The organism is Embleya sp. NPDC001921 (assembly GCF_053594475.1).
Genome location: NZ_JBSFEO010000056.1, coordinates 1 through 57,671 on the forward strand (window position 1 = coordinate 1; position 57,671 = coordinate 57,671).

The 57,671-nt window shown below is 72.5% G+C and carries 46 protein-coding genes and 1 rRNA gene (1 of these 47 running past the window's edge); 37 read left to right on the top strand and 10 right to left on the bottom strand.

Going from position 1 to position 57,671, the window contains the following annotated elements:
* Together rrf and ACWCPW_RS43300 are read left to right on the top strand one after the other, a co-directional pair.
* Positions 1–87: ribosomal RNA gene (gene rrf, locus ACWCPW_RS43295) — 5S ribosomal RNA — on the top strand; the annotation flags it as partial.
* A gap of 2,092 nt (positions 88–2,179) precedes the next feature.
* Complete coding sequence (locus ACWCPW_RS43300; protein WP_449767166.1) at positions 2,180–3,064, top strand: hypothetical protein; 885 nt, start codon at positions 2,180–2,182, stop codon at positions 3,062–3,064.
* A 472-nt stretch (positions 3,065–3,536) separates the two neighbouring features.
* On the opposite strand, the gene ACWCPW_RS43305 is transcribed toward ACWCPW_RS43300, so the two are convergent.
* Entirely contained in the window at positions 3,537–4,796 is a 1,260-nt protein-coding gene (locus tag ACWCPW_RS43305; RefSeq protein WP_449767119.1) for a DUF1015 family protein, read from the bottom strand.
* Between the two features lie 103 nt (positions 4,797–4,899).
* Here ACWCPW_RS43305 and ACWCPW_RS43310 point away from each other — a divergent pair, with 103 nt between their 5' ends.
* Positions 4,900–5,373, top strand: a complete 474-nt coding sequence (locus ACWCPW_RS43310) for a tetratricopeptide repeat protein (RefSeq protein ID WP_449767120.1) — start codon at positions 4,900–4,902, stop codon at positions 5,371–5,373.
* A gap of 95 nt (positions 5,374–5,468) precedes the next feature.
* On the top strand, positions 5,469–6,473 hold the full coding sequence (locus tag ACWCPW_RS43315) for an HAD-IIA family hydrolase (RefSeq protein ID WP_449767121.1): 1,005 nt from the start codon (positions 5,469–5,471) through the stop codon (positions 6,471–6,473).
* Between the two features lie 29 nt (positions 6,474–6,502).
* Here ACWCPW_RS43315 and ACWCPW_RS43320 read toward each other — a convergent pair whose 3' ends face one another.
* On the bottom strand, positions 6,503–6,844 hold the full coding sequence (locus tag ACWCPW_RS43320) for an alkyl sulfatase C-terminal domain-containing protein (RefSeq protein WP_395873758.1): 342 nt from the start codon (positions 6,842–6,844) through the stop codon (positions 6,503–6,505).
* Between the two features lie 390 nt (positions 6,845–7,234).
* Here ACWCPW_RS43320 and ACWCPW_RS43325 point away from each other — a divergent pair, with 390 nt between their 5' ends.
* The 6 genes from ACWCPW_RS43325 to ACWCPW_RS43350 all read left to right on the top strand — a co-directional run bounded on the left by ACWCPW_RS43325 (position 7,235) and on the right by ACWCPW_RS43350 (position 12,708).
* Positions 7,235–7,825 (top strand): hypothetical protein, encoded by a 591-nt coding sequence (locus ACWCPW_RS43325; protein ID WP_449767122.1) that lies wholly within the window; start codon positions 7,235–7,237, stop codon positions 7,823–7,825.
* Positions 7,822–8,082: a hypothetical protein gene (locus tag ACWCPW_RS43330; RefSeq protein WP_449767123.1), complete on the top strand. Its 261-nt coding sequence runs from the start codon at positions 7,822–7,824 to the stop codon at positions 8,080–8,082. Before ACWCPW_RS43325 ends, ACWCPW_RS43330 begins: the two co-directional genes overlap by 4 nt.
* A 102-nt stretch (positions 8,083–8,184) precedes the next feature.
* Positions 8,185–8,988, top strand: coding sequence for a TlyA family RNA methyltransferase (locus tag ACWCPW_RS43335; RefSeq protein ID WP_449767167.1), 804 nt, complete (start codon positions 8,185–8,187; stop codon positions 8,986–8,988).
* Positions 8,989–9,061: 73 nt separating this feature from the next.
* The gene (locus tag ACWCPW_RS43340; RefSeq protein WP_449767124.1) at positions 9,062–9,949 is read left to right on the top strand and encodes an NAD kinase; all 888 of its coding nucleotides are present in this window, start codon (positions 9,062–9,064) and stop codon (positions 9,947–9,949) included.
* A gap of 134 nt (positions 9,950–10,083) precedes the next feature.
* Positions 10,084–11,817 (top strand): DNA repair protein RecN, encoded by a 1,734-nt coding sequence (gene recN, locus ACWCPW_RS43345; protein ID WP_449767168.1) that lies wholly within the window; start codon positions 10,084–10,086, stop codon positions 11,815–11,817.
* Between the two features lie 390 nt (positions 11,818–12,207).
* Positions 12,208–12,708 (top strand): hypothetical protein, encoded by a 501-nt coding sequence (locus ACWCPW_RS43350; RefSeq protein ID WP_449767125.1) that lies wholly within the window; start codon positions 12,208–12,210, stop codon positions 12,706–12,708.
* Positions 12,709–12,975: 267 nt separating this feature from the next.
* Here ACWCPW_RS43350 and ACWCPW_RS43355 read toward each other — a convergent pair whose 3' ends face one another.
* A complete protein-coding gene (locus tag ACWCPW_RS43355; protein ID WP_449767126.1) occupies positions 12,976–15,378 on the bottom strand; it encodes a hypothetical protein in 2,403 nt (800 codons plus the stop codon).
* A gap of 263 nt (positions 15,379–15,641) precedes the next feature.
* On the opposite strand from ACWCPW_RS43355, the gene ACWCPW_RS43360 reads away from it, so the two are divergent.
* The 7 genes from ACWCPW_RS43360 (at position 15,642) to ACWCPW_RS43390 (ending at position 24,568) form a co-directional block, all read left to right on the top strand.
* Positions 15,642–17,054: an ABC transporter substrate-binding protein gene (locus ACWCPW_RS43360; protein ID WP_449767127.1), complete on the top strand. Its 1,413-nt coding sequence runs from the start codon at positions 15,642–15,644 to the stop codon at positions 17,052–17,054.
* A gap of 154 nt (positions 17,055–17,208) precedes the next feature.
* Complete coding sequence (locus tag ACWCPW_RS43365) at positions 17,209–18,162, top strand: carbohydrate ABC transporter permease (RefSeq protein ID WP_449767128.1); 954 nt, start codon at positions 17,209–17,211, stop codon at positions 18,160–18,162.
* Between the two features lie 20 nt (positions 18,163–18,182).
* A complete protein-coding gene (locus ACWCPW_RS43370) occupies positions 18,183–19,037 on the top strand; it encodes a carbohydrate ABC transporter permease (RefSeq protein WP_449767129.1) in 855 nt (284 codons plus the stop codon).
* Positions 19,038–19,078: 41 nt separating this feature from the next.
* Positions 19,079–20,131: an NAD-dependent epimerase/dehydratase family protein gene (locus tag ACWCPW_RS43375; protein WP_449767130.1), complete on the top strand. Its 1,053-nt coding sequence runs from the start codon at positions 19,079–19,081 to the stop codon at positions 20,129–20,131.
* Complete coding sequence (locus ACWCPW_RS43380) at positions 20,128–21,579, top strand: enolase C-terminal domain-like protein (RefSeq protein WP_449767131.1); 1,452 nt, start codon at positions 20,128–20,130, stop codon at positions 21,577–21,579. Before ACWCPW_RS43375 ends, ACWCPW_RS43380 begins: the two co-directional genes overlap by 4 nt.
* Positions 21,580–21,726: 147 nt before the next feature.
* A complete protein-coding gene (locus ACWCPW_RS43385) occupies positions 21,727–22,737 on the top strand; it encodes a LacI family DNA-binding transcriptional regulator (RefSeq protein WP_449767169.1) in 1,011 nt (336 codons plus the stop codon).
* A 217-nt stretch (positions 22,738–22,954) separates the two neighbouring features.
* Entirely contained in the window at positions 22,955–24,568 is a 1,614-nt protein-coding gene (locus tag ACWCPW_RS43390; RefSeq protein ID WP_449767132.1) for an FAD-dependent oxidoreductase, read from the top strand.
* Between the two features lie 104 nt (positions 24,569–24,672).
* Here the strand turns inward: ACWCPW_RS43390 and ACWCPW_RS43395 are convergent, their stop codons facing one another.
* Together ACWCPW_RS43395 and ACWCPW_RS43400 are read right to left on the bottom strand one after the other, a co-directional pair.
* Positions 24,673–25,230, bottom strand: a complete 558-nt coding sequence (locus tag ACWCPW_RS43395) for a hypothetical protein (protein ID WP_449767133.1) — start codon at positions 25,228–25,230, stop codon at positions 24,673–24,675.
* Between the two features lie 103 nt (positions 25,231–25,333).
* Positions 25,334–26,128: a metal-dependent hydrolase gene (locus ACWCPW_RS43400; protein WP_449767134.1), complete on the bottom strand. Its 795-nt coding sequence runs from the start codon at positions 26,126–26,128 to the stop codon at positions 25,334–25,336.
* 301 nt (positions 26,129–26,429) lie between these two features.
* Here ACWCPW_RS43400 and ACWCPW_RS43405 point away from each other — a divergent pair, with 301 nt between their 5' ends.
* Together ACWCPW_RS43405 and ACWCPW_RS43410 are read left to right on the top strand one after the other, a co-directional pair.
* Positions 26,430–27,035: an RNA polymerase sigma factor gene (locus ACWCPW_RS43405; protein WP_449767135.1), complete on the top strand. Its 606-nt coding sequence runs from the start codon at positions 26,430–26,432 to the stop codon at positions 27,033–27,035.
* On the top strand, positions 27,032–27,799 hold the full coding sequence (locus ACWCPW_RS43410) for a hypothetical protein (protein ID WP_449767136.1): 768 nt from the start codon (positions 27,032–27,034) through the stop codon (positions 27,797–27,799). Before ACWCPW_RS43405 ends, ACWCPW_RS43410 begins: the two co-directional genes overlap by 4 nt.
* Positions 27,800–27,959: 160 nt before the next feature.
* Here ACWCPW_RS43410 and ACWCPW_RS43415 read toward each other — a convergent pair whose 3' ends face one another.
* Complete coding sequence (locus ACWCPW_RS43415; protein WP_449767137.1) at positions 27,960–28,688, bottom strand: GntR family transcriptional regulator; 729 nt, start codon at positions 28,686–28,688, stop codon at positions 27,960–27,962.
* Positions 28,689–28,937: 249 nt separating this feature from the next.
* Between ACWCPW_RS43415 and ACWCPW_RS43420 the strand changes: the two genes are divergently transcribed.
* Positions 28,938–29,477 carry a YbhB/YbcL family Raf kinase inhibitor-like protein gene (locus ACWCPW_RS43420; RefSeq protein ID WP_449767138.1) on the top strand — a complete coding sequence of 180 codons (540 nt, stop codon included), beginning with the start codon at positions 28,938–28,940 and terminating at the stop codon, positions 29,475–29,477.
* Positions 29,478–29,490: 13 nt separating this feature from the next.
* Positions 29,491–30,183 (top strand): metal-dependent transcriptional regulator, encoded by a 693-nt coding sequence (locus ACWCPW_RS43425; protein ID WP_449767139.1) that lies wholly within the window; start codon positions 29,491–29,493, stop codon positions 30,181–30,183.
* Positions 30,184–30,496: 313 nt separating this feature from the next.
* Here the strand turns inward: ACWCPW_RS43425 and ACWCPW_RS43430 are convergent, their stop codons facing one another.
* From ACWCPW_RS43430 to ACWCPW_RS43440, 3 genes are all read right to left on the bottom strand, one after another.
* Entirely contained in the window at positions 30,497–31,180 is a 684-nt protein-coding gene (locus ACWCPW_RS43430) for a response regulator (protein WP_449767140.1), read from the bottom strand.
* A gap of 192 nt (positions 31,181–31,372) precedes the next feature.
* Positions 31,373–32,539, bottom strand: a complete 1,167-nt coding sequence (locus ACWCPW_RS43435) for a sensor histidine kinase (RefSeq protein ID WP_449767141.1) — start codon at positions 32,537–32,539, stop codon at positions 31,373–31,375.
* A gap of 540 nt (positions 32,540–33,079) precedes the next feature.
* Positions 33,080–34,327 carry a hypothetical protein gene (locus ACWCPW_RS43440; RefSeq protein WP_449767142.1) on the bottom strand — a complete coding sequence of 416 codons (1,248 nt, stop codon included), beginning with the start codon at positions 34,325–34,327 and terminating at the stop codon, positions 33,080–33,082.
* Between the two features lie 503 nt (positions 34,328–34,830).
* On the opposite strand from ACWCPW_RS43440, the gene steA reads away from it, so the two are divergent.
* From steA to ACWCPW_RS43465, 5 genes are all read left to right on the top strand, one after another.
* Positions 34,831–36,006 (top strand): putative cytokinetic ring protein SteA, encoded by a 1,176-nt coding sequence (gene steA, locus ACWCPW_RS43445; RefSeq protein WP_406295418.1) that lies wholly within the window; start codon positions 34,831–34,833, stop codon positions 36,004–36,006.
* Positions 36,003–37,124, top strand: coding sequence for a copper transporter (locus ACWCPW_RS43450; RefSeq protein ID WP_449767143.1), 1,122 nt, complete (start codon positions 36,003–36,005; stop codon positions 37,122–37,124). The genes steA and ACWCPW_RS43450 overlap by 4 nt, the downstream gene beginning before the upstream one ends.
* Positions 37,121–38,080, top strand: a complete 960-nt coding sequence (locus ACWCPW_RS43455; protein WP_449767144.1) for a hypothetical protein — start codon at positions 37,121–37,123, stop codon at positions 38,078–38,080. The genes ACWCPW_RS43450 and ACWCPW_RS43455 overlap by 4 nt, the downstream gene beginning before the upstream one ends.
* A 241-nt stretch (positions 38,081–38,321) precedes the next feature.
* Complete coding sequence (gene murJ / locus ACWCPW_RS43460) at positions 38,322–39,947, top strand: murein biosynthesis integral membrane protein MurJ (RefSeq protein WP_449767145.1); 1,626 nt, start codon at positions 38,322–38,324, stop codon at positions 39,945–39,947.
* Positions 39,931–41,064, top strand: a complete 1,134-nt coding sequence (locus ACWCPW_RS43465) for a glycosyltransferase family 4 protein (protein ID WP_449767146.1) — start codon at positions 39,931–39,933, stop codon at positions 41,062–41,064. The genes murJ and ACWCPW_RS43465 overlap by 17 nt, the downstream gene beginning before the upstream one ends.
* 471 nt (positions 41,065–41,535) lie before the next feature.
* On the opposite strand, the gene ACWCPW_RS43470 is transcribed toward ACWCPW_RS43465, so the two are convergent.
* On the bottom strand, positions 41,536–43,356 hold the full coding sequence (locus tag ACWCPW_RS43470; RefSeq protein ID WP_449767147.1) for a glycoside hydrolase family 15 protein: 1,821 nt from the start codon (positions 43,354–43,356) through the stop codon (positions 41,536–41,538).
* A gap of 706 nt (positions 43,357–44,062) precedes the next feature.
* Between ACWCPW_RS43470 and ACWCPW_RS43475 the strand changes: the two genes are divergently transcribed.
* From ACWCPW_RS43475 to ACWCPW_RS43525, 11 genes are all read left to right on the top strand, one after another.
* Positions 44,063–45,739, top strand: coding sequence for a CTP synthase (locus ACWCPW_RS43475; RefSeq protein WP_449767170.1), 1,677 nt, complete (start codon positions 44,063–44,065; stop codon positions 45,737–45,739).
* 273 nt (positions 45,740–46,012) lie between these two features.
* Complete coding sequence (locus tag ACWCPW_RS43480; RefSeq protein WP_449767148.1) at positions 46,013–46,654, top strand: NUDIX domain-containing protein; 642 nt, start codon at positions 46,013–46,015, stop codon at positions 46,652–46,654.
* Between the two features lie 174 nt (positions 46,655–46,828).
* Positions 46,829–48,949: a tetratricopeptide repeat protein gene (locus ACWCPW_RS43485; RefSeq protein WP_449767149.1), complete on the top strand. Its 2,121-nt coding sequence runs from the start codon at positions 46,829–46,831 to the stop codon at positions 48,947–48,949.
* Positions 48,950–49,149: 200 nt separating this feature from the next.
* Entirely contained in the window at positions 49,150–50,265 is a 1,116-nt protein-coding gene (ald, locus tag ACWCPW_RS43490; RefSeq protein WP_449767150.1) for an alanine dehydrogenase, read from the top strand.
* 285 nt (positions 50,266–50,550) lie between these two features.
* Positions 50,551–51,450: a tyrosine recombinase gene (locus ACWCPW_RS43495; protein WP_449767151.1), complete on the top strand. Its 900-nt coding sequence runs from the start codon at positions 50,551–50,553 to the stop codon at positions 51,448–51,450.
* Between the two features lie 354 nt (positions 51,451–51,804).
* On the top strand, positions 51,805–52,779 hold the full coding sequence (locus tag ACWCPW_RS43500) for a ParA family protein (RefSeq protein WP_020555592.1): 975 nt from the start codon (positions 51,805–51,807) through the stop codon (positions 52,777–52,779).
* The gene (locus ACWCPW_RS43505; RefSeq protein WP_406295402.1) at positions 52,764–53,330 is read left to right on the top strand and encodes a hypothetical protein; all 567 of its coding nucleotides are present in this window, start codon (positions 52,764–52,766) and stop codon (positions 53,328–53,330) included. The genes ACWCPW_RS43500 and ACWCPW_RS43505 overlap by 16 nt, the downstream gene beginning before the upstream one ends.
* Positions 53,331–53,462: 132 nt before the next feature.
* Positions 53,463–54,515 carry a segregation and condensation protein A gene (locus ACWCPW_RS43510; protein ID WP_449767152.1) on the top strand — a complete coding sequence of 351 codons (1,053 nt, stop codon included), beginning with the start codon at positions 53,463–53,465 and terminating at the stop codon, positions 54,513–54,515.
* Complete coding sequence (gene scpB, locus ACWCPW_RS43515) at positions 54,512–55,285, top strand: SMC-Scp complex subunit ScpB (protein WP_449767153.1); 774 nt, start codon at positions 54,512–54,514, stop codon at positions 55,283–55,285. Before ACWCPW_RS43510 ends, scpB begins: the two co-directional genes overlap by 4 nt.
* Positions 55,285–56,271, top strand: a complete 987-nt coding sequence (locus tag ACWCPW_RS43520; protein ID WP_395873795.1) for a pseudouridine synthase — start codon at positions 55,285–55,287, stop codon at positions 56,269–56,271. Before scpB ends, ACWCPW_RS43520 begins: the two co-directional genes overlap by 1 nt.
* 370 nt (positions 56,272–56,641) lie before the next feature.
* Positions 56,642–57,671 carry the beginning of a vWA domain-containing protein gene (locus ACWCPW_RS43525; RefSeq protein ID WP_449767154.1) on the top strand. Its footprint extends 1,286 nt past the window's final position, so only the first 1,030 of its 2,316 coding nucleotides appear in the window; its start codon is at positions 56,642–56,644; its stop codon lies beyond the right edge, outside the window.

The window sequence follows — 57,671 nt, forward strand, 5'->3', positions numbered from 1 at the left end:
GGTCTCATTCCGAACCCGGAAGCTAAGCTCTCCAGCGCCGATGGTACTGCACTCGAAGGGGTGTGGGAGAGTAGGACGCCGCCGGAATCAACGTGAGTAAGGGGCCCCACCCCGGTGGGGCCCCTTATTTTTTTATCCAGTTCTATTTACCGTGGCGACTCCTGTCCACAGGGGCTCAGGGCCACCATCGGGTGCGCCGACTTCGTTCGTCATACGGGACAATGGTGGTCGCGCCACAGGCGACTGCGTACCCGTACGACGATCACGAGGAGCAAATCCCATGTCCAATCCCCCCTCCGAGGGACGGCCGAGTCGCCGTCCCAGTGGATCGCAGTACTCGGGGGGCGGTGGCGGCGGTGATCGCCGGCCGTTCAACCGTGACGATCGCGGTGGCCGTCCGGCTTCCGGTGGTCGTGACCAGGGTGGCCGTGACGACCGTGGCGGTTCGCGTCCTCCGTTCAACCGTGACGACCGTGGTGGCAACCGTGGCGCGGGCGCCGGTCGGCCGCAGTCCGGTGGGCGTCCCCAGTCCGGCGGTCGTGACGACCGTGGTGGTGCTTCGCGTCCCCCGTTCAACCGTGACGACCGTTCCGGTGGGGCCTCGCGCCCGCCGTACCGTTCGGACCGGCCCGAGCGTTCGGATCGGCCTGCTCGGGACGACCGCGGTGGTTCGCGTCCTTCGTTCGGCAACCGTGACGACCGTGGTGGCAGTCGCCCGTCGTACGGCAATCGTGACGACCGGGGTGGCTCGCGTCCTCCGTTCAACCGTGACGACCGTGGTGCCGGTCGGCCGCAGTCCGGCGGTCGTGACGACCGTGGTGGTGCTTCGCGTCCCCCGTTCAACCGTGACGACCGTTCCGGCGGCGGGTCGCGTCCGCCGTACCGTTCGGATCGGCCCGAGCGTTCCGAGCGGCCCGCTCGGGACGACCGCCCTGGCCGCGACGACCGTGGTGGCTCGCGTCCGCCCTTCCGGGCGGATGCTCCCGAGCGTGACCGCGGTCAGTCGCGTACCTCTTACGGGGCTCGTGGCGACCACGCGATCGCGCGGCCGAGCCGTGACGACCGCGACGGTGGTTCGCGTCCGCCCTACAACCGTGACGACCGTGGTGGCAGTCGCCCGTCGTACGGCAATCGTGACGACCGGGGTGGCTCGCGTCCCTCGTTCAACCGTGACGACCGTCGGCCTCCGGCCGGTCGGGACGATCGGCCGGGGTTCCGTGAGGAGCGTGGCGGGGATCGTCGTCCCCCGTTCAACCGGGACGACCGTTCCGGTGGCGGGTCGCGTCCGCCTTACCGTTCGGACCGGCCCGCCCGGGACGACCGCGCTGGGTCGCGTCCGTCGTTCGATCGTGATGATCGTGGCGACCGGGGTGGCGCCGGTGGGCGTCTGCCGTTCCGGTCGGATCGGCCGGAGCGTTCGGACCGGCCGTCTCGGGACGACCGTGGTGGTTCGTCGCGTCCTTCGTTCAACCGGGACGACCGCGGTGGGTCGCGTCCTCCGTTCAACCGGGACGAGCGCGGCGGTGGGGGCGGTTCGCGTCCGCCGTTCCGGTCGGACCGTCCGGAGCGTTCGGACCGGTCAGCTCGGGACGAGCGGGAGTTCGGGGACCGCGACTACAAGGACGGCGCCAGCAGCCGGCCGACCTACAACGGTCAGCCCGGTGCGCGGCAGCCGTTCCACGAGCGTCGTCCGGCGCCGCGTCGGGACGACCGGGGTTCGGGTCGTCCGGCGAGTGGTGGGCGGGACGAGCGCGGTGGGTCGCGTCCTTCGTTCAATCGTGACGACCGTTCCGGCTCGGCGCGTCCCTCGTTCAACCGTGACGACCGTTCCGGTGGCGGTTCGCGTCCGCCGTACCGGTCGGACCGGCCCGAGCGTTCGGACCGGCCTGCTCGGGACGACCGTGGTGCTTCGTCGCGTCCGCCGTTCCGGTCGGATCGGCCGGAGCGTTCGGACCGGCCCGCTCGGGACGACCGTGGTTCGCGGCCGTCGTATGGCGACCGCGGGGATCGTGGTGGGTCGCGTTCCTCGTTCAGCCGGGACGACCGTGGTGGCCGACCCTCCCATGGGGACCGGGACCGCGGGAACAGCCGTCCGTCGTATGGGAATCGGGACGATCGTGGTGGGTCGCGGCCGTCGTTCGATCGTCGGGACGAGCCGGGTTACGTGCCGGTCGAGCGGATGTACATCCCGGAGGACGTGCAGGCCGAGGAGCTCGGTGCGGAGGCGCGCCAGGAGCTGCGCGGGCTGCCCAAGACCCTCGCTGACGAGGTCGCGCGCAACCTGGTGATGATCGGTCGTACGGTCGACGAGGACCCGGAGCTGGCCTACAAGTACGCCAAGGTCGCGCTGCGGCTCGCGTCGCGCGTTGCCGCGGTGCGGGAGGCGGCGGGGATCGCCGCGTACATGGCGGGTGCGTACGCGGAGGCGCTGTCCGAGCTGCGTGCGGCGCGGCGGATGACCGGTTCGAGCGAGCACTGGGCCGTGATGGCCGACTGCGAGCGCGGGCTGGGTCGTCCCGAGCGGGCGTTGCAGATGGCCGGCGCGGACGAGGTCAAGGAGCTGGACAAGGCCGCGCAGATCGAGCTGCGGATCGTCGCCGCCGGCGCGCGTCGCGACCTGGACCAGCTCGACGCGGCCGTGGTCACGCTGCAGGTGCCGGAGCTGAACTCGGCGTCGACGAATCCGTGGGTGGCGCGACTGCGATTCGCGTACGCCGACGCGTTGGCGGCGGTGGGCCGGGACGACGAGGCGCGCGACTGGTTCGGCCGGGCCGCCGAGGCGGACACCACGGGCGAGACGGGTGCGGCCGAGCGGGTCGCCGAACTCGACGGCCTGGACTTCACCGACGCGCTCGACCCGGACGCGGAGGACGACGAGGACGCGCTCGACGGTTTCGTCGATTCCGACGGCTCCGACGACTCCGACGACTTCGACGATGAGGACGAGGACGAGGTTGCCGACGTCGAGGCCGAGGTTGCGGTCGAGGCGGCCGAGGCTGAGGTTGGCGATGCGGCGGACTCGGTCGTGGTTGTGGATGACGAGTCGGCGGCCGAGAAGGACTGATTCGGCGGGGACGTGAGGAGGGCCTGGCACATATGTGTCGGGCCCTCCTTGCGTTTGGGGCGTGGCCGCCGTTGCGCGTTGGTTGGGTTGGGTTGTGTACCCACCCGCTCCACCCGTTGCCTTTGGTGCGGAGGATGGGGTTCAGGGGCACCGGGGTGGCCTGGTCTGGCGCCGCGACCCGGCGTCGGCCGCGTCCCGGTCCCGGTCGCGACCCGGCCCCGGCTCCGACCGCGACCCGGCCCGACCGTGACCCGGCCCGCCTGTGACTCGGCCCCGGCTCCGACCGTGACCCGGCCTGCGCGTGACCCGGCCCCGGTCTCGACCCGGCTCCGGCTGCTCCCGCTCTCGACTGTGACCCGGCCCGATTCGGCCCCGGCTCCGCCTACCTGTGGCCGGGGTCGGCCGTGCCCTGCCCTGTGATGCGGGCCGGCCGCGGCTCGGTGTCGGCTGGGAGTCGGTGTCGATCCCGGTGCTACTCGTCCAGGTCCAGGGTTCGTAGTACCAGGCCGGTGGCCGGTTTCGGGCCGAATGATGTCGACTTGCGGGGCATGCGTACGTCTTGTTCTGCCAGTGTCCTGACCACCCGCTCGTCGGTGGGGCGGAGCAGGATCGCTGTGCCGCCGGTGTGGTTGGCCTGGCGTACGGCGGCGGTGGCGTCGTGGACGTAGGTGATGTTGTCCCAGTTGTCGGGGACGTGCCAGACGTGGTCGAGCAGGGCCGCGTGCAGCACGGTGGCGTCCAGGCAGCGCCACGTGTGCGGGCGGTCGGCGCGGATCGCGATGTCGAGCAGGTCCGGGTCGGGGCCGGTGAGCAGGTGGAAGCGGCGGTCGCCGGCGAGCAGGAAGGCCGGGCCGGTGGCCTGGTCCAGTGCCCACAGGGCGGCGGGCAGGGTGCCGTCGAGGGGGCGGGCCAGGAACGCGCCGGCGCCCGCGTCGCCGTAGGTGGCCAGGGCGTTCAGCGCGTCGGCCGGGCGCAGTTTGGGCAGGACGCGGTGGATCGCGCCGACCCGCAGCGGGTGCCGGACGGTGTCCACGAGCAGCACCAGGCCGCGATCCCAGGGGCCGTCGCCGCGGCCGTCCGCGTGCGCGCGGTCGCGCATCCTGGCGTAGGCCGCCCAGCGGTGGTGGCCGTCGGCGATCAGCGCTTTGCGATGCGCGAGGTCCTCGCGGATCGCGGCGAGCGCGTGTCGATCGGTCACCCCCCACAGTCGGTGTCGTATGCCGTCCGGCGTGCGCAGGCCGACCAGGGGCGACTGGTGGGTGGTCTGTTCCACGATGTCCGAGGCGCGCCCGCCGCCGGTGTACACCAGCAGGATCGGCTCGGGGTTGGCCGACAACTCGATCATCAGCGCGGCCCGGTCCGCCACCGGGCCGGCCATCACGTCCTCGTGCGGCAGGACCGCGGAGTCGAGCGAGAGGGCGCCGATCAGACCGCGTTGGATGGAGTTGTGGTCGCGCTGTTCGTATACGTACAGCGTGGGCAGCGGGTCCGGGCGCAACACGCCCTCGGCCAGCCAGGTGCGCAATGTGGTGCCCGCCTGTTCCGCGCTGCGCGGGAGGACCAGGCGCACGATGTTGTGCGGATCGGCGTCCTCCAGCGCGGGTACGCCGCCGGGCTCGACCACGTCGTACGGCGGAGAGGTCACCGAGGCGACGTCCCCGACGTGTTCCGGGTCGTAGCGAAGCCCGCGGAAAGGGGCCAGATCGAGCCCGTTCGGCACTGCGTGGTCCATGGCCGAATGTTACGGGCCCGAGCCCGGGCAAGATCAGGACATCCGATGTCACCGGCCGCCGGATTTCGCCGGCCGGCGGATGGTCGAGTTGCGGGAGGGCATCATGGCGATGGCTCAGGGAGCCGGCGGGGTGAACGGTGTGCCCACGGGAGACGTGTACGACTGGTATCGGCGTGGCACGCAGTTGCTCGCGTCGGGTAATCCGGCCGCCGCCGCGCAGTTGCTGGCGCGGGCCGCGGACGCGGCGCCGGAGTCGCGCAGTGTGCGGGAGGCGCTGGCGCGGGCCTGGTTCGACTCGGGCAGACACGACGAGGCGCTGCGGCACTTTCGCGCGGTGGCCGAGTCGGATCCGGCGGACGACTACGCGCAGTTCGGGTGGGGACTGTCCGCGTCGCGGCTCGGCGATTTCGAGACCGCGGTGGAGCACTTGGCGCTCGCGGTGGCGATGCGGCCGGAGACCGAGCACTACCGGACGGCGCTGGTCCAGGCGCGGGCCACGTTGCGCGCGAGGGCCGGTGCGTACGGGACGATCGGCAAGGACGGTGGGGACATGGACGACAGGAGCGACGACGCGTGAGCAAGCAGACCTCGGCAGCGACCTCGGCAACGACTTCGACCTCGGCAACGACTTCGGCATCCGCGACGGAGTCGGCATCGGCATCGGCATCGGCGGTGAACGCTCCGGACGAGGCCGCGGCGGCGGGGGAGTTGGCGCGGGCGTACGACGTCGCGCTGCTCGACCTGGACGGTGTCGTGTACACCGGCGCGCGGGCCGTTCCGCACGCCGTGGAGGTGCTGGCCGAGGCGCGGCGGCGGGGGATGGGGCTGGCGTTCGTCACGAACAACGCGTCCCGGCCGCCCGAGACGGTGGCCGAGCATCTGGTCGAGCTGGGCATCCCGGCGCAGCCCGAGGACGTGGTGACCTCGGCGCAGGCCGCCGCGCGGGTGGTCGCGGAGCGGGTGCCCGAGGGTGCGGCGGTGCTCGTGGTCGGGGGCGCGGGGCTGGAGGTGGCGTTGCGCGAGCACGGGCTGCGGCCGGTGCGGTCGGCGGACGAGGAGCCCGCCGCGGTGGTTCAGGGGTTCGCGTCCGACGTGGGGTGGCAGGCGCTGACCGAGGCGTCGTACGCGGTGGCGCGCGGGGTGTTCTGGGTGGCCTCGAACGCGGACCTGACCATTCCCACCGAGCGCGGCATCGCGCCGGGCAACGGCGCGCTGGTGGGCGTGGTGCGGGCGGCGACGGGGGTCGAGCCGGTGGTCGCGGGCAAGCCCGAGTTGCCGCTGCACCGGGAGACGATCCTGCGTACCGGCGCGCGCCGGCCGCTGGTGGTGGGCGACCGGCTGGACACCGACATCGAGGGTGCGTGCAAGGGGGGCGTGGACAGCCTGTTGGTGCTCACCGGGGTCACCACGCCGGACGCGCTGCTGGCGGCGGGCGAGGGCCGACGGCCGACGTTCGTGGCCGAGGATCTGCGGGCGTTGTTGGCCGCGCCGGTGACGGCTCGGCCGGACGGTGACGCGTGGGTGTGCGGCGGTTGGTCGGCGCGGGTGGTCGACGGCGCGTTGGCGGTCGAGGGCGCGGGTGAGCGGATCGACGGGCTGCGGGCGGCGTGCGCCGCGGCTTGGGCGGTACGCGCGCCGGTGGACACGGCCGGCGTCGCGTCGCGTCAGGGCTGGTAGCGGGCGCGACCCGAGGTGGGCGGGCCGGGTCAGAGCAGTTTGCGCAGGACCAGCAGGTCCTTGAACGAGGCGTCCAGCTTGACCCGGCCCTTGGCCCACGCGGCACCGAAATTGAGCTCGCCGGCGACCAGCGCGATCAGGTCGTCGCCGGTCAGGCTCAGCCGGATCTGTGCCTTGTCGGTGCGCGGCTCGGTGTCGATGTCGTGCAGCGCGCCGTCGCGCAGGCGGCCGGAGAAGGTGACGTCGAGATCGGTGACGCGGCAACTGAGGCTGCGGTCGAGCTGGGTGGCCTTGCGGGTTTCACCCTCCGCTCGGCCCATCTTGGCGGACAGTTCCTCGAGGGCCTTGCGGCACTCTTCGACGGTGGCCATGCGAAGGCGTTCCTTCCGTGGGATCCGGTTGGCGACCGTACCCCACCGGGGGTCGGCCGATGCGGGGCCGGGTCGCCGGGTGCGGTCGGCGCGTCTTCCGTCTTCTCCTCGGTCGTCGTCGGCGGCCGTTCCCGGGTCGGCGCCGTGTCGTTCTCCTTCTTTCCTGCCCTGTCTCCGGCCCCGTCCGTCCTTCTCCGTCGTTCTCGGCGCGGCCCGCATGTCGTTGCTTCCGGTCCCGCGCCGGTCGAGAGGGTAGCGTCGGAGCAGACCGATCATCGCCGTTCGTATCGCCGCACAGGCACGCATACGGCGGCCGGAGCAGGAAGGCAGGCGCCGCTTATGCGAGATGTCGTTCGCAGTTACCTTCAGATCGCCAGTGGCTTGACCGAGATGACCCGGCAGCGTGTCACCGAGGTGGCCAAGGCCCTCGTCGAGCGCAGCGGCCTGGACCTGGAGCAGGTGCCGGATCAGGCCCAGGCGTTGCCGCAGTATGTGCAGCAGGTCGCCGAGGAGCTGTACGAGACGGGCAAGGCGAACCGGGACCTGCTCGTGGGCGTCGTGCGCGGCGAGGTGGACAAGGCGCTGTCCCGGTCGAAGCCGTGGACCAAGGATCTGATCAAGGCGGAGGAGGAGATCGCTCGGCTGAAGAGCCGGGTGACCGACCTGGAGCACCGCCTGGCGCGCGCGTCCACGCCGCGGACGGCCCGTCCGGCGGCGGGTCCGAGCGCGCCGGCCGCGGCCCGCGCCACCGCTTCGCCGACCGCGCCGGTCGCCGAGCCCGCCGCCGCGAAGCCCGCGGCGGCGAAGAAGGCCGCGGCGCGCAAGACGTCCGCGAACGCGCCCGCGTCGGCTCCGGTGGCCGGGCCGCGCAAGCCCGCGCGCAAGACGAACGGCACCGCCGCGACGAAGAAGGCGACGCCGGCCAAGAAGGCCATCCGCAAGCCCGCCGAGCCGGCCGCCGGCGCGGACGAGCAGTCGTGAGCGTGGGCGCGGACGCGGGCGTGGGGCCCGGCGCGGGCGGTGACGGGTCCGGCGTGGTCGGGCTCGTCGCGCCCTCGGGGCCGGCCGCGATCGGGCCGCTCGACGTCGAGCCGCCCGCGCCCACCGGTGATGCGCACGTGGACGCCGTACTCGCCACCCTGAGCCGTGTGGGTGACCTGCCCACCGAGGCGCACGGGTCGGTGTACGAGGATGTGCACCGAGGGCTGCGGGACACCCTGGCGGACCTGGACCGGTAGGTCCCGATCCCGATCCGGGCGAGGGACCCACGCGTGTCGGGCGCGGGAACGGCGGTCCTCGTCGACGACTTCGGCACAACCAAGGAACGGCAGGCACGACCGGTGGCACGACGCAGGCTCGACGCCGAGCTGGTGCGCAGGGGACTCGCTCGCTCCCGGGACCACGCGAGCGAACTGATCGCGGCCGGGCGGGTGACGGTGGGCGGCCAGGCCGCGACCAAGGCGGCCACCCAGGTCGACGCGGGGGCGGCCGTGGTGGTCGCCGCCGACGAGGGCGATCCGGACTACGTCTCGCGCGGCGGACACAAACTCGCGGGCGCGCTGGCCGCGTTCACCCCGCTGGGCCTCACCGTCGAGGGGCGGCGCTGCATCGACGCGGGTGCCTCCACCGGCGGCTTCACCGACGTGCTGTTGCGCGCGGGCGCGGCGCATGTGGTCGCGGTGGACGTGGGGTACGGGCAACTGGCCTGGGTGCTGCGCAGCGACGATCGGGTGACGGTACGGGATCGGACCAACGTGCGTGAGCTGACGCCGGATCAGGTGGGGCCGGCGGCCGATCTGGTGGTGGGTGACCTGTCCTTCATCTCGCTCGGGCTGGTGCTGCCCGCGCTGGTGCGCTGTTCCGCGCCGGACGCGGATCTGGTCATGATGGTCAAGCCGCAGTTCGAGGTCGGGCGCGAGCGGCTCGGCGCGGGCGGGGTGGTGCGCGATCCGGCCCTGCGGGCCGAGGCAGTGCGTACGGTCGCGGAGCAGGCCGCGAAGGCGGGGCTGGGGGTGCTCGGGGTGACCGCGTCGCCACTGCCGGGGCCGTCGGGCAACGTCGAGTACTTCCTGTGGATGCGGGCCGGTGCGCCGGAGCTGGACCCGGCGGACGTCGATCGGGCGGTCGCCGAGGGGCCTCGGTGAGCGGCGCGCACGGTAGCGTCACGGCGTACGGGTACGGCTGCGGTCGGTTCGATGCGGACGAGGGGATACGGGCATGAGCGATCGCACGGTACTGGTGGTGACGCACACCGGCCGACCTGCGGCGTTGCGCAGCGCACGGCTGGTGGTGGAGCGGTTGATCGCGGCGGGCCTGGGCGTACGGGTGCTCGAGAACGAGGCGGACGACCTGGCGCTGCCGGGCGCGGTCGTGGTGTCGGTGGAGCCGGACGCGGCCAAGGGCTGCGAGCTGGCCATCGTGCTCGGCGGCGACGGCACGCTGCTGCGCGGCGCGGAGTTGGTGCGTGAGGCGGCGGTGCCGATGCTCGGGGTCAACCTGGGCCGGGTCGGGTTCCTGGCGGAGGCCGAGCGCGAGGACCTCAACGACGTGGTGGAGCGGGTCGTGGCGCGTGACTACGACGTCGAGGAGCGCATGACGCTCGACGTGGTGGTGCGGGTCAACGGCGAGACCGTGCACACCAACTGGGCGCTGAACGAGGCCGCGATCGAGAAGGCCTCGCGCGAGCGCATGCTGGAACTGGTCGCCGAGGTGGACGGCCGGCCGCTGTCCCGGTGGGGCTGCGACGGGGTGGTGTGCGCGACGCCGACCGGGTCGACCGCGTACGCCTTCTCCGGTGGCGGGCCGATCGTGTGGCCCGAGGTGGAGGCGCTGATCATGGTGCCGATCAGCGCGCACGCGCTGTTCGCGCGCCCGGTGGTGGTCTCGCCGAATTCGGTGCTGGCGCTCGAGCTCGCGCCGGAGACGCCGCCCGGCGCGCTGTGGTGCGACGGCCGGCGCACGGTGCAGTTGCCCGCCGGGGCGCGGGTGGAGGTGCGTCGCGGGACCCAGCCGGTGCGGTTGGCGCGGTTGCATCGGGCGCCGTTCACGGATCGGCTCGTGGCCAAGTTCGCGTTGCCGGTCAAGGGGTGGCGTGGGCGCAAGTGAGCCGCGTCTCCCGGGCCGCTGCCGGGCCGGATCGTCGATACGGCGGTCTGTTCGTGTGTTGAACACACGCCGTTGAACTGCGTTCTTCGCGTGGAGTCCCCACGACCTCGTAGTGTCGTCCCGTGCTCGAAGAGATGCGGATACAGGGTCTGGGTGTCATCGAAGACGCCGTAGTCGAGCTCGCGCCGGGCTTCACCGTGGTCACGGGCGAGACCGGCGCCGGCAAGACGATGGTGGTGACCGGGCTCGGCTTGCTGTTCGGTGGGCGGGCCGATGCCGGGCTGGTGCGCAACGGGACGGGGAAGGCCCTGGTGGAGGGTCGGCTCAGCGTGCCGGCGGACTCGCCGGCGGGGCGTCGGGCGATCGAGGCGGGCGCCGAGCTGGACGACGACGAGCTGCTGCTGGCGCGGACCGTCTCGGCCGAGGGCCGCTCGCGCGCGCATGTGGGCGGGCGGTCCGCGCCGGTCGGGTTGTTGACCGACCTGGCCGACGACCTGATCGCGGTCCACGGTCAGACCGACCAGCAGCGGCTGCTGCGCCCGGCCCGGCAGCGCGGCGCGCTCGACCGGTACGCCGGGGAGGCCGTGTCGGTGCCGTTGAAGGCGTACGGCGGGGTCTATCGGCGGCTGCGCGAGGTGAGCGCGGAACTCGCCGAGATCACCACCCGGGCGCGCGAACGCGCGCAGGAGGCCGACCTGTTGCGGTTCGGCCTGACCGAGATCGAACAGGTCGTGCCGCAGCCGGGCGAGGACGCGGAACTGGCCGCGGAGACGTCGCGGCTGGGCCACGCGGACGCGCTGCGCACCGCGGCGACCACGGCGCACGAGGCGCTGTTGGGCGATCCGGAGACCGGTACGGACGCGGTGGACGCCTCGACCCTGCTGGGCGCCGCGCAGCGGGCGGTGGAGGCGGTACGCGCGCACGACCCGGCGTTGGCGGCGTTGGCGGATCGGCTCGGCGAGGTCGGCTACCTGGTGTCCGATGTGGCAACCGAGCTCGCCTCCTACGCGGCCGGCGTGGACGCGGACCCGGTCCGGCTCGCGGCGGCGGAGGAGCGGCGGGCGGCGCTGTCGGCGCTGACCCGCAAGTACGGCGAGTCGATCGACGAGGTGCTGGCCTGGGCCGAGCGCTCGGCCACGCGGCTGGCCGAGTTGGACGGCGACGACGACCGCACCGAGGAGCTGACCGCCGAACGGGACGCGCTGCGGGCCGAGTTGGCGGCGCTGGCGACCGAGGTGTCGGCGGCCCGGCACGCCGCGGCGGAACGCTTCGCGGCGGCGGTGACCGGCGAGTTGGCCGCGCTGGCGATGCCGTACGCACGGGTCGGGGTGGCCATCTCCGGAGTGGACGACCCGGACGGGCTGCCGGTCGGCGACCGGGTCCTGGCGTACGGCCAGGCGGGTGTCGACGAGGTCGAACTGCAACTGTCCCCGCACCCGGGAGCGCCACCGCGACCGCTGGCCAAGGGGGCCTCCGGTGGTGAGCTCTCCCGGGTGATGCTCGCGGTCGAGGTGGTCTTCGCCGGCGCCGACCCGGTCCCCACGTTCGTCTTCGACGAGGTCGACCAGGGTGTCGGCGGCAAGGCCGCGGTCGAGGTGGGCCGCCGCCTGGCCCGGCTGGCGCGGGTCGCCCAGGTGATCGTGGTGACCCACCTGCCCCAGGTGGCCGCCTTCGCCGACCGCCACCTGGTGGTGGAAAAGTCCAGCGACGGCACGGTCACGCGTTCCGGAGTGGTCACCCTCGACGACCCGGCCCGAGTTCGGGAGCTCTCCCGCATGTTGGCCGGCCTGGAGGACTCCGAACTCGGCCGAGCCCACGCGGAGGAACTCCTGGCCACGGCCGCGGGGGCCAAGCTCGAGGTCACCTGACCCTGGTGGGTGAGGCGGCTCGGGCGGGTTCGCCGCGGTGGCGGGTGGGTTGCGTGGGTGATGATCGCGCTGGTTGCGCCCACCCGGCCCACCCGTCGCGTCGCGGTTGCACCGTTGATTGGCTCGAGTAGTGCGCGCACCCGCTCCGCCTGTTGTGTTCGGTGCGGAGGTCGGGGTTTGGGGGCGGCGAGGGGCTTGGTGCGGCCGGTCGGCCCTGGATGATCCGGCCCGCCCCCGTCCACTTGCCAATTCGAGACATCGCTCCGGGCCGGGTTGTCCGTTCGGGACGCGGGTTGGTCTACTGGGCGCGCGTGACGGGTGTGGTCGCACCCGGTGTACTTCTGCTCCTCCGCACGGTTCGGGTCCAGCCCAGAAACCCAGGAGACAGGTATGTCCAAGCGCGCAAGGATCGCCGCGCTCGCCACCGCCGGCGCGCTCGCCGCCGTGACCACGTTCGCCGGTACCGCCTCCGCGGGCGGCCCGTCGACGTCCCCCTACAACTGCGTGGACACCAGGGGCGGAACGTTCACCGCCAAGGTGACGTACTCCACCGGCGGCGGTGTGCTGAAGGTGAGCATCGCCCGGCCGGTCCCGGTCGGCTTCCCCGGGAACTCGATCAACACCACCGTGCTCTTCAACGGCCCCGGTGGCGGCGTGGTCTACGACGGGACGATCAATCCGCCGTACGCGGCCGGCGCTCCCGTGCTCAACCTCGGCGCGATCCCGAAGATCAGCGGCACCATCTCGCCCGGCCAACCGCTGAACGCCGTGCTCACCGGCACACCGCCGTCGCCGAGCAACTGGAGTCTGCGGGTGCTGTTCCCGTCGTCGTGGCCGAGCTGGTACTGCGTCACCCGTACGCCGCTCAGCCCGCCCTTGACCTACAACTGATCCACCACGAGACCGGGGCGGCGGCACCGAGTCCGCCGCCGCCCCACTCCACCCCCACGAGGCCGCCCGCCGGGTCACCGCGCCGCCTTCGCCGCCTCGCCCGGTAGGCCTCGCCCGGTAGGCCTCGCCCGGTAGGCCTCGCCCGGTACGCCTCGCCCGGTACGCCTCGCCCGGTACGTCCGGTTCGGCACGCCCGATCCCGCCCGCCCTGTCCGACGTGCCGTCAGCCCGTACCGGCCGGGTGTCCGGCGGATCCGTCGGCCCGGATCAACACGGCGCGTCCGGCGTGTCGGTGAGCCCGTAGTAGATCCGAGGCGCGCCGTCCAACCGAAGCTCCACGCGCCCGCGCACCGGCGTCAACCGGCGCTCGCGCCCGATGCAGTCCAGCTCGCGGACCGTCGCCGCCGCGTCGCGCCCGCCGCCGCGATGCCCTCGCCCCCGCCGCCCGGCCGCTGCCGGTGAAGCTCCCGAAGCCGCCGCCACCAGCAGCGTCGTCTTCGTCCGCCACCCGTCCACCCACGGCTCGGGCGCGGCGAACCACCCCGAGTCCGCCGGGTGGTCGGGGTTGAGCACGTACCCGTCCTTGCGGCTCCACAGGATCGAGATCGGGCCGTCGGGCGAGGCGAACAGCAGCCCCCTGAGATCCGGGTCGGCCAGGTCCAACCGGCGGACGAACGTGGCCCGATCCAGCACCCGGGCCGCCGTGGCGTAGGCCAGTGCGGACGGCTTGGCCCCGAGGTCGCGGTGCATCAGCCCGTAGTGGTACTCGGAGTTCACCGGGTCGGCCAGTTGCGGTTTGCCCAGCACACTGTCGTGCAACTGGTACCAGTTCACGCAGCGCACCCCCTCGGCCTTGGCCAGCGCCAGGGTCAGCAGCACGTTCTCCGCGGCGTGCCGGTAGGTGTCGTGCCACCAACTGTTCGGCTTGGTGCACGCGTACGCCTCGGTCAGCCACAGCTCCTTGTCGCCGTACTCGGCGATCACCTCGCGGGCCTTGCGCAGGCCGCCGAGGAAGTTCCAGTACGTGCCGTGGTCGCCCATCGTCCAGTCGGCCGGCGCCGGCGCGTAGTCGGGGGTGAAGTTGCCGCGGCCGGGGTGGAAGGCGAAGCCGTCGATCAGGTTCCAGCCGCCCGCGTCGCGGAAGTTCTTGGTCCAGACGTAGTCCATCCCGGCCAGGCCCGCGTTCATCACCTTGGTCCGTGCCCCGGCCGCGGTCAGTCGGTCCCGTACCGGGTGCAGCCCGTCGCGGACGTAGGCGGACGCGGTCTGGCCGCTCATCCACGGCTTGTTGATCTCGTTGGCCACCTCGAACCAGTCGGCGTTCGCGCCGATCGCCTTGGCGGTGTTGGTGTCCGCCCACGCGGCGACCTGGGCGGTGGTGCCGCCGAGCGGGATGCCGGCCAGTTCGATGTTGTGCGCGAAGCCGGCCGCGTCGAGCGTGGCCGGCGGCAGGCCGGGGCCGCCGTCGTAGGAGATGCGCACCCGATTGATGCCGAGCCGCCGCATCAGGCCCAGCACGGCCGGGGCGTTCGGCTCGAGCAGCCACGGATAGTTGGCGATGCCGAACATGCTGTCGGCGCCCGCCTGGTAGGTGAACGAGGGCAGCACCGAGAGGTTGGTCCGGGCGAACGCCTCTTCCGTTCCGGAGGTCGCGCTGACCTCGGTGAACACGATGCCGTGCGGCGGCGAGGTGACGGTGAACGTCCGCGCCCAGGTGGCGCCCGCCGCGACGGTGTCGGTGACCGCGCCGCTGCCCAGGATCCGGCCGTCGAAGTCGCGCGCCCACCAGGACAGTCGCACCGCCTTGTCGGTGGTGCCGCCGTTGGCGACCTCCGCGTGCAGCGGCATCGGCACACCGCCCTGATCCCACAGCGAGAACGGCTGGTCGGTCCACACCTCGACACCGAGCGGCCGGGCCGATCCGGTGGTGCCGGCAGCGGCGGGTCGCATCGTGCCGAGCACCAGGTCGGCCTCGGTCACCGCGCCGCCGCCGCTCGCGGTGCCGGGCGCGTGGATCCAGGTGGCGTTGGTCCAGGCCGGGGTGGTGCCGGCGAGCCGGAAGTACGCCTTCGTGTCGGCCCAGGTCTCCTGGTAGACCACGCCGGCGTTGGTCTCGTACGGGATGCCGCCGCCCGCGTCCCGGTTCCACGTGGTCAGCGCGACGAAGGCCTCCGGTGCGGTGGGCGAGAGTACGGTGCGCCCGAACATGAAGCCGGCCGGGGTCAGTGTGGTCGAGCCGCCCACCTCCCAGCGCAGGTGCGCCCGGTGCGCGGTGACGTCGAAAACGCCCCGGACGGTGATCCCGTTCGCGGCGGCGGGCAGCGTGTACTCGACCCGGATCGCGGGTCTGCCGTCGGCGAGCGTGATCAACGACGGTGTGCCGCCGGTGCTCCGCTGGATGCCGACGACGGAGTCCTTGGCCATGAATCCGGTCAGGCGGACCCGTTCGACACCGCCGCCGTCGCGGACCGAGACGTGGCCGTCGGCGCCGGCGGTGAGGCTGATGCCCGGCGCGGACACGGTCACCGGGGCCGCCTGCTCGGCCGCGAACGCGGTTCCCGGCAGCACCGTGCCGGCCACACCGACCGCGACCGCCCCGGCGAGGAAGCCGCGTCGGCGCAGGTCGCCGTCGGCGCTGTGGTGGTCGTCGGGTGCGTGGTGGGTGGACATGAGGATCCCTTTCCCGAGCGACAGGGTTGCCAAGGAGTTGACCTAATGCGGATTAGAGCGAATGTGTACTCCGATCCTCGACACGAGTCAAGGTCGTCGTATGTCTGATTCGCCGGGCCGCGCAACGTGTCGGCAACCCTCTTGACACCCTCTCCTAATGCGAATTAGATACGACCTCATCGCAGCCCGACGCCTCCGCGTCCAAAGCGGCATCCCTGCGGAGCAACGTCCGGCCCGCAGCACCAGGATCCAGGGAGGTACCCGTGGCCGAGTCAGTCCCGGTCAGCACGCATCGACGCCGTCGCCGTCGGGCGGTGGCGGGGGCCGGGGCGCTCGCGCTCGCCCTCGTCGCCGGCACCGCCGGTTGTTCGTCCGGCACGTCCGACGGCGCCGGCTCCTCCGGCAAGACCACGATCACCGTCGCGGGCATGCCCGCCACCACGGCCCCGAAGACGCGGCAACAATTCCTGGACGCGGTCGCCGCGTTCGAGAAGGCCAACCCGAACATCAAGCTCAAGCCGACCGACACCCAGTGGGACGCGCGCACGTTCGCGGCCCGCCTGGCCGGCGGCAGCGCCGAGACGGTGCTGACCGTGCCCCTGACCGAACCGCCCGCTCTGATCGCGCGCAAGCAGATCACCGACCTGAGCACCGAGGTCAAGAGCCTGCCGCACTCGGGCGACCTGGACCCGCGCGCGCTGGCCCCGGCCACCGCCGCGGACGGCAAGGTCTACGGGCTGCCGGTCACCGAGTACGCGCTCGGCCTGGTCTACAACCGCGACCTGTTCACCAAGGCCGGTCTGGACCCGGACAAGCCGCCCGCGACCTGGGACGAGGTGCGCGGCGCCGCCAAGAAGATCTCCGACACCGGCGCCACCGGCTACACCCAGATGACCGTCAAGAACACCGGCGGCTGGATCCTCACCGCGATGACCTACGCCTACGGCGGCTCGATGGAGAAGAAGGTCGGCGACAAGTACGTGCCGTCCCTGCTCGACGGCCCGGCCGAGAACGCGCTCGGGCAACTGTCCGCGATGCGCTGGCAGGACGACTCGATGGGCAACAACCACCTGCGCACCCAGCAGGACGCCGAACGCGACTTCGCCGCGGGCAAGATCGGCATGATGATCAGCACGGTCAACAGCTACCAGCGCTACATCACCCAGTACTCCGGCAAGCCCGCCGACTTCGGCATGGCCGCGCTCCCGCAGCAGAACGGCGGCAAGGCCACCCTGCTCGGCGGCCTGATGGCCGTGGTCAGCGCCAAGGCCACGCCGGCCCAGCGGGCCGCGGCGGTGAAGTGGATCGACTATTTCTACCTCAAGCCGACGTACGACCCGGCCGCGGCCGAGGAGCTCGCGCTCGCCCAGGCCGCGGACAAGCTCGCGGTCGGCCTGCCCACGCTGCCGTTCTATTCGGCCGCCGTGGCCGACCCGGTCAACGCCGCGATCAACAAGCACACCAACATCCCGACCGCGAACTTCGTGCCCTACGTCACCGGCGTGGGCAAGCTGGACTACCGGGTGGAGCCGCCGGTCGCCGCGCAGGATCTGTACGGGGCGTTGGACACCGTGGTGCAGGCCGTGTTGACCCGCAAGGACGCGGACCCGCGTGCGGAGTTGGCGAAGGCCGGCGACCGGCTCGGGCCGGCCTTCGAGAAGGCGCAGGCGCAGTGATCGGGGGCGAGACCGGGGCGCGCCGAGGGGGTGCGTCGGGTCGACCCGCAATCGTGCGGACGCGTGCCGGCGGCGGGGGGTCGGTCGGCTCCGGGATGTACCGGGATCGCGACGGGGACGTGGGGTCGCACCGGGATCGCGACGGGGGCGGGCTGTGAGTACGCCGACCATTTCCCGGGAGAGCCCGCCGGCCGTGGCGCGGGTGCCCTCGGGCAAGGGCCTGCCCGAGGCGACCCGGTGGCGCGGCGGATCCCGGCACGTCGCGGCGGTGTTGTTCCTGCTGCCGACCGTGCTGGTGTTCGGTCTGTTCTCGTGGTGGCCGATCATCCGCAGCCTGGTGCTCAGCTTCCAGCAGACCAACCTGGTCGACCCGGCGAGCTGGGTCGGCCTGCGGAACTACCGGACCCTGCTGGAGGATCCGCTGCTCGGCAAGGCGGTGTGGAACACCCTGGTGTTCACCGGCCTGGCGCTGCTGATCGGCTTCCCGCTGCCGCTGTTCCTGGCCGTGCTGATGTCCGAACTGCGCCGCGGCGCCGGGCTGATGCGGGTGCTGGTCTACCTGCCGGTGGCGGTGCCGCCGGTGGTGGCGGTGCTGATGTGGAAGTGGTTCTACGACCCGGACTCGGGGCTGTTCAACGAGGTGCTCGGCAAGGTCGGACTGGGCCCGTACCCGTGGTTGCAATCCGCCGACACCGCGATGACGAGCCTGGTGGTGGAGGCGACCTGGGCGGGTGCGGGTGGCGCGGTACTGATCTATCTGGCCGCGCTCGCGAGTGTGCCGACCGAGTTGTACGAGGCCGCGGAACTGGACGGGGCCTCGGTCCGGCGCCGGTTGTGGCACGTCACGCTGCCGCACATGCGCTCGGTCCTGTTGATCATGATGCTGCTCCAGGTGATCAACACCTTCCAGGTGTTCACCGAGCCGTTCGTCCTCACCGACGGCGGCCCGGAGGACTCCACGGTCACCGTGCTGCTGCTCATCTACCGGTACGCGTTCGTCAGCGGCGACTACGGCAGCGCCGCCGCGCTGAGCGTGAGCCTGGCCGCGGTGCTCGCGGTGTTGTCGGCGATCTATCTGCGGCTCACCCGCACGTGGGGGACGAAATGAGTACCGGTACCAGGGGCGTGATGTCCGAGACGGAACGCCGTCGCCCCCTCACCCGGTTCGGCCTGGGCGCCACGCAACTGCTGTTGATCGCCGCGCTGGTGATCGAGGGCGCGGGCCCCGTCTACTGGGTGTTCAAGGGCTCGATCTCCTCCACCCAGGAGTCGTTGCGGCACCCGCTGGCGCTGTGGCCCGAGGAGGCGCACTGGTCGAACATCTCGACCGCGTGGACGAGCCTGGACCTGGGCCGCTATCTGACGAACACCGTTGTGCTGGTGGGTGGTTCGTGGTTCGTGCAATTGTTCGTCGCGGTCACCGGGGCCTATGCGCTGTCCATCCTGCGGCCGTTCTACGGCAAGTACGTCTACGCCGCGGTGCTGGCCACGCTGTTCCTGCCGGGCACGGTGTCGATGGTCTCGCTCTACCTGACCATCCAGGACCTGCCGCTGACCGGCGGGTCGATCGCCAACACGCCGATGGCGGTGTGGCTGCCGGCCGGCGCGCACGCGTTCAACGTGCTGCTGATGAAGCAGTTCTTCGACGGCATCCCTCGGGAACTCCTGGAGGCGGCGCGCCTGGACGGTGCCGGTCCGTGGCGGGTCCTCACCCGTATCGTGCTGCCCATGTCCCGGCCGATCCTGGCCGTGGTGTCGCTGCTCGCGGTGATGAACGCCTGGAAGGACTTCCTCTGGCCGATGATCGCCATCACCGACACGGACAAGCAGCCGCTGGCGGTGGCGCTCCCGCGCCTCGCGGACACCTCGGACCAGAGTCTGCTGATCGCGGGAATGCTGATCACGATCATCCCGCCGGTCGTGGTCTTCCTGGTCTTCCAGCGGCAGATCGTGCGCGGCATCGCGTTCACGGGGCTCAAGTGAGCGGGGAGCGCGGAACGCGCGGGCGCGGAGTACACGAGCCGATGGCGCACGGAAGCGGTGTGCGGGGGAGCGGCGTGGTCGGGCCCGCGCCGCGCGGGTCGGACGTACCCGAGCCCGACGTGTGGATGGCGCGGGTTCTGGTCACCGGTGCCGCGGGGCGGCTGGGGACCGCTGTGTTGGCGGAGTTGGCCGATCGGGGCGTGCCGGTGACCGCGTTGGTCGCCGAGGACGCCGGGGGTGCCGGGGAGTTGCGGGCCGACCGGGTGGTGGTCGGCGATGCCCGGGATCCGGTGGCCGTGGCGGATGCGCTCGACGGGGTCGACGCGGTGATCCACCTGGCCGCGCTGGCCTCGCCCGAAGTGGCCGCCCCCGAGGTGGTGTTCGGTACGAATACGCAGGCCACCTTCGTGGTGCTGAACGAGGCCGGCCGGGCGGGGGTGCGCCGCGCGGTGTTGGCGAGCAGCCTGTCCGTCACCGGCCTGCCGTTCGCCCGCTCCACGCCCCGGCCGCAGCCGGCGTACCTGCCCTTCGACACGGAGTTGCCGCTGTGCGTCGAGGACCCGTACGCGCTGTCCAAGCAGGTCGACGAGGCCACCGCGGCGATGATGCGTCGCCGGCACGGCATGACGGCGGTGGCGTTGCGCCTGCCGTTCCTCGGTGATCGCGACCGACTCGCCGGGCACGCCGCCCGGTTGGCCCGGGACCCGGCGAGCGGTGCGGCGGAGGTGTGGAGTTACCTCGACCTGCGGGACGCCGCCCGGGCGTGCGTGCTCGGCCTGACCGCGTCGGGCGTGACCGGCGCACCGGTGCTGTTCGTGGCGGCGCCGGACACGCTTTCGGCGACACCCACGCGCGACCTCGTCGCCGCCCACCTGCCGGATGTGCCCTGCCGCGCGACGTTTCCCGAGCGGTCGGTCCCGATCGACCTGGCGCCCGCCCGGCGGCTCCTCGGCTTCAGCGCCCGATACCCGTATCGGCTCGCGGACGGGCTCGACCCCGCCGATCCCCAGGACGATTCGTCCGCGCGGCAGCCGGACTCGGGTGGGGCTCGGCACGCTGATCGGCCCTCGGACCCACAGGAGCAAACGTCATGAGCAAGTCGGAGACCGAGCCCGAGCCGGAGACCGAGAAGGCGTCGGAGTCGGAGCCCGGGACAAAGACGCGATCGACCGATCGGGTGGACCCGGCGGCGACGCGCGGGGCGCACGTGGCCGGCGCTCAGGGGCCTCACACTCATCCGGCGGGCACTCGGGTGCCCGGCGTTCGCGCGCCCGACCCGGCGGCTCTCGCGGTCATGGCCGAGACGCAGGCGCCGTGGGCCGCTCGGGACGCGTTGCGGATCACGTCGGTGCGGGCGATCGTGACCGCGCCCGGCGGGGTGCCGCTCGTCGTGGTGCGGGTCGACACCTCCGAGCCGGGGTTGTACGGCCTCGGCTGCGCCACCTTCACCCAGCGCTTCCACGCGGTGGTCTCGGCCGTCGAGGAACACCTCGCGCCGATGGTGATCGGTCGGCACCCGGCCGACATCGAGGACATCTTCCGGCTGCTGCACTACTCCTCCTATTGGCGCGGCGGCCCGGTGCACAACAACGCGCTGTCCGGGATCGACCAGGCGCTGTGGGACATCGCCGGCAAACGGCTGGGCGTACCGGTGTACGAACTGCTCGGCGGCCGGGTGCGCGGCGGTGCCGCGGTGTACACCGGGGCTCGCGGCGGCGGCATCGAGGAGTCGATCGAGCGGGTGGCCGCGTTGGCCGAACAGGGCTACCGGTACGTGCGGTTGCAGACCGGTGGCCCGGGTCTTGGTACCTACGGCGCCGACGGCACGCCGGGCGGCTACCCGGGCGCGCCGTATCCGGACGGCTGGGACGTGGGCCACTACCTGCGCACCGCGCCGCGCCTGTTCGAGCGGGCCCGCGAGGTGCTCGGCGACGAACTCGGGCTGCTGCACGACGCGCACAACCGGCTCACCCCGAAGGAGGCGGTGGGGCTGGCCCGTTCGCTGGAGCCGTACCGGCTTTTCTTCCTCGAGGACCCGCTGGCGCCGGAGCACTTCGATCGGCTGCCCGAGGTGCGCGCCGCCGCGCCGATGCCGATCGCCTCCGGCGAGTTGCTGACCTCGATGACCGACGCCACGCGCCTGATCACCTCCGGCGGCGTCGACTACCTGCGCGTGCACGTGTCGGCGGTGGGCGGGCTGACCCCGGCCCGCAAGCTGGCCACGCTGTGCGAGCTGACCGGGGTGCGGACCGCGTGGCACGGGCCGCCGGACGTCTCGCCGATCGGCGCGGCGGTCAACGTCACGCTCGATGTGACCAGTCCCGCCTTCGGCATCCAGGAGCAACACGTCTACCCCGAGCGGGTGCACGAGGTGTTTCCCGGCACGCTGCGCACCGTGGACGGCTACCTCACGCCCTCGGACCGGCCCGGATGGGGCATCGACCTGGACGAGGCGGCGGCGAAGTACCCGCCGCGCACCCACCTGCACGAGCGGTGGGCGGCCCGGGTGCGCCGACCCGACGGCGGGCTGGAAGCACCCTGAATCACGCACCGTGACTGGATATACTGGATCGATTGATCTGATGCGCATTAGGAACTCGTTGTCAGGCATTTGGAGGAGTACATGAAGCCGATCGGCGGGCCCGGACGGCCGGCTGGTTCACGCGCGAACCGGCCCCGTCAGGCGGATATCGCCCGCTTGGCCGGCGTCTCACAGCCGACGGTGTCCCTGATCCTCAGCGGCGGTTCGGCGGCGGTCGGGATCGCCGACGAGACCAGGCGCAAGGTGATGGCCGCCGCCGAGCAACTCGGCTACGTGCCGGACCCGATAGCGAAGCGGCTCGCGGCCGGCCAGAACAACCTGCTGGGCCTGTACACGTTCACCGCGACCTTCCCCACCGAGATGTCGCACGCCTACCATCCGTTCCTGGTCGGCATCGAGCAGGAGTCCGCCGCACAGGGCTACGACCTGCTGATGTTCATCGCCTCCAGCGTCACCGGCGAGCGGCCGCACGCCGAGGTGCTCAACCGGGTCCGGCTGGCCGACGGTTGCCTGTTCATGGGCCGGCACCTGCCGATCCGGGAGATGGACCGGCTCCTGGCCACCGACCTGCCGGTGGTCTACCTGGGCCGGCACGACGACTTCGGCGACCGGCTGCCGTACGTCGGCGCGGACTACGTGACGGCGACGGCGGAGGTCGTACGTCACCTGGCCGAGCTGGGGCACCACAAGATCCTGTACGTGCGCGAACTCGACGACGCGATCAGCGCGGTCGACCGCGAGGCCGGGTTCCGTCGCGGCATGGCCGAATGCGGACTCCCGGTCGAGCGGGCCGGCGTGGTGCGCACCGACGGTTCGGACCTGACCACCGACCGGCTGCGGGGCTGGTACGAGCAGGGCGTCACCGCGATCGTCACCGAGGCGACCGACACCGACGCCGCGCATCGCGCGGTGCTGGAGGCGGCCTCGGCCGCCGGCTACCGCTTTCCCGAGGACCTGTCGCTGGCCACCCTGGGCGCACCCGAACACGCGGTCCCCGGACCGGCGTTCCTGTCCGGGTTCTCGGTACCCAGACGGGAGATGGGCGCGGCGGCGGTCCGCCTGCTCACCGGCCTGATCGCGGGCGATCCGAGCCTGGCCAGACACCAGTTGATGAGCTGCGCACCGGTACCGGGGCAGACGGCGGGGCCGGCGCGCTGAGTCCGGCCTGAGCGGCGGGTCGGTGAGCTTGTGCCCCGCCGGGCCGGCACGTCGTCGCGGGGCGAACGGCCCTGCGGGCATGCCGTTTTGCGGCCGGTCGGCTTCGCGTGTTGCCCGGCTTCGCCGCGTCCCGCTCGGCTCCGCTTCGTCTCCACCACCTCGTTCCCGCGCGATTCCGCAGCGCGTTCCATTCGCACCGTTCACGGAAGGCTTCACCATGTCCGAAATCAGCACCGAGATTCTCATCGTCGGCGGTGGGCTCGGCGGAGTCGCCGCCGCGCTGGCCGCGTGCCGCGCGGGCCGGACGGTCGTACTCACGGAGGAGACCGACTGGATCGGCGGACAGCTCACCGCGCAGGCGGTGCCGCCGGACGAGCATCCGTGGATCGAGAGCTACGGCGCACCGGCGAGCTACCGCGAGTTGCGTACCGCGATCCGCGACCACTACCGAACCTGGTACCCGCTGACCGGCGCGGCCCGGCAGCGTCGCGAGCTCAACCCCGGCGCCGGATACGTGAGCAAGCTGTGCCACGAGCCGCGCGCCGCGCTGGCCGTGTTGCAGGCGCTGCTCGCGCCGCACCTGGCGTCCGGACGGCTGCGAATACTCCTGGAGCACGTGCCCGCCGAGGTGTTCGCGGACGGCGATCGGGTGCGCGCGGTCACCCTGTGGGGCGTGCGTACCGAGGAGTCGCACACGATCAGCGCGACGTACGTCCTGGACGCGACCGAGACCGGTGAGCTGCTTCCGCTGGCCAAGGCGGAGTACGTGACCGGCGCCGAGTCCCGGGACGAGCACGGCGAGCCGAACGCGCCCGAGCGGTACGAGCCGTTGAACATGCAGGGCATCACCTACTGCTTCGCGGTGTCGTACCACGAGGGCGAGAACCACGTGATCGACAAGCCCGCCGACTACGGGTTCTGGCGGTCGTACCGGCCGGACTTCTGGCCCGGACCACTGCTCGGCCTCCTGGCGCCGGACCCGCGCACGCTCGAACCCGAGGCGCGTACCTTCGACCCGCGCCCGACCGGGGACCCGCTCGCGGTGCACGCCGACCAGAGCGCCAACGCCGGTGGCGACGACCTGTGGTTGTTCCGGCGGATCCTGGCCAAGGGTCTGTTCGAGCCCGGCGCGGTCGACTCGGACATCACGCTGGTGAACTGGCCGCTGAACGACTACTGGCTGCGGCCGATCATCGAGGTCGGCGCGGACGAGGCCGCCGCCGCGCACCGCGAGGCCAAGCAACTGTCCCTGTCGGTGCTGTACTGGCTCCAGACCGAGGCGCCCCGGCCGGACGGAGGCACCGGGTATCCCGGACTGCGGCTGCGGCACGATGTGGTCGGCACCGCCGACGGGCTGGCCAAGTCCGCCTACGTGCGCGAGTCGCGGCGCATCCGCGCGGTCACCACGGTGACCGAACACCACGTCTCGCGGGACATCCTGGGCACGCACGGCATCCACCACTTCCCGGACTCGGTGGGCGTGGGCGCCTACCGGATCGACCTGCATCCCTCGACCGGCGGCGACAACTACATCGACGTGGCCAGCGTGCCGTTCGAGATCCCGCTCGGCGCACTGCTGCCGATCCGGATGCGCAACCTGCTGCCGGCGGCCAAGAACATCGGCACGACGCACATCTCCAACGGCTGCTACCGGCTGCACCCGGTGGAGTGGAACGTGGGCGAGGTGGTCGGCCGACTCGCCGCCTATTGCCTGACGCGGGGCGTCGAACCGCACGCGGTGCGCGAAGACCCGTCGCTGTTCGCCGAGTTCGCGGCCGAACTGGACGCGATCGGGGTGGAGCGCCACTGGCCGGCGCCGGCCGGGTACTGAACCACGCCGACCCGAGGGCCGCTTCGCCGCGCGAGCGTCGGCGGGGCGGCCTTGTGGGGTGAGTGTCGAACGGGCGGCTGGTCGGGCTCGGGACTCGTCGAGGTTCAGGGTTGGCGGACGGCATCCGCCGAGACGGCCCAGAAGCGCAGGGACAGCGCGATCAGGGCGAAGAGCAGCAGCCACGTCAACGACCAGCCGAAGTCCGCTCCGGTACCGGTGGACAGGGCCACGCTCAGCACACCGACGCTGGTGAGGGCCATGACGCCGAGCATCGCGAGGAAGCCCGCACGGAGGAACTTGGCCGCCGTGTATCGGAACGGGTAGAGCAGCAGCAGCCGGGTGGGGGACAACCGACGTGGTGGGTCGACGGTGCCGGGTCCGGCGGCGACCACCAGCGCGCCCGCCTGGTCGAGCCATCGTTGGGCGACGCGACTCGCGCCGGCCAACTCCTCCTGGCTGCCGGGCAGGCGTTGGCGCGCGTCCCACCACAGGACCGCGAAGTCGACCTGTCGGGTCGCGTCCTCGAACGCCCGCTGCCGACGGCCGGTTTGCGACCTGCTCGCCTGGCGGTCCTGCCAGGCGACCGCGAAGGCCCCGACGGTTGCGGTCAGTACGGGCACCACCACCGCGACCACCACCGCGGCCACGTCCTCCGCGCGCATCGACGCTCCCGTCGTTCGAGCCGGAACAATCAGCATGACAGGGGCAATTGCCTGCCGTCGGGAAACCGTTCCGGCAGTCGAACGCGGGTGCGGGAGAGCCGGGTCAGCCGAGGTAGCCGAGGGCGCTGACGGCGCCCAGACCGCCCGCCCCCATGAACAGTGGCATCAGGACCTTGACCTCGACCTTGGCGCCCGCGCGGAAGCGCATGGACTTCGGCGGGCCCAGGGGGTACCAGCGTTTGCGGCCGATGGGTATCGGCCACAGGATCGGGCAGCCGGAGATGGTGAGCGCGTCGCCGACGCAGTGGGTGAGGGCGCCCAGGGCGATCGGCAGGCCGATCCACCAGTACTCCCGGCCGGGTTCGGTGAAGAACCAATTCGAGCCGTTGCCCGGCCGGTTCAGGATCTCGACGAGCATCCAGGTGCTGGTGGCGCCGAGGAGCCAGACCAGGATGTCGCTGTGCAACCGGGCCTGGCGCCACAACAGTCCCTCGATGGCGAGCACCATGTGCACGAACAGAACGCCCAGTACGCCCCAACGGCCGCCGTACGCGCAGATCGCCGAGGCGCCGGTGCCGACCAGCAGGGCCCAGACCCAGGTGTGGGTGAGGGTGCGGTGGCCGCCGTTGCGGCGGGGGTCGCCCTTCTTGCGGGTGGCCTTGTAGGTGGCGGACGCGAGGGTGTCGACCAGACCGCACAAGATCAGGGACAGCGGTCCGAACGAGCGGGAGACGGTGGCGGCCTTGTGGTCCAGGTCCGGTCCGAGGGCGGCGCCGGCGCAGATCAGGCCGCCGACCACCAGGACGGGCCAGGGCATCGGGCGACCGTAGGCATCGGCGGCGGCACCCGCGGCCATCCACGCGCATGCTCCGGACAGTGAATGGGCCGGCCCCATCATGCGGTTGTGCTCCTCTGCTGAACCCGGGCGAACCCCGAGCCCGCACAGTGACCGCAGCTTAGCGGTGGCGATCTCGGGCCCTGTGAACCCCCTTTGGGGAGGGGAGCCGTTCGGTGGGCCGCTTCGGCCGGGGGCGTCTTCGGCCGTTGACCTCGGGTGCCTGGCGTGCGCGTACGCATATGTGCGCGTGCCGGGTCCGCGTCGGGTCGGAGCCGCTTTCGGCGACCTGTAACGCTCTCGATGCCACCCGCCACAAGAGAGGTGACAGGCAACAACATCGGCGCGGCGCGAGGAGCCCACCTTGGACGGACCGGATGTGCAAGCGGTCAAAGGGATCGCCGGGGACCCGGCGCTCCTGGAGGCGTTCTATCGCAGACATATAGACGCGGTGGGGCGTTTCGTGGCCCGACGGGTGGACGACCCACAATCGGCCGCCGATCTGACCGTCGAGGTCTTCATCGCCGCGATGGGCTCCGCGGGGGGCTATCGGGGCGGTCCGGGCGGTGAGTTGGCATGGCTGTACGGGGTCGCCCGCAACGTGGTCGCGAGCGAACGTCGTCGCTCGGCGCGTGAGGCCGACGCGTCGCGGCGGATGGCGGGCCGTCGATGGCTGGACGAGGACGACATCCTGCGGCTGGAGGAGCGACTCGACGCGGCATCGGCGGCCCGACACATCTACCGGGCGATCGAGCGGTTGTCCGAGGACGACCGCGCGGTGGTCGAACTGGTCAGCGTCGACGGCATGACGGTCGTCGAGGCCGCACGGGTGTTGGGCATCGGGCCGGTCGCGGCGCGGGTGCGGTTGCACCGGGCGCGGCGACGGCTTGCGAAGGAACTGGGCTCGCCGTCGGCGGGGCCCCACCGAGAGACCCGGACCGCACACGTACAGGCGGAGGCGAAGGCATGATCAATTTCGAGGAACGCGCGCTGGAGGAGCTCAAGACGCTCGCCGCCGAGGGAGGTGTGCCGGCGACCGACCCGCCACTCGAGCGCACCGCGACCCCTCGCCGGCGCAGGCGGGCGGTCTACGGCTTGGCCGCCTCGGCGGTGCTCGCCACCGGGATCGGGGTCGGCGTGCCGATGCTGAGCGGTGGTTCGGCCGAGGCCCAGCCCTTCGAGGTGGTGAAGCGGCCCGACGGCGGGATCCTGTTCAAGGTCGACGAGTTCCGGAACCCCAAGGGCCTCGAACAGCGCTTCCGGGACCTGGGGTTGAGGGCAGTCGTCGACTACGTGCCCTACGGCAAGAAGTGCGCCCCCGGCCGCTTCACCGAGCGCCCCGTCTCCAACGACGACCTGAACGCGATCTATCACTGGCTCCCGTCGCCCGAGGGCCGGCTGATGACGGACGCGGAACTGGAGTTCTACAAGCACCAATGGACCGAGGTACGCCCGGAGCTGATGCCACCGGACGCCACGTTGGTGCTCACCGCGACTCTCTTCAAGGTCAACGCGAAGGATCTGCCCGACCCGGGCGTTCACGAGGGCCGGCGCGTATACAACTCGGACAGCGCCGGAAGCACCACCCGCTACCAGCTCGCCGATGGCCCGGTGGGTCCCTGTGTCCTGGTCGACGACCCGAACATGACGGGCCCGACCCTCGATGACGGGCCGACCCGGCCACCCGCTTCGCCCGGGTCGGTCACTCCGGTTGCTCCGACGCCCGGCCGATAGCACGGGCTGCGGTTCGCCCGGCTCGCCCGCGGGGCCGCGTCCCCGGCGCGGCTTCGGGTCCGGTGCGGCTTGGCCGCCGCCGTGGGGCGCGGTATCGGCGTGGCGGTCCGGGGGAGGGTCTGACGCCTGACACCTGGGTCCGACGCCTGACACCTGACCGTCAGGCCGGGTTGGTGTGTGGCGTGGTGTCGTGTCCGGGTTCGGGGTGAGCGGGGTCGGTCAGGTTGGTCGCGGTCCGGGTGAGGTGCTTGACCAGTACCGCGGCCGCGGTGTCGGCGTCGCGGGCCAGCGCCGCTTCCTCGAGTCGGCGGTGTTCGTCGATGCCGTCCCGGTCGGGGGAGCGGTGGGCCGACCAGCGGCGGGCCAGTTCGCTCGCGGTCCACATGCGATCGAAGGTCTCCAGGAGCACGGGGTTGCCGCAGCCCTCCAGCAGGGTGCGGTGGAAGACCCGATGGGCCTCGGCCCAGGCGTCGCTGTAGTACTTGCTCTCTTCCGGCGTGTAGGGCGGGGTGCGGGCCAGGCGGTGGTGGGCGGCTCGTACCCGAGCCTCCCAGTCGAGGTCGCCGCGCTCGACGGACATGCGCAGCACGACCGGCTCGATCGTGCGGCGGGCCTCGGCGATCTCCTGCCAGCGCTGGTCGGAGAAGGCGGGTACGGCGAAGCCGCGGTTGGGCAGCCGGTCGGCGAGGCCGTCGCCGACCACCCGCACGAGCGCCTCGCGTACGACGGCCAGGCTCACGCCGTGTTCCTTGGCCAGGTCCTGCGGCTTGAGGGCCTCGCCGGGGGCGTAGGCCCCACGCATGATCGCGTCCCGCAGGCGGGCGTAGACCTGCTCGGAGAGCATCTGTTTCCCCGGCGAGGTGGAAGGGACGGCCGTGGTCTGTGTCATGGGGTCAGCATAGATGATTGGACTGATAATCGATTATCGGTGCTATGGTCGATGAAGTCAGTCGCTCGTCGGCTTGCCGTGGCCGCCTCCACCAGGACCGGTCGGGCTCCGGCCGGGCTCCGGCCGGAGCCCGACCAAGGGCAGCCATGGGCGGCGGCAGTCACAGCCCATTGCCGCTGCCGAGCAGCGGCGAGGGCTGCGCACGCGACTGTCGGCAACATCCCGAGACACTTCGAAAGGCACGACACGATGAGCGTCAACGACCCCTTCGCCCGCCTCCCCGAGGCGGCCTCCTTCACCGTCACCAGCACCACCGTCACCGACGGCGCCGCCTGGTCCCCCGAGCAGTTCTCCGGCATCTTCGGCGTCCCCGGCGGCAAGGACGTCTCCCCACACCTGTCCTGGAGCGGCGCCCCGGAAGGCACCAGGAGCTACGCCGTGACCGTCTACGACCCCGACGCCCCCACCGGATCCGGCTTCTGGCACTGGGCGGTCGCCGACATCCCCGCCGCCGTCACCGAACTGCCCGAGGGCGCGGGCGACGACACCGGCTCGGGGCTGCCCGAGGGCGCCTTCCAACTGCCCAACGACGCCCGCGCCGCGCGCTTCATCGGCGCCGCCCCGCCCGCCGGACACGGCCCGCACCGCTACCTCGTCGTGGTGCACGCCCTCGACGTCGAGTCCATCGGCGTCTCCGCCGAAGCGACCCCGGCCGTCCTCGGCTTCACCATGGCCGGCCACATCCTCGGCCGCGCGGTCCTGACCGCCACCGCCGAAACCCCCGCCTGACGAGACGAGCAGCATGTCCGGACTCATCAACACCACGGAGACGTACCTCCGTACCATCCTGGAGCTTGCCGAGGAAGGCGTGGTCCCCAAGCGCGCCCGCATCGTCGAGCGACTGCACCACAGCGGCCCCACGGTCAGCCAGACCGTCGCCCGCATGGAGCGCAACGGTCTGCTGTACGTCGCGGGCGACCGGCGCCTGGAGTTGACGGAGGACGGTCGGCGGATCGCCACGCGGGTGATGCGCAAGCACCGGCTCGCGGAGTGCCTGCTCGTCGACGTGATCGGACTGGAGTGGGAGGAGGTCCACGCCGAAGCCTGCCGCTGGGAGCACGTGATGAGCGAGGCCGTCGAACGCCGCGTTCTGGAACTGCTGCGGCACCCGACGCAGTCGCCCTACGGCAACCCGATCCCGGGCCTGGAGGAGCTCGGGGAGCAGGGTGCCATGGATCCGTTCCCCGGCGAGAGCATGGTCAGCCTCGGCGACCTGGAGCCGGGGCCGAACGGCGCGAGCGCGGTCGTACGGCGCATCGGGGAGCCGATCCAGACCGACTCCCGGCTGATGTACACGCTGCGGCACGCCGGGGTACAGCCCGGCGCGGTCGTGCGCGTGACGTCCTCGCCCGGCGGTGTGACGGTCGGCAGCGGCGGGGAGGCCGCCGAACTCCCCACCCGAACCGCCGCGCACGTCTTCGTGGCCAGGCGCTGAGCCCGGCAAGCGGCGTGCCGTCCCGGATCGCCATGGCCGGCACCGGAACGAGGGTGGCTCTCGACCACCCTCGTGGGTGGTTCTCGACCACGACCGTGATCGAGAACCACCCACGCAGCGGCAACCTGCGAAGTCGCCGGTCGGGGCGGCCGGGATTTCGGGGTGGATCGCGCTGTCCGTCCGACCCACCCGACTCGGCCTTCCCGGGGGCGTTCCCTCGGCATCCGGGCCTACCGCCTGCGCGAGAGCCTGCACCGCCCGACGGCCTGAGCCGGCACGGAACCTGTTCTTGGGGCCGACACACCGGACCGACCTACTCCCAGCCGCCCCCGCGCCCCGTCGTCGCGAATCCGCTCTCATACGCGGCGATCACCGCCTGGGTGCGGTCCCGGACGCCCAGCTTGCCGAGTACACGGGCCACGTGCGTCTTGACCGTCTCCGGCCCCAGCGCGGTCCGTTCGGCGATCTCGGTGTTCGACAGGCCGGCCGTGATCAGCCGCAGCACCTCCCGCTCGCGCGCGGTCAGCCGGTCGATCCGTGTACGCAGTTCCCGGTTCCGCTCCCGGGCCGGTGCCCGGCTCAACGCCAAGTCGCGGATCGCGGTCGGGAACAACAACGAATCACCTCGCGCCACGGTCCGAATCGCGTGCACCATCTCGTCCGCGCGCGCCCGCTTGAGCAGGAAGCCGTGCGCGCCGGCCCGCAGCGCGTCGTAGACGTACTCGTCGTTCTCGAACGTCGTCACCACCAGCACCTTCGGCGAGCCCGACGGCTCGCGCAGCAACTGCGCGGTCGCCTCGATCCCGTTCAGGCCCGGCATGCGAACGTCCATCAACACCAGATCCGGCCGCAACTCCCGCGCCCTCGCCACCGCCTCCACACCCGTGGCCGCCTCCCCGACGACAGCCAAGTCGGGCTCGGCGGCCACGATCGCGTGGAGTCCCGCACGAACGAGGCTCTCGTCATCGGCGATCAACACACGCACGGGCTCGGTCACGGGTGTACCTCCAAGCGGTTGCGACGCACACCCGCTTCCCCGCCACCGACACTCGGCGCGGGCCGGGCGCCGGTGACCATAGCGCGCGCCGGCGTGGACGGGAATTCCGCCTTCGTGCGACTGGTGAGTCGCCCGATGGGCGCGATGGCGCGTGGGCTGCGCGGCGGTGGTCGGAGGGCGGGTGGGGCCTGGTCACAGGTGGCCTTCCAGGGGGATGCGGGCGGTCAGGTGCCAGTGGCCGTCGTGTGCGGCGGCGGTGAAGGTGCCGCGTAGTACGGCGATTCGCTCGGCGGCGCCGCGCAGGCCGCGTCCGCCGCCGTGTCGGGTGGCCCGGCGCGAGCCGAGTGGATTGCTCAGGTCGATGGCCAACTCGCCCTCGGCGACCGCTATGCGGAGTCGGATCGGGACTGCGCCGGCGTGCCGCAATACGTTGCCGAATCCCTCCTGGATGATTCGGTACGCCTCGCGCGAGACCAGGCGCGGCAAGCCCTCCAGGCCTGCCGCCGGTTCGAGGCCGAGGTCGAGGTCGACGTCGGCGCCGGCCGCGCGGGTGCGGGCGATCAGGTCGGCCAGGTTGGTGAGCGACGGCACGGGTGCGGCGGACGGGTCCGATTCCTCGCGCAACAGGCCCAGTACATGGTCCAGTTCGGCCACCGCCTCGCGCGCGGTGTCCTCGATCGCGGCCAACGCCCGGGCGGCGAAGGCCGGATCGCGCTCCAGTAGCCGGCCGGCCGCAGCGGCCTGGATGCCGACGGCGCTCAGCGCGTGGCCGACGGAGTCGTGCAGGTCGCGGGCGATTCGGGCGCGTTCGGCGAGGCGTTCGGCGCGTTGCTCGGCGAGGGCGAGGCGGTCGGCGGGGGTCGGGCCGAGCAGGGTGGGGGCGACGCGGGCCAGCCAGGCGCCGGCGGCGGCGGATACGAGCAGGGGGAGGACGAGCAGGGCCAGGCCGACCGGCATCCACGCGATCGGCAGCGCGTGCGCCGGTTCGGCCCATGGGAAGACGTCGGCGAGGGCCGGGGCCAAGGGCAGTACCAGCAAGACCACGCCCCCGGGCGGCGCGGCGAGCGAGGTGCCCGCGACGACACCGCCCAGCAGGGCGTGCAGCGTGAACCACGCGGACGCCCGGCGCCGCGCCGCCGCGCCGGTCGCCGGCACGCTCAGCACCTCGCCCTCCGGCGCGCACAACACCCGGGCGGCGCTGCCCTCCAGGGTGCGTACCAGCGGCACCAGCCCGGCCACCGCCACGAACGGCAGCGCCACGACCAGCGCGACGAACTGCGACGTGAGCACCTCCGCCGGTGTGCCGCGCAACAGCCCGGTAGCCGCGAGCACGGTGAGCGCGGCGAAATGGAAGGGCACCAACAGGGCACCCCCCAACACAAGATGCACCCACCGCAACCGCGCCCGCCGCCCGACCAGCCCCCGAACAACCCGAGCCATCATCCGCCGACCCACCCACCCGACCACGCCGCCCACCCCCGGCCCGAGCCCCCGACCCCGCCCGAGCCCCCGCCCGCACCTCCGCGCCCGGCGTCGGCGCCCACGCCGGTCCCCGGCGCGCGGTCGGTGGCGGTGTGCCCGGCCCGGCCGGTTCCGCGCGGCGTGTGGCCCTGGCCCGGGCGGATGTCGGCGGGTGGGGCGTCCTCGGTGTTCCCGTCCGGGAGTCGGGTCGGTCGGGATGCGATTGCCGGGCAGGCTGCGGCGCGCGTGGCGGCGCTCGGTGCGCCGTCGGGGTTGACGGCGGCGGTCAGGCGTTCGCCGTGCCCGGTCTGGATGGTCACGGGCGATGTGCGGCCGCGGCTCGGTCCGGCGGCGGCGCGGCGGGCGGTTCCGGCGTTCGCGCGCGGTGGTCGGCGGCGCGGCCGGAGGTCGGCGGGGCGGCGTCGATGCGACCGGTGGTCACGGGCGGGCCTCCGTCGAGTGCGAGTGGGGCTCGCCGGTGATGCTCGGGGTGTCGGGGGTGTCGGGGGTGTGGCTCGCGGGTGCCGGGTGCGCGATGTGGCGTGTGTGGTTGGCGTACTCGGTCAGGAAGAACCAGCCGATGGTCAGAGCCAGGACGCCGGTGATCATTTCGGCAGTGTAGACAAAGCGCAGGAGGGTGGAGGTGCGCTCCGCCAGGGTGCTGCCGGGCGCGGCTCCGGCGCTGATCAAGCCCATCCAACCACCCCATCCGAAGGCGCTGCCCGCCCCGAGCCAGGCCATCGCCAGGGGAACTCGGACACGCGTGCCGCCGAGCCGGTGGACGAGCAGGATCAGGCCCGTCGCGCCGATCAGGGCGAGCCCACCCTGTACGCCGTCCACCCACCGTCCCGTCGCGTTTCGGTCGGCGATCCACCGGCCGGTCATGCCGACGTCGGCGCCCGATGCCCACGCCAGCCGGAGTACGCCCGCGAAGCCGAGGAGGAGCGCGGCGACCGTACCGAGGAACCGCTGTGCGGCACCGGTGCCGGCCGGATCCGGCAGCGCCCGAACGCGGACCCGCAAGAGCGCGCCCCAGCGTTCGTGGGCGTACAGCCCGAAGGCCGTCAACAGCACCGCGCCTTCGACGATGAAGCCGCCGTAGACGACCGCGTACACCCACGGTTGCAGGAAGTCGTCGCCCGCGAACGGATTGCCGGCGTCGCCGACCGCCGCACCCATCAGGCTGAGCGGTACGGCCAGCATGATCACCACGAGCAACCCCGACGCGACCCACAACGGCAACACGATCAACCAGGCGCGGACCCGGACCTCGCGCGGCCGCGTGAGGCCGTACGCGATCAGCGCCGCGATCGCGTCCATCCCGAACGTGAGCGCGTTCGCGGCAATCCACCGCGCGCGATTCAGCTCGTCGGGATGCGCCACACCCACGTCGATCCCGACCACCCAGAGCAACTTCAACAGCAGGTACGGCGAACACGCGAGCACCGCGAACCAGGCGAGCCGCCGCCGAAGCACGCCCCGGGCCTCGGCGCCGGCCGGACCCGGACGGACGGGGTCGGCGCCGCGCGGGACGTCGAGGGTGGGGTACGCCCCGGGGGCCGCGACCGGGAGGGGTCCGCCGCGCGGGTCCCCCTCCGCAACATGCCCGGCATCGGTGTCCGCGCATGTCGGATCGGGTGCCGTCGGGTGCGGGTCGGCGGTGTGGGTCGGCTCCGTGGTCTCCATGCGGACAGCCTTGTGGCGACCCACACCCGAGCGCGTCGCCACCCGTGCCGATCCCGATCCCCCGGATGGGGGACGCCGCTCGTCGGCATCCCCACCGAGCCCGGAACGGGCCGAGTACCCGAGCCGGGCGGGCACGGGTGCGGCCGCCTCTCGGTGGGCCGGTGGGACATGTCCCACCGGCCCACCGTCGCGTGCGGAGCGCGGGGTTTCACGGGCATCGACGTGGCCTGCCGCGGCCCCGCGGCCCCACGCCGGGTGCGCTGCTCCACCGGCATCGTGTAACAGCCGCGCTTCGGTTTCACCCCTCCTCGCGCCCCCGACCCGCCCCCGCTTCGGCCCCGCCCCCACGACCCGGCCGCGCCCCCACCCCAGGGCTGCCGCGAATTCGGGCGCCTCTCGGCGCGTCGGCGCCCACGACTTCATCGTCGACCGGTGATCGACGAGCGAGCGAGGAGAACGGCCGGAGGCCACCGCCAAATACTGTGCATGGCAGGATTGCGCCGGTGAGGATTCCCGCGCTTCGTCGTCGACGGCATACCGAGGACACCGGCTCGTTCGCCCGGGTCGATCGGCGTACCAAGGACCTCACCAAGCGCCTCCGGCCCGGAGACGTCGCGATCATCAATCACGGCGACCTCGACCGCGTCGCCGCCGAGGCGCTGGTCAAGTGCCGGCCGGCCGCCGTGGTCAACGCCGCCGAAAGCATCAGCGGGCGCTACCCCAACATCGGGCCGCAACTGCTCGTGGAGGCCGGTGTGCCGCTCCTCGACGCCGTCGGCGGGAGCGTGCTCGACCGAATCCGCGAGGGCGAGCTGGTCCGGGTCGAGGACAACGTCCTCTACCGCGGCGACGACCCGATCGCCGTCGGCACCCTGCTCGACGCGGAATCGGTCGCGGCCGCGATGGAGGAGGCCCGCGCCGGGCTGTCCGAGCAGATCGAGGCGTTCGCCGAGAACACCCTCAAGTACATCCGCGAGGAGCGCGAACTGCTCCTCGACGGCGTCGGCGTCCCCGAGATCCGGACCCGGATCGACGGCCGTCAGGTGCTCATCGTGGTCCGCGGCTACCACTACCGCGAGGACATCGCCGCGTTGCGGCCGTACATCCGGGAGTACCGCCCGGTGATGATCGGGGTCGACGGCGGTGCGGACGCGCTGCTCCAGGCCGGCTACAAGCCGGACATGATCGTCGGCGACATGGACTCCGTGTCCGACCAGGCACTGCGCTGCGGCGCGGAGATCATCGTGCACGCGTACCGCGACGGGCGCGCCCCCGGGATGGAACGCCTCGACGAGCTCGGCGTGGACGGGATCGCCTTCCCCGCCACCGGGACCAGCGAGGACATCGCGATGCTGCTCGCCGACGACGGCGGCGCGAGCCTGATCGTCGCGGTCGGTACGCACCTCACGCTCGTCGAGTTCCTGGACAAGGGCCGGGCCGGCATGGCGAGCACCTTCCTCACGCGGCTGCGGGTCGGCGGCAAGCTCGTGGACGCCAAGGGCGTCAGCCGTCTGTACCGCAGCCGCATCTCCACGACATCGCTGCTCATGCTGTGCCTCGCCGCGCTGGTCACCATCGCGGTCACCGTGCGGGTCACCCCGCTCGGTCGCGCGTACTTCCACGTGTTCGGGGCGCAGTGGGACGCCTTCGTCTACTGGCTCCAGGGACTGTTCAGTTGATCGACTTCAGATACCACGTCGTCTCCATCATCGCGGTCTTCCTGGCCCTGTCGGTCGGGCTGGTGCTCGGCGCGTCCTTCCTCAAGGAGGCGGCCGTCTCCGGGCTCGACACACAGGTCCAGGACCTGGCCCGGAACAACGAAGGCCTGCGTCGTGAGCTCGATCGGGCGAACGCCGGTACGAGGTACCTGAACGGCATCATGAACACCGTCGGGCCCGAGCTGACCAAGGGCCGGCTCGCCGGGCACAAGGCGGTCGTGGTCGCGCTGCCCGGCGCGGACACCAAGCTGACCGACAGCATGGTCAAGCTGCTCGACGGCGCCTCCGCGACGGTCACCGGCCAGGTGGCGGTCAAGGGCGCCTGGACCGACCCCAAGCGGGAGAGCGACCTGGTCACCGCGCTGGGCGCCAACGCGGCGGCCTTCCCGACCGGGTCGGCGACCGACCGGGCCGCGCGCGTGCTCGCGGGCGCGATCACCGAGAAGCTGCCGCCGCCGCAGACCGGGACGCCCGGCTCGCCGCCGGCGTCGACCCAGCCGCCCGCGACCGGCTCGACGCCGGGCACGCCCGAGTCGGGCGCGCCCGCGACCGGGACCGGGACCACCTCCGCGCCGCCGAGCGGCCAGACCCCGGGCCAGGGCACCACCAACCAGAACAACGGCACCACCACCCCCGCCACCCACAACACGCAGGCCGCGACCGAGACGCTGACCAAGCTCAAGGACGCCGGCTTCGTGGACGTCAAGGACAACCCCGCCACCGGCGCCGACCTGGTCGTGATCGTCGCGCCCTCGGGCGCCACCGGCGGGGACGATCCGGGCCGGGTCAACAACATCCATCTTTCGCTCGCTCGCGCCCTGGACGGCGGCGACGGCGGTACGGTCATGGCCGGCACCGCGTCCGCCGCGCAGGAGAACGGCGTGATCTGGGCGCTGCGCCGTAACGATCAAACCGCCAAGGCCGTTTCCACCGTGGACACCGCCGACACGCCCGTGGGTCAGGTCGCGGTCGTGTGGTCCCTGGTGGTCGAGGACAAGCAGGGCAGTTCGGGCCAATACGGTACGACGGGCACCACCGACGGTCCGTTGCCGGAACTGCCGAAGAAGGAGACGCCGTGACGAAGGCCGCCGCCGCCCCGGCCCGTGCCACCGCCCGTGCCACCGCTCGTGTCGCCGGCCGTGCCGCGGCCCCCGGCGACGCCCGTCGGGGCCGGCCGGGTCGGCTGGTGACGGCGCTGGCCGCGACCGGTGCGGCCCGGGCCGCGTACGCCGCGCTGACCCGCCGCCCGCCGGGCGAGGCCGCGCTGTGGGAGCGGCGCAACCACCGGGGCGAGGTGCTGACCCTGCTCGAAGGGCCCGCGACGGCGGTCGGTGCGGCCGTCGCCGCCGCGTGCGCCCCGGGGGTGCCCGGTCGGTGGCGCGCGGCCGGCGTGCTGGCGGCGGTCGCGGGGGCCGGGTTCGGGACCTACGACGACATGGCCGGGTCGAGCGATCGGCGCGGGTTCAAGGGCCACCTGGGCGCGCTCGCCAAGGGCGAACTGACCAGCGGGGGGCTCAAGATCGTCGGACTCGGCGCGGCCGGCCTCGCGGCCGGCGCGCTCGTGCAGCGGCGGCCGGTGGACAAGCTGCTCGCGGGCGTGGTGGTCGCCGGTACGGCCAACCTGATCAACCTGTTCGACCTGCGACCGGGCCGCGCGGCCAAGGCGGTCCTGATCGCGGGCACGCCGCGGCTGCTCCGCGGTGGCCCGGCGGCGGCCCTCGCGGCGGCGCCGGTGGGCGCGGCGGCGGCGCTGCTGCCCGAGGACCTCGGCGAGAAGTCGATGCTCGGCGACGCGGGCGCGAACGCGCTGGGCGCGGCCCTGGGCGTGGCCTTCGCCGCCGGTTCCTCGCGCAAGGGCCTGCTGGCCAAGGCGCTCGTGCTCACCGCGCTCACCGCGGCCAGCGAGAAGGTCAGCTTCACCAAGGTCATCGCCGGCAACCGGCCGCTGAACACGATCGACATGCTCGGCCGTCGCCCGGCCGCCGCTCCGGCACCCCGACAGCCGGCCGCCGAGGGAGCCACCGCACCGGCATGACCGGCAACGATCGATGGCCCGCGGGCGCGCGAGGGGGCGTGTCCGAGCGCGGCACGGGAATGGTCGGCAGGTGACGGACACCCGGGGCGCCTGTCCGCCGTCGGATGGCCGCGGAGCCGACGGCTCGCCCCCCGAGAGCGGAACCGACGCGATCGCCCCCGCCTCCGGAGTCGCTCCCGCCTCCGGAGTCGCTCCCGCCTCCGACGCCGCTCCCGCCGGGGCCACCCGCTCGCGCGCCGTCGTGCGTGGCCTCGCCGGCGCCGCCGCGTTGATGGCGGTGGTCACCGTGTTCGCCCGACTGGCCGGGTTCGGGCGGCAGTTGGTGTTCTCCGGGACGGTCGGCGACACCGTCCTGGGCACCGCGTACAGCACGGTCAACTCGGTGCCCAACATCGTCTTCGAGATCGTGGCGGGCGGGGCGCTGGCGAGCGTGGTCGTGCCGGTGCTGGCCGGGCCGGTGGCCAGGGGCGGGCGCCGGGACGCCGGGCGGATCGCGTCCGCGCTGCTGACCTGGGTCGTCCTGGTGCTGACCCCGATCGTGCTGCTCGGCGCGCTGCTCGCCCGCCCGATCGCCGAGCTGCTGTTGGCCGGGAAGGCGGACGGGCCCGGCGTCGCGGACGTCGCGTCCCGGATGTTGCTCGTGTTCCTGCCGCAGGTGCTGCTGTACGGGATCGCCGTGGTCGCCGGCGGCATCCTCCAGGCGCACCACCGCTTCCTGGCCGGCACGCTCGCGCCGCTGGTGTCCAGCCTGGTGGTGGCCGGCAGCTATCTGCTCTACGCGAACCGCTACGACGTCGACCCGGACAACCTCGCCGACCTGCCGCGCGGCGCCGAGCTGACGCTGTCGCTGGGCACCACCGCGGGTGTCCTGGCACTCGCGCTGGTCACCGTCGTACCGCTGCGCTCGACCGGCCTGCGGCTGCGTCCCACGCTGCGCTTCCCGGACGGCGTGGCCCGCCGGGTGCGCACCCTCGCGCTGGCCGGCGTCGCCACGCTGATCGCCCAGCAGGCCGCGACGATCGCGGTGATCCTGCTCGCCAACGGGCGCGGTACGGACGGATCCCTGGTCGTCTACCAGACCACCTGGATGGTCTACCTGCTCCCGTACGCGGTCCTCGCGGTGCCGATCGCCACCGCAGCCTTCCCGCGCCTGAGCGCGCACGCGCACGACGGCGACCGGGACGCGTTCGCGGACGCCGTCGCCGCGACCACCCGCACCGTGCTCCTGGTCGGTGCGCTCGGCACCGCGCTGCTGCTGGCCGCCGCCGCGCCGCTGGGCCGATTCTTCGCGCTGTTCATGGCCGGCTCCACCGAGCCGGACCAGATGGCGTGGGCGCTGGCCGCGTTCGCGCCCGGTCTGCTCGGGTACGCGCTGATCGCGCACCTGGGCCGCGCGCTGAACGCCTCCGGCCACGGTCGCGCCGCCGCGGGTTGTGTGGTGGCCGGCTGGTGCGTGGTCGTGCTCGCCGACGTCGCGCTCGCCTTCGCGCTGCCCGCGCGCTGGACGGTGGCCGCGCTCGGTCTGGGCAACTCGATCGGGATGGGCGTGGCCGGCGTGTTGCTGGCCTACGCCGTGGCCCGCACGGCCGGCCCCCGGGCGTTGGCGGGCGCGTCGACGGCCCGGACCGCGGCCGGCGCCGCGGTGGCCGCGGTCGTCGCCGGCGCGGCCGGATTCGGCGTGTCGCGCCTCTTCGGGACGGGCGGCATCGTCTTCACGTTGATCATCGCGGCGGTTGCCGCCATCGTGGGCACCCTGGTGTTCGCGGGAGTCGTTTCCGTGACCGTCGGCGAGGCTGTCAAAGCCGCGTTGCGCGGGCGGCGGACGGCCGAATCGGAAGGGGAGCAGCGACGTGGACACGACGACTGAGTCGCGAGAGCGCACCGAGCCGGCCCGGCTGCGGGCCGTCCTGGTCCTGGCCACGTCCACCGGCGGCGTCGGCGCGCACGTGCGCTCGCTGGCCGCCGGCCTGGTCGGGCGCGGGGTCGCGGTGACCGTGTGCGGCCCGGGCGCGACCGACGAGCACTTCGACTTCACGGGCGTCGGCGCGCGATTTCGCCCGGTCGAGATCGGGTCCGGGCCCCGGCCCACCGATCGGGCGGCGTTGCGCGAACTGCGCGCGGCCTGCGCCCCGGCGCATGTGGTGCACGCGCACGGGCTGCGCGCGGGGCTGGCGGCGGGCAACGCGCTCGGCCGACATCGGGTGCGACGCAGGCCGCTTGTGCTGACCCTGCACAACGCGGTCCTGGCCGGCGGCGCGAAGGGCGCGCTGACCCGGGTGCTGGAGGGGCGGGCGGTCCGGGCGGCCGACGTCGTCCTGGGCGCCTCGACCGACCTGGTCGACCGGGCCAGGCAACTCGGCGCGCGGGACGCCCGGCTCGGACCGGTGTCGGCACCGCCGCTGCCGCCGGCCGAGCGGGATCGGGCGGCGGTCCGGGCCGAATTCGCGGCCGGCGACCGGCCGCTGCTGGTCGCGGTGGGCAGGTTGGCCCCGCAGAAGGACTACCCGGTGCTTCTGGACGCCGCGCGGCGGTGGCTGGATGACGAGCCGACCCCGCTGCTCGTGGTCGCCGGAGACGGGCCGCTGCGGGAATCGCTCCAGGACCGGATCGACGCCGAGTCGCTGCCGGTCCGCCTGCTCGGCCATCGCGCCGACGTGGCCGACCTGCTCGGCGCGGCCGACCTCGCGGTCCTGCCCAGCCGCTGGGAGGCTCGCGCGCTGGTGGCCCAGGAGGCCCTGCGCACCGGCGTCGCACTGGTCGCCACGCGGGTCGGCGGCATCCCCGAACTCGTCGGCGACGCGGCGGTGTTGGTGCCGGCCGGGGAGTCGGACGAGCTCGCCGCCGCGGTCCGCGACCTGCTCGCCGACCCGACCCGGCGCGCCGAACTCGTCGAGGCGGGCCGAGCCCAGGCCGCGACCTGGCCCGACGAACGCGAGACCATCGCCCAGGTGCTGAGCATCTACGAGGAACTGGGCCCGGTGTAGCCCGCGACCACCTCGATGGCTTCCTCGGCGCCGCCGGCCACGTCCGGGACCACGCGTAGCCCTCGCGCGGCCACGGCCGGTCGTGCTCCTCCGGGCGGTCCGGGATCCACCGGTCCGGCGCCGGCATGCGGGTGGCCGGCATCCAACCGGAGGCCGGCCCGACCGGCGGCGCGAACCACGGACCGTCCCGCGGCTGCTCGCGCCACGGGCCGAGCGCGCGTCGCCGCCGGCCCCGGGGCAGGAACGGCAACGACGAGCCGGGCGACGAGCCGGTCGGCTCGTCGCCCGGCTCCGCGATCGGGGAACGTTCGCGGGTCATGGTGTCCGGGAGCGCCATTCGGAACGGATGCGCACACCTGCACGGAGTGCCCACCGGACCCGCCCGGGCCGCTCGCTTGCGCCTTCGCGACCCGCCTTCGCGACCCGCCTTCGCGCCTCGCCTCTCCCCGCGCCCGCGTCGACCCCGCGCGGTCAGCCCTGCTCGGTCGTCTCGGCGCGCATCGTCGCGGTCAGCCGCAGTGCCGTGTCGATCAGCGGCACGTGGCTGAACGCCTGGGGGAAGTTGCCCACCTGGCGCTGGAGCCGGGGGTCCCACTCCTCGGCGAGCAGCCCCAGGTCGTTGCGCAGCGCGAGCAGGCGCTCGAACAGCTCGCGCGCCTCCTCCACCCGGCCGATCATCGCCAGGTCGTCGGCCAGCCAGAACGAGCAGGCCAGGAACGCCCCTTCGTCGCCGGGCAGACCGTCCAGACCCACGCTGGTGCCGTTGGTCGGGTAGCGGCGCACGAAGCCGTCCTCGGTCAGCTCGCGCTGGATCGCCTCGATCGTGCCGATCACCCGCTTGTCCTCCGGCGGCAGGAAGCCCACCTGCGGGATCAGCAGCAGCGACGCGTCCAGCTCGGTCGAGCCGTAGTACTGGGTGAAGGTGTTGCGGTCCACGTCGTACCCGTACGCGCACACCTCGCGGTGGATCTCCTCGCGCACACCCCGCAGGTGCTCGAGCATCTTCTCGGTGTCCGAGGCCATCGGCTCGTCCACGAGCATCCGGATCGTGCGGTCCACCGCGACCCAGGCCATCACCTTGGAGTGCACGAAGTGCCGGCGCGGCCCGCGCACCTCCCAGATGCCCTCGTCCGGGTCGCGCCAGTGCTGCTCCATGTAGTCCATCAGCTTGAGCTGGAGCGCGTGCGCGTGGTCGTTGCCCTCCATGCCGGAGACCCGGCCCAGGTGCAGCGCGTCGACCACCTCGCCGTAGACGTCGAGCTGGAACTGCTCGGCGGCGGCGTTGCCGATCCGGACCGGGTGCGAGCCCTCGTAGCCCGGCAGCCAGGTCGCCTCGTACTCGGTCAGCCGGCGCTCGCCGCCCACGCCGTACATGATCTGCAGGTTCTCCGGGTCGCCCGCGACCGCCCGCAGCAACCACTCGCGCCACGCCTTGGCCTCGTCCACGAAGCCGGTCTTCAGCAGCGCGCCCAGCGTCATCGCCGCGTCCCGCAGCCACGTGTAGCGGTAGTCCCAGTTGCGCACCCCGCCCACGTCCTCGGGCAGCGACGTGGTCGGCGCCGCGACGATCCCGCCGGTCGGCGCGTACGTGAGCGCCTTGAGCGTGATCAACGAGCGCACCACCGGCTCGCGCCACGGTCCCCGGTAGGTGCAGCGGGTCATCCAGTCGGTCCAGAACGCCTCGGTGTCCGCCAGCGCGGCGAGCGCGTCGGTGGGCAGCGGGCCCTCGACGTGCGAGGGATGCCACGTGAGGGTGAAGGTGACCCGGTCGCCCTCGCCGAGGGTGACGTCCGAATAGGTGGTCAGACCCCGCCCGTAGGTCTCGGTGTCACTGGCGAACCACACCGCGTCGGGGCCGGCCACCGCGACGGTGCGCCCGTCCGCCTCGCGCCGCACCCAGGGCACGACCTTGCCGTAGTGGAACCGCATGCGCAGCTCCGAGCGGACCGGCACCCGGCCGGACACGCCCTCCACGATCCGCACCACCACCGGCGCGCCGACCAGCGCGTCCGCCGGAGGCATGAAATCGATCACCCGAACGGTCCCCCGCGGGGTCTCCCATTCCGATTCGAGGATCAGCGAGTCGCCGCGATACCGCCGGCGTGTCGCGGGCCCGCCGGAGAGCGGGGCGACCCGCCACGAACCGTGTTCCTCGGTGCCGAGCAGGCCGGCGAACACGGCGGGCGAGTCGAAGCGGGGGAGGCAGAGCCAATCCATGGAACCGTCGCGGCCCACGAGAGCGGCGGTCTGCATGTCCCCGATGAGGGCGTAGTCCTCGATGCGGCTGGTCACGGGCAACGCTTTCCGTTCCTGGTCGTCCTGATGATGCCGGTCGTCCTGGTTGTGCGTATTGCGAGTCGGTCGGCGCGTGCCGCGTTCCGGCTCGTACTGCGCGCGGCGGGGGTCCGGCGGAATGTGGTGCGGAGAACCGCGTTGTGCTGCGTTCGGTGATGTGGAGAACCGTGTTGTGCTGCGCTTGTGCTTACCGCGTCGCCGACCGGCATGTTCTGATCAGCGGTTGATCGATTCATTCCAGAGTGCACCACGCGCGCGTGATCGACCGCCGAAACGGTGGTCGGATCGACCGGTACTCCCGAAATGTCGTCCCGTCGGGATCCGGGGGACCTCACCCGTCGCGCGCGTGAGGTTCCGCTGCGCGCGGGCGACGGCGAGCCGAGAACGCTCGCGCGCCGTCTGCGTAGCATAGTGCGCCGTCGGCGCTGAAACGTGCCTGCGAGCGCCGACCCGATCGTTGACTCTGTGTCGAATCCGACTCGGCCGATCCGTCGGCATGTGCCCGGATTCTCCCGTGCGTTGTCACTCTGGGCAATCGCCGTATGGTGTCGCAGTTGTTCCGCACCGGGTGCGGGACCTCGACGCCCGACGCTGTTAGGCTGGTATCCCGTGGACTTGGTGGGACTGTTCCGGGCCCGCATCGGCCCGACAGCGTCCCCTTCGAAATCCCCTCGATCGCAACCACGGGAGCCCCTCCTTGGCAGTGCCTCAGACGCCCAGTCGCACCCGGCAGGCGAAGCACCTTTTCGTCACCGGAGGCGTCGCCTCCTCGCTCGGCAAGGGGCTCACCGCGTCGAGCCTCGGAGCGCTCCTCAAGGCGCGCGGCCTGCGGGTCACGATGCAAAAGCTCGACCCCTACCTGAACGTCGACCCCGGGACGATGAACCCGTTCCAGCACGGCGAGGTGTTCGTCACCAACGACGGCGCCGAGACCGACCTGGACGTCGGCCACTACGAGCGCTTCCTCGACGTCGACCTGCACGGCTCGGCCAACGTGACGACCGGTCAGGTCTACTCGACGGTCATCGCCAAGGAGCGCCGCGGCGAGTACCTCGGTGACACCGTGCAGGTCATCCCGCACATCACCAACGAGATCAAGTCGCGGATCCGGGCCATGGCCGCGGACGACGTGGACATCGTGATCACCGAGGTCGGCGGCACCGTCGGCGACATCGAGTCGCTGCCCTTCCTCGAGTCGATCCGCCAGGTCCGGCACGAGGTCGGCCGGGACAACGTGTTCTTCCTGCACGTGTCGCTGCTGCCCTACATCGGCCCGTCGGGCGAGCTGAAGACCAAGCCGACCCAGCACTCGGTCGCCGCGCTGCGCAGCATCGGCATCCAGCCGGACGCGATCGTGCTGCGCGCGGACCGGGCCGTACCGCAGGACATCAAGCGCAAGATCTCGCTGATGTGCGACGTGGACGAGGAGGCCGTGGTCGCGGCCATCGACGCCCCCTCGATCTACGACATCCCCAAGGTCCTGCACTCCGAGGGCCTGGACGCGTACGTGGTGCGCCGGCTCGGGCTCAACTTCCGGGACGTGGACTGGACCCAGTGGGACGACCTGCTGCGCCGGGTGCACCAGCCCGAGCGCGAGGTCACCGTCGCGCTGGTGGGCAAGTACATCGACCTGCCCGACGCCTACCTCTCGGTCACCGAGGCGATCCGCGCGGGCGGCTTCGCGAACAACGTGCGCACCAAGATCAAGTGGGTGACGTCGGACAACACCGCGACGCCCGAGGGCGCCGCGCGCGAACTCGGCGACTGCGACGCGGTGCTGGTCCCCGGCGGGTTCGGCGACCGCGGCGTCGAGGGCAAGGTGCAGGCGATCGCGTACGCGCGCGAGCACCGGATCCCGACCCTGGGCATCTGTCTGGGCCTGCAGTGCATGGTGATCGAGGCCGCGCGCAACCTGGCCGGCCTGGACGGCGCGAACTCGCTCGAGTTCGACCCCGAGGCCGCGCACCCGGTGGTGGCGACCATGGCCGACCAGCTCGACATCGTCGCGGGCCAGGGCGACCTGGGCGGCACGATGCGCCTGGGCCTGTACACCGCGGACCTGGCCGAGGGCTCGATCGCCCGCGAGGTCTACGGCGCGCCCCAGTCCGAGGAGCGCCACCGGCACCGCTACGAGGTCAACAACGCCTACCGCGCCAGGTTGGAGGAGACCGGCCTGATCTTCTCCGGCCTCTCGCCCGACGGCCGGCTGGTGGAGTACGTGGAACTGCCGCGCGAGCAGCACCCGTACTTCATCGCCACCCAGGCCCACCCCGAGCTCAAGTCCCGCCCGACCCGCCCGCACCCGCTCTTCGCGGGCCTGGTCGCGGCGGCGGTACGGCGGATCAAGGGCGAGGACCGGGTCGCGGAGACCACCTCCTGAACACCCGGCGGTGCCGCGGCCGGGAACCGGCGCGCACCGCCGGTCGCGGCGGCGCCCGACCGGCGATCCGGCCCGATCGACGACTCCGAGAAGCCACCCGCCCCGATACCCGGGGCGGGTGGCTTCTTTGCCGATGGCCTCCGGTGCCGGCCCGCCGGTGGGCGGGCGCGACCGACCGCGGACCGGGAGCGCTCGGCGTGGTCGGGGGCGGCACTAGGCTGGCCGATCGGGACGGCGGTATCCGGCCGGCGGCAGCTTGAAGGGGAGCGCATCGTGAACGACCCGGGCACTCGGGCGAGGATCGTCGATACCGCCGAGGCGTGGCCCGTCGCGGAGAGCGAGACACCGTTCAAGGGGCGGGTCTGGTCGATGCGCAGCGATGTGGTCGAGATGCCGGACGGGAGCAGCGCGCGGCGCGACTACCTGGACCACCCCGGCGCGGTGGGCGTGGTGGCGCTCGACGAGCGCGGGCGGCTGCTGGTGCTGCGCCAGTACCGGCACCCGGTGCGGCACAAGTTGTGGGAGATTCCGGCGGGCCTGCTGGACGTGCCGGGGGAGAACCCGCTGCACGCGGCCGAGCGCGAGCTGTTCGAGGAGGCCCACCACGAGGCCGCCACGTGGAACGTGCTGGTGGACGTCTTCACCACACCCGGCTCCTCGGGCGAGGCGATCCGGGTCTTCCTCGCGCGCGGGTTGTCCGAGTCGCGGGCCGAGCGGTTCGCGGCCGAGCACGAGGAGGTCGGGATGGAACTCTCCTGGCTTCCGCTGGACGAGGCGATCGCCGGGATCCTGGCGGGCGAACTGCACAACCCGATACTGGTTTCCGGAGCGCTGGCGCTCTCGGCCGCGTTGGCCGGCGACGGGCTCGACGCGCTTCGGGCGGCTGACGCGCCCTGGCCCGCTCGGCCCTTTTGACGGGCCGCGGTCGCCGCCGGGCGGGCTCGGGATTTCGCGTCCACCGGCACACCCGTCGCGTCGGGGTCGAAAGGCTGCGGAATTAGCGCCGCGGGGTTGGCGAGTCGGGCCCTGTGGACCGGTGCGTGGTCGTAATCTGCGGGCTGGGTGTGGGTGAGACAGGGGGCGTCTGCGGTGGCTGTGACCGGGGAGTCCGGGGTCGGGTGCGCGACGGCCGAGGCGCTGGTTCCCGGAATGCGCGAGCCGGTCCGGACGTTGCCCGCGATCGTGGATCAACTGCCGCCCGGCGGGCCCGACTTCGTCGGCCGCACCGACGAACTCGACACCCTCTACGGCTGGGTCACCGGTCCCGGCGCGGCGATCCCGGCCCAGTTGGCGCCGGTCGACCCCGAGCACCCGGGCACCACCCGCACGGTCTGGCTGCCCCGGGACCGGGTGGTCGCGATCACCGGACCGGTCGGCGTGGGCCGGACCGAGTTCGCGGTACGACTGGCCCACCGGCTCGCGCCGCACTTCCCGGACGGTCGGCTCTACGCCCGCCTCACCGGGCCGCGCGGCGAGCTGATCCCGCCCGGCGACGTGCTCGAATCACTGCTGTACGCGCTCGGCACGGTGAGCATCCCGTCCGCGCACGAGGAGCGGATCCGGCTCTTTCGCGAGCACCTGGACGGCAAGCGCTTCCTGATCCTGCTCGAGGACGTGACCGGGACGGCGCAACTGCGCCCGCTGCTCCCGGAGAGTCCCACCGCGCTCGTGGTGCTCACCTCGGTGTCCCCGCTCACCGGGCTCGGCCGGGCCGCCGCGGTGCGCACGTGCGCGCTGGACATGCTGGACACCCGCGCCTCGGCCGAACTGCTCGGCAACCTGGCCGGGCACACCCGGGTCGCGTGCGATCCGCGCGCCGCGGACGAGTTGGCCGCGCTGTGCGACTTCCACCCGGCCGCGCTGCGGATGGCGGGTGCCTGGTTGCGGGCCCGGCCGCGGTACGCGATGGCCGACGTCGGGCGCCGGTTGCGGGCCGAGCGGTTGCGACTGCACGAGCAGGCCGGCGACGACCTCGCGGTGCGCGCGTGCTTCTCGCTGATCCACCGCGAACTGGTGCCCTCCGCCGCGCGGCTGTTGCGGCTGCTCGCGCTGGTGCCCGGGCGCGAGTTCGGCGCGGACGCCGCCGCCGCGCTCGCCGACTGCGGCCCCGACGCGGCGACCCGCTCGCTGATCGAGCTGCGCGAGCTGCATCTGCTGGAGCAGGGCTCGGTGCCGGGGCGGTTCCGCTTCCACGACCTGGTGCGCGGTTATGTACAGGAGCGCCTGGACGCGGAGGAGCGGCCCGGCGAGCGGCGCAACGCGCGGGTGCGCCTGCTCGACCGGTACGTGCGGCTGGCCCGCTCGGCCGAGCGCGTCATCGTCGGCGTGGACGGCCCCGACCCGGGCGCCGACGTGCGCTTCGGGTCCGCCGACGAGGCGCGTGCCTGGCTGCGCGACGAGCGCCCGGAGCTGCTCGCCGCCGCCCGGGTCGCCGCGGCGGCCGGCCTGGACGCGGCCACCCGCCGACTGGTCTCGGTGCTCACCCGCCTGCTCGACCGGCGCGCGCACTGGAGCGACGTGCGCGAACTGCACGAACTCGCGCTGACCACCGCGCGCCGGGCCGGCTCCGGTCGGCAGGAGGCGGTCGCGCTGCTCAACCTGGGCAACCTGCACGTCGCGCGCCAGGAACTGGAGGAGGCGCTGTCCTGCTACCGGGCGGCCTTGGAGGTGTCCCGCGGGCTGGGCGACCCGGCCGGTGAGGGCCGCGCGATGGTCAACCTCGGCAACGCCTACGCCGACCTGGGCGACCTGCAACGCGCCGCCGACTGGTACGACCGCTCGTTGTTGCTGCGCCGCACCATCGGCGACGCGGCCGGCCAGGCCCGGGTGTTGTCCCACCTGGGCCGGCTGCACGCGCGGATGGGCCGGTTCGAACAGTCCGTACGCGACCACCGGGCGGCCCTCGGGGTGCGGCGCCGGATCGGCGACCCCGCCGACATCGGCCGGGTGCTCACCGACATCGCGGCGGTGCTCGGCGAGGCGGGCCGGGTGCCGGAGGCACTCGCGGTCTACCGGGACGCGATGGAGGCGTTCCGGGCGGCGGGCGACGAGCGCCTGGAGGCCCTCGCCCTGTTGCAGAGCGCCGAGCTGGCGCTCGATGCCGGCGACGTCCGGGACGCCCGATCGCGCCGCCGGCAGGCATTGGCCCTGCTCGTGGACGCGGGCGCGCCCGAGGCCGACGAGGTTCGTCGCCATCTGGGTGACGAATAGCCGCCTCGCGGGTACCCGCTCTGATCCATCATCCCGGGCGCAACCTACGAAATAGACAAGCGGTCGACCCCTCACTGCCACTTTGTAAGGTTGGCGGGGCGTTCCAACCGCACTAAGCTAGGGACACCACGAGGTAAGGCGTGCATTCGCATGCCCGGGCTCGCTGGTGCCCAACCCTCTGTCGACAGGACTTGATAGCCGTGAAGGTCGGTATCCCCCGCGAGGTCAAGAACCACGAGTACCGCGTGGCGATCACGCCCGCCGGCGTGCACGAGCTCGTGCGCAACGGTCACGAGGTCTACATCGAGCACGATGCGGGCGTCGGCTCGTCCATCCCGAACGAGGAGTACGTGGCCGCGGGGGCGACCATCCTCGCGACCGCGGACGACGTCTGGGCGACCGGTGACCTCATTCTGAAGGTCAAGGAGCCGATCGCGTCGGAGTTCGGTCGGCTGCGCAAGGACCAGACGCTGTTCACCTACCTGCACCTCGCCGCGGGTAAGGAGTGCACCGAGGCCCTGCTCAACGCCGGCACCACGTCCATCGCGTACGAGACGGTGCAGTTGCCCAACGGCGGACTGCCGCTGCTCGCACCGATGTCCGAGGTGGCCGGTCGGCTCGCGCCGCAGGTCGGCTCGTACCACCTGATGGCCCAGGGCGGCGGTCGCGGCACCCTGATGGGTGGCGTCTCCGGTGTCTACGCCGCGAAGGTCGTCGTGATCGGCGCCGGTGTCTCGGGCATGAACGCGGCGGCGATCGCGCTCGGCATGCAGGCCGAGGTGCTCTTGCTGGACCGCAACATCCAGGCGCTGCGCGACGCGGACCGGATCTACCAGGGTCACCTGCAGACCGTCGCGTCGAACTCGTACGAGATCGAGAAGGCCGTGCTGGACGCGGACCTGGTCATCGGTGCGGTGCTGATCCCGGGCGCGAAGGCGCCGAAGCTGATCACCAACGATCTGGTGTCGCGGATGAAGCCGGGCTCGGTGCTCGTGGACATCGCGATCGACCAGGGTGGTTGCTTCGAGGACTCGCACGCCACGACGCACGACGACCCGGTGTACAAGGTGCACAACTCGATCTTCTACTGCGTCGCGAACATGCCGGGTGCGGTGCCGCACACGTCGACCTACGCGCTGACGAACGCGACGCTGCCGTACATCGTGCAGCTCGCGAACCGCGGGTGGCGGGATGCGGCGAAGGCGGATCGGGCGCTGGCGCTCGGTCTGTCGACGCACGAGGGTCGGCTTACGAACGCTGCGGTCGGCGAGGCGCTTGGACTGCCGGCTGTGTCGTTGGAGGACGTGCTGGGCTGACGCCCGGCTGTTTGGCCTCAAGCGCCGGCCGGGCCGGGATTGGCCTCAGGCGCCGGCCGGGCTGAGGTTGGCCTGGGCTACTTGTCCTCGAGCGCCGGACGGGCTGGAGTTTGCTCGGTCGGTGTTCGAAGGCGGTGGTCTTGCTTGTCTTCGGGCGCCGGGCGGGCTGGATCGGCTCGGTCGGTGTTTGAGGGTGGTTGGTGTTTTTTGTAGGGCATCGCGTGCCGTGCACCCCCAAAGACGTGGGTGCGCGGCATGTGGTGTTTCGGGGGTCAGAATGGGGGCGTGGATGTGCTGGCCGGGGCCTATCTGGCTCATGTGACGGGTGAGTGCGGGGTGGCGCGGAACACGCTGCTCGCCTATCGGCGGGATTTGCGGCGTTACCTCTCCTATCTGGACGGGCGCGGAGTGGGCGCGCTCGCGGAGGTGCGGGTCGCGGACGTGACCGCGTTCGTGGCGGCGTTGCGGGCCGCGGGATCGGCCGAGGCGTCGGTGGTCCGGGCCGTGGTCGTGGTGCGGGGGCTGCACCGGTTCGCGCTGCGCGAGGGGTTGGTCGCGGTCGACGTGGCGCAGGACGTGCGTCCGGGCGCGCCGCCGCCGCGGCGCGCCGGCGCGCTGTCGGTCGAGCGGGTCGAGGCGCTGCTCGCCGCCGCCTCGACGGGGGCCGCGCCGTACGGTCACCGCGACCGCGCCCTGCTCGAACTCCTGTACGGCACCGGTGCGCGCGTCTCGGAGGCGGTCGGGGCGGATCTGCACGATCTGGACCTGGCCGCGCGGACCATCACCCTGGTCGGTCCCGGCGGTCGACGTCGTGTGGTGCCGCTCGGCGCGCCGGCCCTGGAGGCGCTCGACACGTACCTGGTGCGCGCGCGTCCCGAACTCGCCGCCGCCGGGCGCGGCGCCACCGCCGTCTTTCTCAACGCGCGAGGCGGCGGATTGTCACGGCAGAGCGGCTGGGCCGTGCTCCGGGCCGCCGCCGCGCGGGCGGCGTTGACCGACCCCATCTCCCCGCACACGCTGCGGCGTTCGTTCGCCACACATTTGCTCGACGGTGGGGCCGATGTCCGGGTCGTCCAGGAACTCCTGGGTCATTCCTCGGTGTCCACGACCCGGGTCTACGGGCGCGAAACCCCCGACGGACGTCGTCATGTGTACGCAGGATCCCACCCTCGGGCGCTTGACTAGATCGCCTCACATGTTGCATGCGTCGGGCGGTTCGCCTTGCTGCGACCGTCCGCAACGCCATAGAGTCGCGATCCGTCGGCAAGGATTCAGGCTGACGAAGCAAGAAATGACCTGGTCGGCAAGGAGGTAAGACGACTTGTGAACGAGTCGACATTTGCTCCCGGGGGTGCCCAGCCAGGGGCGGCGCCGGGCCGTGCAGCGCCGACTACCTCTTCCTACGGGCCCGCCGACGGCCTGCAGGACCAGCAGGGGACGCGCACGGACAGTGCCGCCCAGGCGGGCCAGACCGCCCCGGCCGGCCAGGCCGGGCAAGACGGGCTCGATGGTCCGGACGCGCACGAGTACGCCTACGACATGTACTACTACGACGACGAGTTGCGCTACGCCGAGGAACTGCGTGGCGGACCGTTCGACCCCGACGCGGACTACGAACCGGATCCGGAGTACGCCGCGACACTCGCCCCCGACGCCGCCACGCAGCGGCGCGAGCGGGTCGGCCCCACCGGCCGCGCCCTTCCGTACTTTCCGATCCCGGCGCCCGTGAGCGAACACGGTCCGGCGAAGATCATCGCGATGTGCAACCAGAAGGGCGGCGTCGGCAAGACCACGTCGACCATCAACCTGGGTGCCGCGCTGGCCGAGTACGGTCGTCGGGTCCTGCTCGTGGACTTCGATCCCCAGGGCGCACTGTCGGTGGGCCTGGGCGTCAACCCCATGGAGCTCGAACTCACGGTCTACAACCTGCTGATGGAAAGTCACCTCAGCGCGGACGACGTCCTGCTGAAGACGATCATCCCGGGCATGGACCTGCTGCCCAGCAACATCGACTTGTCGGCGGCGGAGGTCCAACTGGTCACCGAGGTGGCCCGTGAGACCACGCTCTCGCGCGCGATCCGGCCGCTGGTCAACGATTACGACTACATCATCATCGACTGCCAGCCCTCGCTCGGGCTGCTCACGGTCAACGCCCTCACCGCGGCGAACAGCGTCATCGTGCCGCTGGAATGCGAGTTCTTCGCACTGCGCGGGGTGGCGCTGCTGACCGAGACGATCGAGAAGGTGCACGAGCGGCTCAACCCCGACCTCGTGCTCGACGGCATCCTGGCGACGATGTACGACGTGCGCACCGTGCACGGCCGCGAGGTATTGGCCCGGGTCACCGAGGCGTTCGGCGACCAGGTCTTCCACACGGTGATCGGACGGACCGTCAGGTTCCCCGAGACCACCGTCGCGGGCGAACCGATCACCACCTACGCCTCCAACTCGGTGGGCGCGGCCGCCTATCGCCAACTGGCCAGGGAGGTGCTCGCCCGGTGTCGCGCCGAGTGAGTCTCCCGGGTGCCGACGAGCTGTTCCGGACCACCGGCGGTGCCATGCTGCGGCAACAGCAGCAGCAGCAGAGCGCCGGCGGGGAGTCGGGAGAGCCGCGTGGCACCGTACCCGCGCAGGTTCCGCCGGTCGGGGCCAGTCCCGACAGCGCCGAGCGACACGAGTCGTCCGGCGCGGACGGCGGCTCCGGCGAGGTCGAACAGCACGCCGTGCAGCACCCCGTGCCCGGCCGCCGCGAGGCGCCCACACCGTCGGGGGCGTCCTCGATGTCCGCCGCCGCGGGTGTCGACCCCAACGCGCGCCCGGCACACCGACGCACCCGTGCGCAGCGCCGACCGAGCGGGCGCGAGCGACACGACGAGAAGATCACGGTCTACGTGTCCGCCGAGGAACTGATGGACCTCGAGCACGCGCGGCTGAGCCTGCGCGGCGACTACGGCCTGGCCGTGGACCGCGGTCGGATAGTGCGTGAGGCCGTCGCGGTGGTCCTGGCCGACCTGGAGGCGCGCGGCGAGGCGAGCATTCTCGTCCGTCGACTGCGTGGCTCTTAAGCGACATTCGAGCGAACCCCGCTTCGCGAAGTCTCGACGGACCCGCCGGTCCCCTGAGTGGCCCAATTCGGACCACCGCCCGGCGGGTCCGTGCCGTTTCCCGCAGTCGCGGCCCGCACCATTGAGCGCACCATGTCCAACAGCAACGGTCCCGCCCCCACCCGACGCACGCTCGGGCGCGGCCCGGACCGGCCCGCCGTACCGACCGAACAGGCCGAACAGGCCGAACAGGCCGAGCGGGCCGAGCCCGCCGCCGAGGCACCGCGCGCCGCACAGGCCGGGCCCGGCGCGCCCGTCGGGGCGGGGGCCGTGTCGCGGCCCGAACCGCCGGCCGTCCCCGATCCCGCCGCACCGCCGGCCGCGGCGGACGACGACACCGGATTCCGGGTCAACCTGGCCAACTTCGAGGGTCCGTTCGACCTGCTCCTGGGCCTGATCGCCAAGCACAAGCTGGACGTCACCGAGGTCGCGCTGTCCCGGGTCACCGACGAGTTCATCGCGCACATCCGGGCTCAGGGCCCGGACTGGGACCTGGGCCAGGCCACCGAGTTCCTGCTGATCGCGGCGACCCTGCTGGACCTGAAGGCGGCGCGGCTGCTGCCGGTCGCCGAGGTCGAGGACGAGGAGGACCTGGCCCTGCTGGAGGCCAGGGACATACTGTTCGCGCGGCTGCTCCAGTACCGGGCGTACAAGCAGATCGCGGGCATCCTGGAGCACCGCTGGGCCGAGGAGTCGCGCCGTCATCCGCGCGATGTGCCGCTGGAGCCGCGCTATCAGGGGTTGCTGCCCGAGGTGGTGATCACCACCTCGCTCGAGCGGTTCGCCCGGCTGGCGGCGAAGGCGATGACGCCCAAGGCGCCCAGGATCGTGTCGATCGAACACATCCACGTCCAGCGGGTGAGCGTGCGCGAGCAGGCGGCGATAGTGGTCGAGCGGCTGCGCCGGACCGGCAGCGCGACGTTCGCCGAACTGGCCGAGGACGCGCCGGACACGCTGCACGTGGTCGCCCGGTTCCTGGTCCTGCTCGAACTTTTCCGCGAACTGGCGGTCGGGTTCGACCAGGTCGAGGCGCTGGGCGAGCTGACCGTGCGGTGGACGGCGGGCACGGACGAGGCGTTGGTGGTCGGAGCCGGGTTCGACGAGTTCGACACGGTGGTGCGCGAGGGCGAGGAGGAGGACGCGTGAGCGGCGACCAGGGGTATTGGACCGAGCCCGAGGACGAGGCCCCGGAGGCCGCCGTACCCGCCCCTCGGGCCGCGCGCGGCAAGACCCCGCCGCCCGCCCTCCCGGTGTCGGACAGCCCGCTTCCGGCGGCCCTGGAGGCCATCCTGATGGTGGTCCAGGAGCCGGTCTCCGAACACCTGCTCGCCGAGGTGCTCGATCGCCCCGTCGTCGAGGTGCTCGCCACGCTGCGCACGTTGTCCCTGGAGTACACCGCCCAGGGCCGCGGCTTCGACCTGCGCGAGGTGGCCGGCGGCTGGCGGTTCTACAGCCGCCCCGAGCACGCCGCCGCCGTCGAGCGCTTCGTCCTGGACGGGCAGCAGTCCAGGCTGACCCAGGCCGCCCTGGAGACACTCGCCGTGGTGGCCTACCGCCAGCCGGTCAGCCGCGGCCGGATCTCCTCGGTGCGCGGCGTCAACTGCGACGGCGTGATGCGCACGCTGCTCGCGCGCGGCCTGGTGGAGGAGTACGGCGTCGAATACGAGACCCAGGCCACGCTGTACCGCACCACCGAGTTCTTCCTGGAGCGGATGGGCCTGCGCTCGCTCGACGAGTTGCCGGAATTGGCCCCTTTCCTGCCCGAGATCGAGGCCCTGGAGGCGGAGGGTGAGGGGGCCCTGGACGGCTTCCCGGTACGCGCGGCGTCCCCGCTTGCGCGGAGCGGGGATACTGGGAGGGATACCGGGGCGGTGCACACCGACCCCGACGACGGCGAGACGACAACGGAAGTTTGATGGCACCCACCAACAGGCAAGGCTCCGGCGGCAACGACCGAGGCAACGAACGCTCGGTGAACAAGCGCGGGGGCACCGGGCGCGGCAGCAACACTCCGCAGCCCCGCCGGGTCGCCGACGACAATCGTCGAGGCGGCGCGGGTGGGCAGCCGAAGTCCGGCGCGGCGGGTGGCAAGGACCGCCGCCCCTCGGCGAGCACCGGCCGCCCGGACCGCCGTCCCACCACGATGCGCTCCAGTGAGCGCAACGAGCGCGAGAAGCAGGAGGGCGTCCGCCTCCAGAAGGTGATGGCGGACGCGGGCATCGGCAGCCGCCGGCACTGCGAGAACCTGATCGAGGCCGGCCGGGTCCAGGTCAACGACGAGCGGGTCACCGAGCAGGGCAAGCGGGTGGACCCGGACACGGTGGAGATCAAGGTCGACGGGATGCGCATCCCGACCCGCCCGGCGGAGACCTACATCGCGTTCAACAAGCCGACCGGCGTGGTGTCCACCATGTTCGACCCGGACGGCCGGTTCACCATCGCCGACTACATCACCGAGTTCGAGCAGCGCCTGTTCCACGTCGGCCGGCTGGACACCGAGACCGAGGGACTGATCCTGCTCACCAACCACGGTGAGCTGTCCAACCGCCTGACCCACCCCCGGTACGAGGTGCGCAAGACCTACCTCGCCTCGATCCAGGGCCCGATCCCGCGCGACCTGGGCAAGAAGCTCAAGGCCGGGGTCGAACTGGAGGACGGCGTCGCGCGCGCCGACAGCTTCCGGATCGTGGACAGCGTCGGGAACAACTTCCTGGTCGAGGTGGTGCTGCACGAGGGCCGCAAGCACATCGTCCGGCGCATGCTGGCCGAATTGGGCTTCCCGGTCGAGCGCCTGGTGCGCACGCAGTTCGGCCCGATCCAGTTGGGCGACCAGAAGCCGGGCCGTACCCGCCGGCTGTCCAACGACGAGATCGGCCTGCTCTTCCGCCAGGTCGACCTGTAGCCGAGGGCCCGCCGCAGCTCGGTGTCGGCGGCCAACTGCCTTGACGGCCGCGGTGGTTCCACTTTCGAGTGGAACCACCGCGGCCGTTGTTCGTATCTGCCCGATTCGGTTCCGCCGGCCTGCTCGATGGTGCATCGTGGAAGCCCGCACGGGGGTGTACGGGTGTTGGCCGAATAACGGTTCGGAACCGAGCGTGTCCCAGTGATCGCGATCGGTGCCCGTTACCCCGCGCGTTGCTGCTAGAACGTTGCCGAACACCCGAGGTGTGCCTCGCGCCCGCGGGGCCGACAGCAGGGGGGACGCCACATTGGTGCTGCCTGTCCGCCGGGGAGCGCCGCGGCCGGCGCCCTCCACACGGCGTCCACGACGGTTGGCCGGAGCGGCTCTGCTCGGCGCGCTCGCCCTGGCCCTGATACCCGGCGCGGCCGCCCGGGCGGCCGACCCCGCGGTGGGTGACCCCAGCCTCAAGGTCGCGCCCATCTCGTACGTGGTCCTGGTCGACGAGTCCGGCAGCCTCAAGGGCCCCGACCTGGACCGGGAGAAGGACGCCGCCGCGCTCGCCGCGATCGGCGAACTCTCGCCCGAATCGCGGGTGGGAGTGGTCGGCTTCGGCAGCGGCAACGGCGTCAAGCCGCCGGTGGACGTGGTCTGTCCGATGATCGCGGTGTCCGATCCGGCGGCGGCCACGTGCGCGGACAAACTGCACGCGCGCACCGATCAGGAGGGCAACAACACCGACATCCCGGCCGCGATCAGGCAGGGCGTGAGCATGCTGCGCTCGGCCCCCGCCGGCCAACCCAAGGTCCTGTTCGTGCTGACCGACGGCGCGATGGCGGTCGCGCCCGGCGAGAGCTACGGCACCGACGCCGCGCGGATCCCGGGCGAACTCGACAAGGCGCTGACCGCCGCGCTGGCCGACGCGAAGACCGCGGGCATCCAGATCTGGCCACTGGGCTTCGGCAGCGGGATCGACGCCGCCCAACTGAACCGGATCGCGGACGGCGGCGCACCCTCGATCTGTTCGAATCGCCCCGAGGACAAGCCCAAGGCGGTCACGGTCAAGGACTCCGGCGAGGTCGTGCAGACCCTGCGCAAGGCGTTCGGGACCGCGCGCTGCGCCGGGGTCACCCAGACCGACTCGACCGAGGTCGACGGCGAGGCCGACCTGAACGTGACGATCCCGGCGATCGCCACCGACGTGGTCATCCAGGTGCAGAAGGCCAACGAGCGCATCGACACCACGTTCTTCGACCCGGACGGCAAGCAGGTCGACAACGCGCCCGGCACCGAACACCGCGGGCAGGGCTCGCGGACCGAGACGCTGCGGGTCACCGACCCCGTCGCGGGCAAGTGGCGGATCCACCTCAAGGCGCCGGCCGGGTTCTCCGGGCCGGTCAGCG

Excerpts from the sequence above, each read along its gene's own strand:
- ACWCPW_RS43300 (WP_449767166.1), top strand. The coding sequence starts at position 2,180 with ATGTACATCCCGGAGGACGTGCAGGCCGAGGAGCTCGGTGCGGAGGCG.
- ACWCPW_RS43305 (WP_449767119.1), bottom strand. The coding sequence starts at position 4,796 with ATGGACCACGCAGTGCCGAACGGGCTCGATCTGGCCCCTTTCCGCGGG.
- ACWCPW_RS43310 (WP_449767120.1), top strand. The coding sequence starts at position 4,900 with ATGGCGATGGCTCAGGGAGCCGGCGGGGTGAACGGTGTGCCCACGGGA.
- ACWCPW_RS43320 (WP_395873758.1), bottom strand. The coding sequence starts at position 6,844 with ATGGCCACCGTCGAAGAGTGCCGCAAGGCCCTCGAGGAACTGTCCGCC.
- ACWCPW_RS43325 (WP_449767122.1), top strand. The coding sequence starts at position 7,235 with ATGACCCGGCAGCGTGTCACCGAGGTGGCCAAGGCCCTCGTCGAGCGC.
- ACWCPW_RS43340 (WP_449767124.1), top strand. The coding sequence starts at position 9,062 with ATGAGCGATCGCACGGTACTGGTGGTGACGCACACCGGCCGACCTGCG.
- recN (WP_449767168.1), top strand. The coding sequence starts at position 10,084 with ATGCGGATACAGGGTCTGGGTGTCATCGAAGACGCCGTAGTCGAGCTC.
- ACWCPW_RS43350 (WP_449767125.1), top strand. The coding sequence starts at position 12,208 with ATGTCCAAGCGCGCAAGGATCGCCGCGCTCGCCACCGCCGGCGCGCTC.
- ACWCPW_RS43355 (WP_449767126.1), bottom strand. The coding sequence starts at position 15,378 with ATGTCCACCCACCACGCACCCGACGACCACCACAGCGCCGACGGCGAC.
- ACWCPW_RS43370 (WP_449767129.1), top strand. The coding sequence starts at position 18,183 with ATGTCCGAGACGGAACGCCGTCGCCCCCTCACCCGGTTCGGCCTGGGC.
- ACWCPW_RS43375 (WP_449767130.1), top strand. The coding sequence starts at position 19,079 with ATGGCGCACGGAAGCGGTGTGCGGGGGAGCGGCGTGGTCGGGCCCGCG.
- ACWCPW_RS43380 (WP_449767131.1), top strand. The coding sequence starts at position 20,128 with ATGAGCAAGTCGGAGACCGAGCCCGAGCCGGAGACCGAGAAGGCGTCG.
- ACWCPW_RS43390 (WP_449767132.1), top strand. The coding sequence starts at position 22,955 with ATGTCCGAAATCAGCACCGAGATTCTCATCGTCGGCGGTGGGCTCGGC.
- ACWCPW_RS43395 (WP_449767133.1), bottom strand. The coding sequence starts at position 25,230 with ATGCGCGCGGAGGACGTGGCCGCGGTGGTGGTCGCGGTGGTGGTGCCC.
- ACWCPW_RS43400 (WP_449767134.1), bottom strand. The coding sequence starts at position 26,128 with ATGATGGGGCCGGCCCATTCACTGTCCGGAGCATGCGCGTGGATGGCC.
- ACWCPW_RS43410 (WP_449767136.1), top strand. The coding sequence starts at position 27,032 with ATGATCAATTTCGAGGAACGCGCGCTGGAGGAGCTCAAGACGCTCGCC.
- ACWCPW_RS43415 (WP_449767137.1), bottom strand. The coding sequence starts at position 28,688 with ATGACACAGACCACGGCCGTCCCTTCCACCTCGCCGGGGAAACAGATG.
- ACWCPW_RS43420 (WP_449767138.1), top strand. The coding sequence starts at position 28,938 with ATGAGCGTCAACGACCCCTTCGCCCGCCTCCCCGAGGCGGCCTCCTTC.
- ACWCPW_RS43425 (WP_449767139.1), top strand. The coding sequence starts at position 29,491 with ATGTCCGGACTCATCAACACCACGGAGACGTACCTCCGTACCATCCTG.
- ACWCPW_RS43440 (WP_449767142.1), bottom strand. The coding sequence starts at position 34,327 with ATGGAGACCACGGAGCCGACCCACACCGCCGACCCGCACCCGACGGCA.
- ACWCPW_RS43500 (WP_020555592.1), top strand. The coding sequence starts at position 51,805 with ATGTACTACTACGACGACGAGTTGCGCTACGCCGAGGAACTGCGTGGC.
- ACWCPW_RS43510 (WP_449767152.1), top strand. The coding sequence starts at position 53,463 with ATGTCCAACAGCAACGGTCCCGCCCCCACCCGACGCACGCTCGGGCGC.
- ACWCPW_RS43520 (WP_395873795.1), top strand. The coding sequence starts at position 55,285 with ATGGCACCCACCAACAGGCAAGGCTCCGGCGGCAACGACCGAGGCAAC.